The organism is Aliiroseovarius conchicola, assembly GCF_041403445.1.
Classification (GTDB): Bacteria; Pseudomonadota; Alphaproteobacteria; order Rhodobacterales; family Rhodobacteraceae; genus Aliiroseovarius; species Aliiroseovarius conchicola.
Genome location: NZ_JBGEHL010000008.1, coordinates 115,344 through 157,881, shown reverse-complemented (window position 1 = coordinate 157,881; position 42,538 = coordinate 115,344). Strand labels below are relative to the sequence as shown.

The following is a 42,538-nucleotide window of genomic DNA, read 5'->3' as shown; positions in this document are numbered from 1 at the left end:
AATGAGCCTACGACCCGGCTGCGGCTCATTTTCTACAGGGTATGATCATAAGACGATTCTTTCACGCTGAAGCAGAACCGACTGGAAGTCGGTGGGTTGGAACCAGGGCGTGGATACTCAAAGGAACGTTTTGAACAGGTGCAAGCGCCAACCAACCCCAATCGGTGAGCGCCGCAGGATCTTTTCCAACGGTCCGCGTCGCGAGATAATCCTTAGACGCAACCAGTACGCGTCGCACGTCAAACAATGTGCGCGACGTCGCAGAGTTTTTTGAATTGGGTCCCATGCGAATGGCCAAATCAAACCCATCGTCAATCAGGGCCCGCCGCGTGTCGGAAAAATCAACGGTCAATGTGATGCGCGGGTAAGCCAGCGAGAACGCGGCGATCTGATCTGTGATGTGTGACAGTGACAGGACTGACGGTAGCGTGACGCGCAGCTCTCCGCTCGGTTCGCTAGCAGTTGCGGAAAGATCCTGCAATTCGCCTTCTACGGCGTCCAGCATGTTGCGCGTCGCCGTCAGCAACCGTTGACCCTCACTAGTAAGCGTCAACTTTCTGGTTGAGCGATAGATCAACGCAACGCCAAGGTGTTCTTCCAATTGCGAGACATGGTGGCTGACCACCGAAGGCGACAAATGCAGTTCGCGTGCCGCGCCTCGAAAAGACCCATGATCAATCGTCTTAGCAAAGATTGCCATCTGTCTGAGGCGATCAATCATTAGGCAATAATTCCGAACAGTTAAATTTGATAAACCCATCTTATGATTTAACCAGAATATGTCCATCCTATTCGAACAGAGCGCCGGAAATGCATGGGCGTCACATCGTTTAAAAGGAATTTCTCAGATGAATACACCTCAGACCCTGCTTGCGGCAGCGACATTCGCCGCCTCATCAATCGCTTCGTCAGCCATCGCAGATAATGCAGAAACTGTTAAGGCGTTCTATGACCTTCTCAGCAACCCGGGTTCAGAAACCCACACGGCTGCATTTGTTGAGGCAACAGCAGACACATGGGAAAGCGTCGGTGACTATTCCGGCGGAAACAAAAACCGCGACGCGTTCTTGGGTCAGGTTGGCGGCTTCGCCCAGCTTTTGCCTGATCTGAATTGGGCCATCCAAGACATGCACGAAAGCGGTGATTTCGTCACTGTGCGCAGCCGCGCGACAGGTACGCCCGTTGCGCCGTTTTTCGGTGTCGACGGTGAAGGCCGCAGCTTTGACATCATGACCATCGATATCCACGAACTTGCCGACGGAAAAATTGTCCGCTCCTACCATGTCGAAGACTGGGCAGGTGCATTGCAGCAACTTTCTGGCCGCTAGAATTTAACGAAACAGGAGTACTGAAAATGAACAGACGACAAGCAATAAAAGCCTCCGTCGCGGCCGCAACAGGCGTGACATTTGCTTCGGCCGCAACGGCACAGTCAAACGATGATCAAAGTCAGGCAAGCCTTGACACCGTCATGGCCCTTATGGGTGCGATGGGAAGCGGTGACATGGGTGCGATGGCCGATCTGATGGCTGACGATATGGTTTGGCTGAACGCGGGTGACCCAACCCTTCCGTGGATTGGCCCTTGGGATGGTAAGGATGAGATTTTTGCCTTCCTTGGCGTGTTCAGCGAGAATTTTCAAACCACCAAATGGGAAAATACCGATGTCCTCGCCTCTGGCGACACGGTGGCGATTTTTGGCGACATGAACGGGACCACAACGAAGTCGGGCCAAGAAATTGGTGATTTCACCTTTGCCCTGCGTGCTAAGGTGCGTGACGGCCAAGTTGCGCTTTGGAACTGGTTCGAAGACAGTTTCGCAGTCAGCCAAGCCTACCATGCCGAATAACCACCAGATCAACCGCAGCGGCCAAATATCAAAGGAAATCAGAATGTCTAAACGTTCAACACGATCAACCATTTTGGCCGCGGCGACCCTTTTCGCCGGCGTCGCGTCTGTCTGGGCCCAAGACGCGCCCTTACCGGATCGCGATGGCCCGCGCCCTGAAACCACCAACGGCGTCCCTCATGTCCAATTGGACATTGAGCCCGTTCCAGAACTCACCGCAGCGATGTTGGAACATGTGGATAAGCTGTCTGGCGTCACACTTGGCGCGACACGCGTGTCCTTGCCAGGGGCTGTTGGGTTCCAGTTGGACAGTGATGTTAGTCTTGCCAATCCCGATGCAATCGTTGGCGGGCGGGAATTCGCACATGTCCACCCCGACGGCAGTTTGCACGCGTCATTGGAGCCCGAATTGGCCCGCGCTGCGGTGAACGCCGGTTGGGCGACGCCGCACCCTTGGGCCGATCAAAGGCCCGGTTGGGAAGGGTTTGTGATGATCTATACGCCCACGACGCAAGAAGAACTGGACGTTGTGCTGCAATTGATACGTGAATCCTACACCTACGTGACCGGACGTCCCGCGCCATAGTTTTCCTAGAAAACCAACACAATGCGAGGCACGGCATGTAAATGCCACCGAACCATGCCACCGACCTCGGTCGATCCGGCAAGATCTTCCTTGTTGGTCTCGTTGTCTGGATCCTCGCCCAATTGATCCGCTTTATCGCGATCCCGCTCATCACCAGTGTCACAAACGACATTGATCCGGCGGGATGGATGCAGCCCGCCATCCTTGACGTCGTGACCGCAATCTTCGTCATCCCACTCGCCATCGCAGTTTGGTAGTGGCGGGGCTTCACGGTCTGGACGCTTACGATTGTCTACTTCACCCTATCCATCGTTGATCACATTGGTGCTCTTACGAACCTCACTTTGATCGGCGAGCCCATCGCATTTGAACAATTCAACGGAGGCGGAGATCCATATACTGCCTCTGTCGTCCAGACCGTTCTGGATCTGATTTTCTTTGGGCTGCTGCTTATGCCCAGATTTCGAGGCCTGTTTTTCCGACTGTCAAAACCAGGGGGCTAGTCATGTTTGCAGCCAAGACCACTGAAACGGCCACCATGCGGCCACCCCAAGGTACACGATGTACCAATTGGCCCGGGTGACTTCGTGATCTAACGGTGATCAAAACCCTCGCCTCGCTTGAAAGCGGCCATTGGTGCCCGGCGCGACATCCGACAGTCAGGGCTCAAAGCTGACTTTCGCAACCCATTCCGGCCTTCAACAACCGACTAGTAGAAATACCCGAAACACAGCATTCCCCCCGTGTTTCGTTGACTCCTTCCCGCCCTCACGCCAGAACAAGCTCGAAACTGACGAAAGGGAACTTTCATGAAAAAGGTGTATGGCAGCGCCGCTGAAGCTCTGGACGGGCTTTTGCATGACGGCATGCTGATTGCCGCCGGTGGCTTTGGCCTGTGCGGCATCCCCGAGCTTCTGCTGGAAGCGATCAAGGAAAATGGTGCGAAGGATTTGACCTTTGCGTCCAACAACGCGGGCGTGGATGATTTTGGCATTGGTATCCTCTTGCAAACCAAGCAGGTCAAAAAGATGATGTCGTCCTATGTGGGCGAAAACGCTGAGTTTATGCGCCAGTACCTCTCGGGCGAGCTGGAGTTGGAATTCAACCCGCAGGGCACCTTGGCCGAACGTATGCGCGCCGCAGGTCACGGCATCCCCGGTTTTTACACGAAGACCGGCGTAGGCACCGTGATTGCCGAGGGCAAAGAAGTGAAGACCTTCAACGGCGAGGAGTACATCCTTGAAGAAGGCATCTTTGCTGACCTCTCGATCGTGAAGGCGTGGAAAGCGGACGAGACCGGCAACCTTGTGTTCCGCAAGACGGCCCGCAACTTCAATCCGCCAGCCGCTATGTGTGGCAAGACTTGTGTGGTCGAGGTGGAAGAGATCGTGCCAACCGGCTCGCTTGACCCTGACAGTATTCACCTGCCGGGCATCTATGTGCATCGCATCATTCAAGGTGAGCACGAGAAGCGCATCGAACAACGCACCGTACGGGAGGCATAATCATGGCTTGGGACAGAAACCAAATGGCCGCCCGCGCGGCACAGGAACTGCAAGACGGCTGGTACGTGAACCTTGGCATCGGCATCCCGACACTGGTATCCAACTTCATCCCTGAAGGGGTGGAGGTCACGCTGCAATCGGAAAATGGCATGCTGGGCATGGGCCCCTTCCCCACCGAGGACGAGATCGACGCCGATCTGATCAACGCGGGCAAGCAAACCATCACCGAACTGCCGCAGACCGCCTATTTCGACAGTGCGACAAGCTTTGGTATGATCCGTGGCGGTAAGATCGCCATGGCCATTCTGGGCGCGATGGAAGTCGACGAAAAAGGTGATCTGGCCAACTGGATGATCCCCGGCAAGCTTGTCAAAGGCATGGGCGGCGCGATGGATCTGGTGGCTGGTGTGGGCCGCGTGGTTGTCGTGATGGATCACACCAACAAGCACGGCGACAGCAAGTTGCTGAAGGAATGCACCCTGCCCCTGACCGGCAAAAGCGTTGTGGATCGTATCATCACCAATCTTGGTGTGCTGGACGTGGTCGAAGGTGGTCTGAAGATCATCGAGACCGCCGATGGTGTATCCGAGGACGAGTTGCGCGCCGCAACCGAAGCGACGATCGTCGCGTAAGGCTGTCGAACTTAGCGAAGGCTCGAACTGCGAGCCTTCGCACCCCAAATCAACGTCGGATTAGATGTTAAGCCGCGACGGGCGGAACATTGTGTTCAACGCGTCGCTCTCTAAGTCCACGACATGCGGTTTGCGTATGCCCGGTAAGATACAAACTTCGTAGATTTCCGAAGCGACCCCTTCCAGCACCATCTTATGCTCAATTTCGCCCGTATCGAGGTTTACCACCGAGATAGAGCATTCTGGGGCAAGGTCTCGATCACGGAGGATCTGGCTAAGCGGTGTGCCGTCATTGCCCTCGAACACATTGTCATGGCGTGGACGGGACGCCCCGACCAGCGCGTAGTTTTTCCAAAAGGCCAGCCCACGGGTGAAGCCCGGGATAAAGCAAATCGGGCGATAAACACCGGTCGCTCGGTCAACCTCGCCAAACTCTCCGAACCCGCTGTTTGCAACGTAAAGCCGATCCCGGTGAAGCTGAGGGGAGTGTGGCATATGCAGGTCGTCACACAGAATATCATCCGTCTGCACATCCATCAAAAGCCCACTGGGCTGGTCTTTTGGCAGGTCGCGCCACCCGAAAAGGCTATCGGTGTTGGCAAAACAGGTGGCATATTTCGGGCGGCCATCCTCGAGAGCGAAGCAGTTAAGATGGCAGCGATCTCCATGCGCGAATTCGCTGATGAACGGGGGCTTCCACAATGGCTCAAAGCTCCATTTCTCGTGCAAACGTCCGATACAATTGAACTGGCAGGACGAGAAATAGACGCCGCTGTCGCTGACACGCACATCATGCAGGTTGATATACCCAGTGGTGGTCGCGCCAATCGGAGCAAAAATCGCGTCATATCCTTGCGACATCTGCCCCCTGTCCAGAAAATTCTCTAACCGCCAGACCTGCTTGTAGCCCGCCATCCAAAGCGTACCATTGTGCACGCCGATCCCCATGGAGCGTTGGAAATTGGCGTCGGAAAACATGAACTTCCCGGCCTCATCAATGCCGATCATGAATAATTTTCCGATGTGATAGGTGTTAAACGCCAGTGATATGCGAGCCTTGGCAAGCCAGCCACGAAACCCAGCACTGGGTTTTAGGTGCACCTGCCCCAGACTGTCTTGCCTGGGCTTGGGTGTGTCCAGATCAACCTTTTCATCGTCTCGCCCATCACGCGCCACTGTTTGCCTCCCGTTAACTCAGAGCACCTAGAATATCGTCGTAATATGGATAGAGTGTGGCGCGAACAACAGGCAACGCCCAAGAAACTCGCAAGGACAGCTAAATGAAAACCGACGAGACGGCCGATGAAGGCGGATTTATTCAGGTTTCCCCCCTCTATCCGAATGACGATATTCTGCGTGTTTTCGGTGAGGTGGCATTCTTGTCATTTTATTCTGACCTTTATGGAAAATGGTCTGCGCGCGCGATTGCAAAGGCCTTTGAGCCCCCCGTCTACCTTAAACAGTTCAATGTCTACCGCGCCAACAACGTGCCACGCGGGTTGGTCACATGGGGCATGTTGAACGATGATGCAGAGCAAAAGCACATCTCGGGTAGTGGGCTTGATACATTCGAGGAATGGCGTTCTGGATCACAGCTTTGGATCATGGACATCATGGCGCCTTGGGGGCATGGCAAGGAAATAATCGAGAACATAAAATCGACCATCCAGGCCGACAGCGTGAAGACGCTAAGAATTCACAATGGACAGAAGAAGATATTGGAATGGCATCGGGCCTCAACCACCGAGAAATGGCGGATTCGCGCGGGAAAGGTCGGTTAGGCGAATTTTCTTCTTAGAATTGCCATGAAGCCGTGTAAGTAATGAGTGGATAATGTTTGCCTCTACCTATCGTAGATAGTTATGAAAATAAGGGATTTCGTTGAATCTCGTTTCCGTCTGAACTAGGTTGTTGGCACAAAAGTAGATAGGTGAAGTTATGGTTAGTTTATCCGGGCCAACAACAGCAAGCGTCAACGAAGGCTTTATCGGAACCGGAAGCGTTAGTGTTGGCAATACCGTGACGAATACGGAGCCCGGTACGATTGCGTGGGTTGCGGGCGGCTATACCGTCCTTTCCGCTCCTAGCTTTGGTACGCTGACAATCAACCAAAACACAGCAAATGGTGAAGGTGGTTACACTTGGACTTTCACCTTCAACTCCGATGACCCGGCGCTGGATGGATTGGATGCAGGCCAAAGCCTTGATGTGACATTCAATGTGCGCGTCACCGACACGTCATGGAATGGCACCAACACGACCGTTAATGGATCCCCTGTCGTCGACACTCATCAGGTGACCATTACCATTTTCGGTGAAAACGAAGTCTGTTTCGCACGCGGTACCGAAATTCTAACCGACGCTGGGCCACGACGTATCGAAGAGATACGCGTTGGGGATATGCTCGTGACGAGAGACAATGGGCTGCAACCATTACGCTGGATCGCAGCCTCGAAGGTGGCGTCGGATCGGCGACGTGGAAACTCGCAGTTGGAACCAATCGCGCTTAAGGCAGATAGTTTGGCACCCGGCGTTCCAACAAAAACACTGCAGCTTTCCCCACAGCATCGCTTGTTGCTTGAGGGGCCCGAGCTTGATTTACTGTTAGATCAGACCGCCGCCTTCGCAAGCGCCAAAAGCTTGGTGAACGGAGACAGTATCTACGAGTGCGGCGATGAGATCGCGGATCTGGAGTACTGGCACATCGCGCTCGACCAACATGATGTGGTCTATGCCAATGGCTGCCCTGCTGAGACCTTGCATATGGGGGATATGTCGCTGGGTACGATCACCGACGCCCAAGCAACTGAGCTGGAAGCGATTTTCCCCGGAATCACCTCTACTCCGCAACCTTTGGCACACCCGGAACTGCGCGCGTATGAAGGACAGCTCATGTCTGACATGATCAGCGCAAGGGTCGGATCGTCCCCAACCGAGCCTGCCCAACATGAAGCCTGAGCAACACAGCTAGAATACTGTAAGATTTCATGCCTCCGGCGGGGATATTTACGGAAAGATAACAAAACAGGCATCGAGCGCGTTCATTCTCAATGACATCTTGAAGAACTGACTTCACTGATCGGACTGCGACGCAATGCCCGAGGGCGTTCACTTAAATAGAGGTAAGCAAACTGCGTCGAAATCACAGTCTTTTTTCCTCGCGTTTACTTTGAAGCTTTCATATTCTCGCCTCAATCCCCCGCCATAAGCCGGGCAATGACAATGAGTACCTCCGACCCAATACCGTCGACCGCTGGGAAACAATCTGCGGGCAAGGTCGCGAACCGCAAGGGGCGCGATATGCTTGTCTTGGTTGGGTTGTTTGGTCTGGTTCTGGTCGGCCTGATCGGTCTTGCAGCGGCGACTGGCTGGCACGAGACACGCACGCAGCTAATGAAGCTCACCGCAGCGCAATTCGGCATCCTATTGGCGCTCAGCCTTGTGAACTATCTTTTCCGCGGCCTGCGCTGGCATATTTTTGCACGCCGTTTGGGATTGCCCACTCATATCGTTCAAGATTTACGCCATTTCATTGGCGGATTTGCCATGTCAGCCACCCCTGGTCGGGTCGGAGAGCTTGTCCGCATGCGTTGGCTACGTCGCGAAACAGGATGGAGCTTCGAGCGAACAGCTCCCCTAGTACTGGTGGACCGCGCATCTGACTTGTCAGCGATGGGTGTCATACTGGGTCTGGCGCTTGCGTTTTCGGCGACTGGGATAACAGGCGGTTTGCCCGTGACCGTATTGGCACTGGTTGCTGCGTTCGCCGCAACGCGCCCGAAACTTCTGGGATGGCTGGCGACCTTTGGTCATAAAGTCACCGGTCGATTTGCCCGCCTTTGGGCCAAGCTTCGCCGTGCATCTCAGTCTTTGTCTGCTTTCACCTCTCCAACTTTGATGGCTGTCGCAGCAATTTTGGGCGTCATCGGCTGGATCGCCGAAGGTTATGCCTTTCACTTGCTTCTCATGTGGATGGGTGCCGACATTGGCTTTGCAAAGGCCGTGGCAATATTCGTGTTCTCAACGCTGGCAGGCGGCCTAACGGGTGCACCCGGTGGCGTGGGTGGCGCAGAGGCAGCGATGGTTGCGCTTCTTGCGCTCGAGGGTGTGCCCTTCGACGTTAGCCTGCCAGCGACGATCATCATTCGCGTAACAACTCTTTGGTTCGCAATTGGATTGGGTTTCCTAATCTTTCCAATCGCCGAACGCTTATCTCTAAGGCAATCACATGGTTTGGAAAAATAGTACGTATGCGGGCTGGGGGCGGGTCTTGACCGCGACCGCCGACATGGCCCGGCCCGAGCGCGCGCGCAACCTGACAGCAATTGCCGCGGACACGCCTTGTCCTGCAATTGGCAATTGCAGGTCCTATGGCGATGCCTCGTTGAATGATGGCGGCCGGGTCATCGACATGACCCGCATGAATCGCATCATCGATTTTGATCAAGAGGCCGGTGTCGTAGCGGTCGAGGCAGGGATCACCATTGGTGATCTGGCCCATGTCTTCGCCCCTCGCGGCTGGTTGCCAGCCGTTATGCCTGGGACAGGTTTTGCGACCATTGGCGGCTGCATCGCACACGACGTTCATGGCAAAAACCACCACAACGAGGGCAGTTTCGGACAGCATGTATTGTCCATAACTCTGCTCAACGGTGAAAAACGCACCGTTGCCAGCCCCAAACGCAATTCAGCGCTGTTTCGCGCCACGATTGGGGGTATCGGTCAGACCGGTGTTATCGCCGAAGCCAAGTTGCAGCTCAAACCCTGCCCCGGCGACGTCATGATGGTGACAGAACGACGTGCAGCGGGTTGGGATGAACACATCTCGCTTCTAGATCAGAGCCGTGCCACCTATTGCGTGGGATGGTTGGATACAACAGCTACCGGCGGCGATCTCGGCCGCGGGATCATTGAAGAGGCGGAACTGGCGGCGGGGCTCCTGCCCAAGGCCAAAACCCCGAAATCAGTTCCAATCAACGCTCCTGGATTTGCGCTATCCAATCCAATCGTGCGTAGCTTTAATGCTGCTTACTATCGACGTGTACCGGCTTCGGGTCGGTCAACCGTCAAACGGATCGATGATTTTTTCTTTCCGCTAGACAAGATCCATGACTGGAACAAGCTTTACGGCAAACGTGGCTTTTATCAGTTTCAGAACGTGGTTGGACTGGACCAAACTGATGCGCTTAAAGCGATGCTGGAGCTGGTCGCCGGCGCTGGGTTGTCTTCCCCTCTTGCGGTCTTAAAGCGTATGGGACCCGGTCGCGCTGGCCATATGAGCTTTCCGATGGAGGGCTATACTCTAGCCGTTGACTTCCCCGCAAAACCGGCCGCCGTTGAATTGATATCGATGCTCGAAGATATGACGGTCGATGCGGGCGGACGCTTGTATCTGGCAAAGGACGCGCTGGCGTCAGGTTCCGCGATCAAGGCGATGTATCCGGAACATGCAGATTGGGCAAAACTCATCAACAAGACCGACCCAGAGGGCCGGTTCGAGACCGATATGACCCGACGTCTGGATTTACGAAGCGCTGAGGAACAATCATGAACAATGCCGATCAACCCCAGTGCTGGATCATCCTTGGCGCCACCTCGTCGATGGCGCGCGCCTTTGCTCAGGCGGTTGCAGACCGCAGGGCGAGTGTCGTTCTTGCAGGCAGGGACATGGAAGATCTACGACGATCCGCCAGCGACCTTTCCCTCAGAGGGACCGAGGCCGTCGCAATGAAATTCGACGCGCGTGATCTAACAACCTTCGAGCCCATAATCGATTATGCGGCCAAGCAAGAAGGTGTGATTAATGCGGCCGTTTTCGTAGGCTCGATGCCAGATCAAGCATCAATTGATGCGGACCCTGCGCTGATCGAAGGCGTTGTGCTGGACAGCCATATCGGCCCGGCTGGCTTTTTGACCATGCTTGCCTCATTGATTGAGGAGCGTGGCGCGGGCACTGTTGTCGGTGTTGGATCTGTTGCCGGGGATCGCGGGCGGATTGGAAACTATGTGTATGGCTCCGCGAAGGCCGGTTTTACCACTTATCTTTCGGGTTTGCGCAACCGCCTGACGCGCGCTGGCGGACATGTGGTGACGGTCAAGCCGGGATTTGTGGATACAGCGATGACATGGGGGATCGAAGGGATGTTTCTTGTCGCTTCACCCCAGAAAGTCGCGGCGGATATTCTGAAGGCCGTCGATAAGCAGAAAAACGTGATCTATACACCGTTCTTTTGGCGTTACATCATGTTGGTCATCCGCAGCATCCCTGAGTTTATCTTCAAGAAGATGTCCATCTGACGGCGCCTTGCAATAACTCGTATCAAGGCACCCCGTTGGTCGGCTTGCCCGGGTTACTTTAATCAATAATTGAACGCTGAGTGTTCATGGCCCACAGCATCTTGCCCAAGACCCACCACTCAAGGTTAAGAGTGATAACGTCTGCCAAGACTACACTAATTACACCTAATGTGGATCGGGCTTGGTCGCGACCAAAGCCAAAATCCCTCCTAGCCCGGCCAACGCGATTGGGAACATGGTGAAGACACCATATCCAAAAGCGAAATACATGCCTGCAGCGGACAGCAGCAAGAGAACGCCGCCGATCTGAGCGGACGAGCGCGCCATCGCACCACCCGCCAATGCCAATACGGGCGCGATCAACGCAAATGCTCGGATCCGGCCGGGATGGTCGACCTGTTCGGCCAAGTCGGGAAGTTCACCGACCCGGTCAATCAGTTCAGTGTAGCCATATCCGAAGAACCCAACGATCATGCCCCAAACTCCGGCGATGATCCCTAATACCAGTGCAGCGTTGCGCATACGTTACCTCCTACATTTCCTGTCAGATAGGCGATCAGCGCGCCTTCGCCAACCAGTTATCACTCGTTTTTGTGTCCCAACCCAACGTCAACTGGTCGCCATCTTCGATGACTGGCCGCTTCATCAAGGTCGGGTGCTGTGCCAATAATGCAATGGGATCCCCTGCCCGTTCGTCATCAGACAGGCCGCGCCACGTGGTCGAACGCTTGTTCACCAACGCCTCGCCAAAGGCCGCGTGAAACCGCTCTAAATCCGCGCGATCCACACCATCGGCCCGCACATCTACATAGTCGATATTGTGCCCCGCGGCCTCTAACGCCTTCATCGCTTTGCGGCTTGTGTCACAGTTTTTCAGTCCCCAAATGCGCATATTATTCCCCGTCACAATCCTGTCGCACACAGGCGGCAACATGCCACCCAGCGCCCGTTATGACCTGAATGCGCGCCAAACGAAAGGACGCAATATCATACCGAAACTGGGCAGATTCGCACGGAACACTTGATTTTTTGCACTTTTTGCCCCATTTGAGCGGTGTAAGACAGAACTATCTACCGCCTCTTTCCAAGCAGTCGGACGATACCTGACTGCACTTGAAGACCCTGCACACCGCAGGGACATGACGTAAGGAGAGACGGCAATGTCCGATAAACAAACCGGCACCGTAAAATGGTTCAACACCACAAAAGGCTTCGGCTTCATCGCCCCGGAAGCAGGCGGCAACGATGTGTTTGTACACATATCAGCTGTTGAGCGTTCGGGCCTGACAGGCCTCGCTGACAACCAAAAAGTCCGCTACGACCTGCAAGAGGGCCGCGACGGCCGCTCGTCTGCCGTGGACCTTGAACTGGCCGATTGATCGGTTCTGATCATTGTGATTTGAGAGACCCCGCGGAGTGAAAACTCGGCGGGGTTTTCCACGTTCGGATGACCAGGCTATGTTAGGTTTTTCGAATTACGTAGACATCCTGATTGCCCTGGTTCATGCGCGATGCATAAAACAAAACTTCAAAGTGACTTTTTAGTATCTGGCGCATTTTTTTTTGGCTGTAAAAGGTTGTGCCCCAATCTGCTTCTGTGGCCGTATTTCCAACGTCATCCACCTGCAGCCAAACCTCCTCAAACGCATATCCATTCGCCAGAAGATGCAAAGCCAGCCGTTTATATCGGTCCAGGGGCTTATACTTGATTCGGTTGTAATAACGGATGGATCCAATCCCATGCGTTGTAATGACGGCAACCCCACCTGTCTTAAGAACACGATGCAACTCCTTTAGCCATTGTTGGCACGCTCTCATCCCATGATGAGAGAATATGGAAACGGCACTCGCGATATCCACGCTTTCATTCGGCAGCGCTTGAATTGGCGCTGTCTGATCCTGATGGTGGAATTCAAGATTATCAAAAGTCAGATGAGTTCGCGCCCAATCAATTGATGATCTGACGGGGTCTGTACCTACAAACGAAACATCATCATAGACATAAGCCAATAAGCGAAGAAGGGACCCGCTTGAACATCCGTAGTCAAAAAAGCGATCACCACTGCTTATCGTAACACCTGCTTTGTCCAAAGCACCTTGAATCACGGTCGCAGAGATGAAGTCTCCGATCCATTCGGATCCGGGCTGCATTCGGTGGATATCTTGTGTCGGCAGCCGCTTCAGAATGCTTGTCCGTTCATCCTCGCAATCAGTCTGCAAAAGAGCTGTGCGAAGCTGCTCAAATACTGCGCGTTCATTGTCCCCGGAGACGTTAACCTCAAGCTGCGTGCGCAACTTGGCATTCAACTTACTTAGAAAACCAGAATAAGAAGGCTCTGCACGGTTCTCAGTGTCCTCTTTGGTCTCGGACAGCACCAACGCATCCAGAGCATCGCGATGCTGCACTGCATTAATTTTGCGATTCAATCTGCGGCTTGCCGGACGGGCGTACTGCTTATTCAGATGTAGTACATGCTTATCGAGAACGTCCCGCTCTAAATACGGGCCCGGCTTGATTAAGTTCGGCTTTCTACCAAGGGCGATCATTACGCGACTCTCTCCTTTGAGTGGAACTCCGTCCAGCATATGTCAAAATCAGCTGCGGAACGCGAACTATTTCTCGAACTCTTGGCACCATACTGGCCGGAGCAGCATGTCATCCTCACCGCTTCAACTCTGCGTCAAACTCCCGCCATTCCCCCTTCGACATGCCGGAGTTCTCCTGCGTGACCTCTTCGCCTTTCAGCATGCGGCGCACGCAGTCCATGGCGCGGCCCGATAGGTTGGCGCCGCCCAGACGGTAATCCTCGAACGCGCCATAGGCGGCGGGGACCCAGTCGGCGACGATGTTGCAGATCGCGTCGGCATAGACGCGGATTTCGTATTGGGCGTGGTGGTCGGCGCGCAGGCGCAGGAAGTGGAACAGGTTGTGCAGGTCAACTTTCCAGTACCATTGCGTATAGATGTTGGCGGGCAGGTTCATCCGCGCCAGTTCGCGCGCGAGGCCCAATTGGCCCTCGTCCGAGATCATCTGTTCATAGTGATCATAGGCGCGGTTGCTGTCGGCCTTCAGGATGTCCAGCACTTTCGCGGCTTCCTCGCCTTCCAGCGCGGCGCCCCTGCCCTGATTGTTCACAACCGACTGCGCGGCGACATGTTCGGGTGCGGGGATGTAGAATTCGCGGTCAAGGATCGAGTAGCGCGCCGAGTATTCGTTCACATTCGCGGTCCGGTGGCGGATCCACTGGCGGGCCACGAAAACGGGCAGTTTGACGTGCAGCTTGATCTCGCACATCTCAAACGGGGTCGAGTGCCAGTGACGCATCAAGTAGCGGATCAGCCCTGCGTCGTTCTGCACCGATTTGGTGCCCTTGCCGTAAGACACGCGCGCGGCCTGACAAATCGCGGCGTCATCGCCCATATAGTCGATGACGCGGACAAAGCCGTGGTCCAGCACTTCATGCGCGGTATAGAGGTGCTTTTCCATCCCCTCGCTAACGGCGCGCAAGGTTTGGCCTGATGTGCTGCGTTGCTCTTCAATTTCGCGGATTTGTTCGGGGCTCAGGGGCATGTCGAATCTCTCGTCTCTTGGTTGCCCGGCCACTATATCTAGTTGTGGGCCATCGCAAAACAGCCAGATGCCGTATATCTGGTGTTTCTCCTTCACTCTGCTGTCTGACCTGATAGGCTGGCCCCGAAACCGCGGATCAATCGGGAGAACTGAGATGAAAATTCGTTACCTGCACACGATGGTACGTGTCAAAGACCTTGAGAAAAGCATTCGGTTTTTCAAGCTGTTGGGACTTGAAGAGAAGAATCGGATCGACAATGAGCAGGGACGGTTCTCGTTGGTGTTTCTATCGCCTCCGGGGCAATCAGAATGTCCGGTGGAACTGACTTATAATTGGGATGGCGATGATGGATTGCCGTCGGACAGCCGGCATTTTGGACATCTCGCCTATCGGGTCGAGAACATCTACGAGATGTGCCAGCATCTGATGGAAAACGGGGTGGTGATCAATCGACCGCCGCGCGATGGACACATGGCCTTTGTGCGCTCGCCTGACAATGTCTCGATCGAGTTGCTACAGGAAGGCGATCGCCTGCCGCCGGCAGAACCCTGGGTCAGCATGGACAATACCGGTCACTGGTGATGAGATATGGGCGGCCTTCCCTTTTGGGCATGGGGCTTGGCGTGGCTCTGAGTTGCGGCACGGCTGTGGTCGCAACCGCCGAACCAACATGCCGACAGGCGCTTGCCTTAGGCCTTGATGTATCGGGATCGGTCGACGTGGCTGAGTATCGCCTGCAACTGGATGGCTTGGCAGCCGCCTTGGAACACCCAGATGTGATTGATGCGTTGTTGGCCGTGCCGTCCCAGCCCATTGATCTTTCTGTATTCGAGTGGAGTGGTCCCACTCATCAACGTATCTTACAAAACTGGGTAAGCATCACCGGACCCGATCAAGTGGCGGCGGTCGCCGCACTATTGCGCAACACCCGCAGGGTTGAGGCCGATCCCTCCACAGGTCTTGGCGCGGCGATGTTGTTCGGACAACGGCTGCTTGCGCGCCAGGACTGCTGGTCGCATACGCTGGATATCTCCGGCGACGGACCTGCTAACACGGGCCCGCGCCCACAGGATGTTCGGTACCTATCAGGGTTCAACGCGATCACGGTCAACGGGTTGGTGATTGGCAACGGTGATGGCAACACCGATCTGAAGGGCTATTACGAAGAGCTGGTCATCAGCGGCATTGGCAGCTTTGTCGAACAAGCGGCGGACTTTTCCGACTACGAGGATGCAATGGTCCGCAAACTGTTACGCGAGTTGATGGGCATGGTCGTCTCGGATGCGCGGGACGACTGAACCTGCAACACCTGCCCCGCTGTCACCTATGCTTGTCTAGTAAATATAGCGTATCTGATCCGTCCAATATCGTTCGACACGTTTGAGAGCTAGATTAATATCCTCAATCCCTGAAGCGCTAAGCACATCACGCGACTGTAGACCGTCTGCATGTCGCTCAAATAGTCCCGCGACGGTATCACGAATATTACGCCCCTTCTCGGTCAGGCGCACACGCACAGAGCGGCGATCCACTTCGCATCTCTGGTGATGCATATACCCCATTTCGACAAGTTTCTTAAGATTGTAGGACACATTCGATCCTTGATAATAGCCACGCGTTTTAAGCTCGCCCGCCGTGACTTCGTTGTCACCAATGTTAAACAGCAGCAACGCTTGCACAGCGTTCACTTCCAGAACGCCGACCCGTTCAAATTCATCTTTGATGACATCAAGCAGCAGACGATGCAGGCGTTCGACAAGCGCCAACGCCTCAAGATACTGGTACACAAATGTCTGGTTACTGGTTTGCCCAATTGGGGAATGCATGCTCATCCGTTTCTCCGACCTGGTTACAATCCAGACTATTTGGCGAGAAATGAGAACATTCAGTTAAATGCGGGCGGTAGTTGCTGAAAATTTTCGCAAAAAGCCGACCAAATTTACGAAATCAGCGGACGAAAGGCTGAGCGGCAATCTGCGCAACAAGATCTGCAAATTGTGCCGGAGGTGATTGTTGACCCGACACCCACTGATACAGGTCTTGGTCATTTTCACCCAAAAGCGCCTCGTAAACATCAAGCGCGTCGTCGCTCATGCTGTCCAGCTGTGCGGCGGCGTATCGGCTAAGGATGATGTCCATCTCTTTGATGCCACGTCGCATTGATCGCATCGCCAACCGTTTGATACGATGCGCCCGACTTTCCCCCGGACGCGCGCCCGGCGTCTCTTTCAGGTGATCCATGGGCATACCGCTCACGCAGTGCCCCCATCCAAACGCTTGCGAAGACGCTTCTCTAGGCGACCAAGTTGATCGGCCGAACGTGACATCTGCGCCTTGATATCCCGGATTTCCAACAGAAGATCGCGCACTTCCGGGGCATCATCCGGAAAAGCCTGAGGTTCATTAACTCCCTCGCCTTCGCCGCTTAGCAGCCACCGAAGCGAAACATTTAACAACCCCGAGAGCATCTGCAACTTGTTGGCGCGCGGCTCGTTCAGGTCCTCTTCCCATCCGCGCAGTGTCTTGACTTTAACGCCCAGACGACGCGCCAGCTCTGTCTGCGACATGCCAACGGCCTCGCGGGCACCGGCAAGGCGATCACCAAATGTTGCGGCTTCTTCCGAAAACCAATCGTCGTCCTGCATGAAGTCATCCATTCGTATTTCCTAACATTACCGGGCGTGCGCCATTGTTCTGGCTTGAATGGCATCGCGGCGGACCCTAGAAGAACTTGTACGAATATACAAACAGAGGCCGCCATGTCTTTCCTGTCCGCGACACTTGACCGCGTAAAACCATCACCAACCATCGCTGTATCGACCCTTGCGGCCGAACTGAAGGCCGCCGGCCGTGACGTTATTGGCCTTGGTGCAGGCGAGCCGGATTTCGACACGCCCGAAAACATCAAGGCTGCAGGCAAAGCCGCAATTGATGCGGGCAAGACGAAATACACTGCCCCCGATGGGATGCCTGAGCTGAAACAGGCGATCTGCGACAAGTTCAAGCGCGAAAACGGGCTGGACTATGCGCCGAACCAGATCTCGGTTGGGACCGGTGGCAAGCAGATCCTGTACAACGCGCTGATGGCGACGATGAACCCCGGCGACGAGGTGATCATCCCAGCCCCCTACTGGGTCAGCTATCCGGATATGGTTCTGCTGGCAGGCGGAGAGCCTGTCGTTGTTGAGTGCCCGATCGAAACTGGGTTTCGGATGACGGCTGAACAGTTAGAAGCCGCAATCACGCCGAAAACGAAATGGCTGATCTTCAACTCACCCTCGAACCCGACAGGTGCGGGATACACACGTGAGCAGTTGAAAGAGCTGACAGATGTCTTGATGCGTCACCCACAAGTTTGGGTGATGACCGACGACATGTATGAACATCTCGCCTATGATGATTTTGAGTTCTGCACACCGGCCGAGATTGAGCCCGGCCTCTATGACCGCACATTGACTTGCAACGGCGTCTCAAAGGCGTATGCGATGACAGGATGGCGCATCGGTTATGCCGGGGGCCCCGTTGAACTGATCACCGCCATGCGCAAAATCCAGTCGCAGTCGACGTCAAACCCCTGCTCTGTCAGCCAATGGGCTGCCGTCGAGGCATTGAACGGACCGCAGGATTTCATCGCAGACAATAACAAAGCGTTCGTACGTCGGCGGGACCTGGTGGTCGAGATGCTGAATGCAGCTGACGGGATCGAGTGCCCCGTGCCGGACGGCGCATTCTACGTCTATCCGTCGATTAAAGGCTGTATCGGCAAGACCTCAAAGGGCGGCGTGTTGATCGCCAATGACGAGGTTTTCGCCAAAGCTTTGCTGGAAGAAACTGGCGTCGCCGTGGTGTTTGGGTCAGCGTTCGGCCTTAGCCCAAACTTCCGGGTCAGCTACGCCACGTCTGACGACGCCCTGAAAGAGGCATGCACACGTATCCAAACCTTCTGTGCATCACTAAGCTAAGCGGATGGCCTGACAACTAGGACCTGATATGAGCACCGAACTGCCCGAGTATTTTTTCCGCATCCGAGACAACGGAGCGTTCGTGTTTCGCGTCAGCACAGAAAACCGTCAGCGACCATTGGAGTTGATCCAGATCGCGGCCGTGAACATCAAGAATGGTGAGGTCCGGCCACAGGGCGAATACACGCTGACTGACGAGGATGAGCGGGCTATTGATGCGTGGATCGCGGAGCGAGAAATCACTTTGCAAGCGCGTGACATAGACGACATTCTGCGCACGGTGGAGCACCTGAACCGGACCGCGCACTGGGCGCAGACCCGCGCTACACCGGATGCGCTGGAGCGTGTGACGGATGATCTTCTGTTGTCGATGCATGATCTACGCACCGTTTTGGTGCGCAAAAAAGCGGATCGGTTGAAAGACCGCTGATTTTGGTCAAGTCAGGTCGGCACTGGACCGCCGATGCGTGATGAACTGCGCCAGAACCGCCACGACATGAAGATGCCTGCACAGGTCAGGCCCAAAAGAAGCCCAATCCAAACCCCGACGGCCCCATATCCCAGTTTAATCCCAAGCACGTAAGACATGGCGATCCCAACGCCCCAATAGCTGAGTGCTGCGATGATCATCGGCACTCGCGTGTCCTGCACCCCCCGAAGCAGCCCCATAGCAATCGCTTGCGCACCATCAGCAAGTTGGAACAACCCGGCGACAATCAAAAGCAAAGTACCCAAGGCGACGATCTCGGTCGTGCGGACTTCGTTGGGATTGAGGAAGAGCTTGATCATCGGCTCGGGTATTCCCAAGAATAAAAAGATCGTCAAACCGCCAAATATCAACGACACCAAAGTGACGGCCAATGCGCCGCGACGCAGGCCCGCTTCATCTTTACGGCCCAGCGCGCGCCCTGCCCTTACGGTGGCTGTATTCGACAGACCCAGATGTACCATGAAGAAAGCAGCGGTAATTTGAAGGGCAATCCCGTGTGCCGCCAGTTCCAATGTCCCAATCAATCCAACAACGATTGTCGAGGCTGCGAACATGCCAACTTCTGCCAATGTCGTTAGTCCAATGGGAATGCCAAGCCGAAGCAAGGTGCGCAATGCGTCCCAGTCAGGTTTCCACAGTCGAATGAACAACCCTTGTTCGCGGTTCAACCTCTGGGCGTAGATGACCAAAACGATTCCGGACGCAATTTGGATTATGACAGACGCGATGGCTGCCCCCCGAACGCCAAGCTCTGGCGCGCCCCAATTGCCAAAGATAAGCGCATAGTTGATCACACCATTCATCGCAGCCGCCAGAACTGTCGCCCACAAGACAATCCGGGTATGTTCTAATGCGGATAGGTAGCTTTTCAGCGACATGACAACCAATGCCGGGACAAGGCCAACACCCGCAATTCGCAAGTAGTCTTGCGCCAACAAGCTAAGCTCGGTGTCTTGGCCAATGGCCTGAAGGATCGGCGCAGACATCCACATGAAGGGCAGCACCAACAATGCAAAGCCGACCGAAAACCAAAGCGCCATTCGTGTCACCCGGCGTACACGAACATCATCGCCTGCCTCCGACGCCTCGGCCACCAAAGGCATCAATGCCCATGCCGGACCAGATCCCATGATAAGGAACATGAAAAAGAGCGTGCTGGCCAACGTGACCGCAGCAAGCTCTTCGATCCCATACCAACCAAGCATAATCGTATCGATCACGCCGACTGCCAATTGGGCCAGGTGTGAGGCTGCCAGAGGCATGCCCAAGACCATGACGGCACGCATATGTTGATTAAGGGTGAGGGACTGTATCATCACTCAGACCTATGATGGAAACTGTGCAGGGGCAAGCACAGTATCTGTCTACCAGACCGTCAGTTCCCGAGCATCCGAAGCAAGGAAAGCGAAGGTTGGCCGGTCACCGAAAGTCCGCGTGCGCGTTGGTAGGCCTCTATCGCCTGCAGTGTTTTCTTGCCGATGACGCCATCGGCCTCGCCGACGTCGTAGCCTGCACGATTTAACCCAGTTTGCAGTGCTTTGCGGTCAGCCAAAGTCATCCCATTCTCGTCAGGCCCGAAGGTGCCGCGCAATGCCCCTTTCCCAGCCAGACGATCTGACAGGTGTCCCACACCGATGATGTATTTCTGTGCGTTATTATACCGGCCCAGAACTTTGTAGTTATTGTAGACCTCAAACACCGGCCCACTTTCGCCTGCTGGCTTCACAACACGACCGCGCCCAGATGGGGCACGTCCGGTGATCTCGTCCCCCCATCGCTGACCCCGCCTCCAGCCAGATCGGCTGAGATAGGCCGCGGTTGATGCCAGTGCGTCCGTCGGATCATCAGACCAGATGTCGCGGCGCCCATCCCCACGGAAATCCACCGCATAGGCAAGGTAGGATGTTGGAATGAACTGAGTATGTCCCATGGCACCCGCCCAGCTGCCGGTCATCCGGTCTGGCGAGATATCGCCGCGTTCAAGGATTTTCAGAGCGGCCACCAGCTGGCCCTCAAAGAACTTTCCGCGCCTGCCATCAAAGGCCAGCGTGGACAGGGCCGAGATCACGGGCACATCGCCACGTCGCGCACCATAGCGGCTTTCCAGCCCCCAGACGGCAACGATGACCTCTTTCTCGACCCCATATTTCGCCTCTAGCTGAGACAAAAGACCCGCATGCTTGCGCAACATGGCGCGACCCTTTTCGATCCGGTCGTCAGAGGCAGCAATTGCCAGGTAATCTTCAAACGAACGCACGAACTCGGTTTGGTTGCGATCACGTTCCACCACACCGGGCAGGTAACCTACGTTACGAAAAGCACGGTTGATGGTTGAACTGCTGATGCCGCGCGCTTTGGCCCGCGCTTTGGCTCCTGCGACCCAACTGTCAAAAGCTGCGTTGGGAACAGAACGCATCGTTGTCCCAGCGGCGGGACGCGCAGAGGACTGGGTCGTTGCGTTTGACTGGCAAGCCCCCAGTGCAAGCACAGAGACCCCGGCCATTACAAAACGTCTTGAATACATACCAACTCACCTGCTCTTGTTTGATGCAAGCCTATCTGGCCGCCGCCCGAAAACAAGGGGAGCTTTCGACCGCACACGACATCGGCGTGAATAAGCAAAAGAGGGGACCAAATGGCCCCCTGCCCAAGTCCAGATGTTTGTGGCTGATCAGTTGCTGCGTCGTTGATCCGGATGCAGGCTGGCCCCTAGGATGTGCTCGGAATTATGGATCACTTGCGAAGCATGGCCAACGATCAGGGGATCAGGTTTCCCCACAAGTTCTTGGTCTTTGTCGGGGTATTCTACCGTCGACAGGAAATGACGCATACATTCTAGCCGTGCACGTTTCTTGTCGTTCGACTTGATAATCGTCCACGGGGCGTCAGCGGTGTCGGTGTAGAAGAACATCGCCTCCTTTGCTTCCGTGTACTCGTCCCACTTAGACAGCGAAGCCACATCAACCGGGCTTAGTTTCCAACGCTTCAGCGGGTCGTCCTTGCGGCTATCAAAGCGGCGCTTCTGTTCAGTCTGCGTGACAGAGAACCAGTATTTGTACAGTCGCACACCTGATCGGGCCAGCATCCGCTCGTATTCTGGCGTCTGCCGCATGAACTCTAGGTATTCGTTTGCGTTGCAGAACCCCATAACGCGTTCCACACCGGCGCGGTTGTACCAAGAACGGTCATAGAAGACCATTTCGCCTTTGGTGGGCAGGTTCGAGATATAACGTTGATAGTACCACTGGCCACGCTCTTCATCCGTGGGCTTGTTCAAAGCCACCACACGGGCTTCTCGCGGGTTCAGGTGTTCCATGAAACGTTTGATGGTGCCGCCTTTACCGGCCGCATCGCGCCCCTCGAACAGCATCACGAATTTCTGACCCGTCTCGCCGACCCAGCGCTGAACCTTCAAAAGCTCCGCCTGCAACTTAGCCTTCTGAGCTTCGTATTCCTTTTTGCCCAACTTCACGCTGTAGGGGTATTCCCCGTTTTCGAAAGTCTGACGGATTTTGTCATCGGTCACCTTGGGAAAGCCGTCAGCATCGTTGATCAAATCTGAAGATGTGATTGGCTGGCTGTCTTCAAGGGCTGTTTTTTCAACCATCTTGACCTGGTCACCGGTCGGCCGAGCCTTTGTCGAGGATGTACGTGTCTGCTTCGCCGTCATGCGCGTTACTCCTGTTTGTGGGGTTACAAACAGTGGTTAGCACCGGTCGCCGCCCGGCGCCTTGATCCGGGTCAATAGCTGTGTGCTTTCCAGGAAGCCGGGAGCCCGTAGGACATACGGGCTCCCATTCATATACGATCAGCTCCTACACGGGTCGATCAACCCGTATTGTGACATGAACCGTCCCAATTGCCGGGCGGGACCAGTTGAGCTGAACATATTTGTACGTCGGCCCTTTGTTCACGCTGATATGCGGGTTATCCCATATCAATTGGCTTCCGGCATCTCTTAGGTTGCCCTCAACAGTGACTCCCGAAACCGTTCGCGCATTACCACCAAATGGCAAATAACCCGAACCATTGATTGTCCACGTCGCCGCAGGCGTATTTTGCGTGAACTGAAGTGTGACAGGGGAGATCGTTTTCTGGCTCACTCCTGCGAACGCGTTATTCTCGAAGGTGACATCCTTCATTCGCCAGAAATCTATTCCCGCATGGGTCGTCACAACCCCATCGATCCGGTCAATCGGCCCCGCGATAGCTCGGAATGTATTGTTGGTGACATGCAAACCCGAAACATGGTGTCCCGAACCGAACGGCTTGATCAAAATCCATTTAAACCACGAGGCGACGTCATTCGCTGTGAAGATGTTGCCAGTAATCGTCATCCCACCAAAAGAATACTCAGCGCCGAAGTCTGGATAGGCATCGTGTTCATTGTTCCACTCAATAAAACAATTGTCGATGTAATTGCCGTTCAAAACAGTCTTGTTGTTTTCATATGTGAACACCATCCCCGCGACACGTGGACCATCTGTCACCTCGTCGCCCTGAAACAGATGGTTGCCCTGAATGATGTGTCCCGAACCGTGCAAAACCATCGATGTGCCCATCCGCTGAAACCGGTTGTCGCGGATTTTTGCATCGTTTGCGTTTACGTTGAATGCCACCGATTGGCGCGATGTCGCAGACAAACCCTGTTCGTTCGAGACAAACTGACAACGATCTAGATGAAGATCCTGACATCCGCGGCCCGGCGATGAGATGCCCCGGTTCTTAGGTTTTATGAAGAAGCAATCTTGGAACACGAAATTCTCACCGCCACGTGGCAACATCACGGCTGACGCATGCCCGTTGCACTGGAACTCCACTTCGGCCAAGTTCATGCGATTGATTTGGGCGAAGTCACCGAAATCCAACACGTATTTGTGACGCGCAAATGTATAGGTCTGGTTTGCCGCTGGCCCCCACAACGGTTGGCTCAACTCGACTTCGGCTGCCGGAACATTGACGGATTTGACATAGACCTCTCGTCCGACACCTCCTCCCGTGACCACGGATCCCGGCTGTACGGCTGAAATTCCGCTTACGTTGGTCAGCTTATAGGGGTTAGCCGGATTGTACTTGGCCGCCGACGTCATCGTCTCGCTGTCCCAAGCCGCCCCGCCAACAACGTAGAACTGCCCGTTCTTGATCACACGGCGAATAAGAAACGTATCGCCAGCCTCGTAGGCTGCGCGCATGTCGATCGGTTCTGTCACATCGATACGCCGCCCGCACATATCCAGAATCTCGTGGTCCGAGTAATGCAACAACGCCTGAAAGGCCTTTCGGAACCCTAGCTGTTCTTCCCCAAAAGCGTCGATGTAAGTTGGCAGATCGAAATTGCGGGTAAGTGACAGATAGACATCATTGGACATCGTGACGGTGCCCTCAAACCGAACGTCTGCGTGCAAAGTAAGGTTCGAGCCGATGTGATAGATGCCTTCGGGCACCAAAACAGTGCGCCCGTTCGAAGCCGCATCAGCCGCTTGAAACGCCGCCTTGTCGTCGGTCACACCATCGCCTGCGGCGCCAAAATCGCGTACATCGACCCAGTCCATCATGTCACGCAAATAAGCGCCTGTGACATCTTCGACCTGAATGTCATCGATACGCACGACACCGCCGTTTGATCCAATCAGGTCAAGCCCGACATGGGCATAGGCCACGTCTGCCCCCCAGATCATATCGACGCCATTGCGACTACCTGACCCGATGATCGCAGATACCTCGATCACCTCGCCATAGGTGGTCAGCGCCACAACTGGGCCGGTTTCCGGGTTGCCGCTTGCAAGCGTTCCACCAGTTTTTGCGGGCCAAGTGGCGATCCGGACCGAGGGGAGCGGACCTGACAGAGCCTTCACCTTAGCGGAGACACGCAAATAGCAGCCCTGCTCGTAGGGCGTTTGTCCCATATAGCGCAGTTTTTGGATATTCTCGGTCTTCAACAGCTCAAGACAGCCGCCAAAATCCTGATCCGCGGGAACCAAAGCGGCATCGCCCGCGCCGTCATAGGTCAAAGATCCGGGAGTACCGTCTTGCCGTGACCAAACGGCCAATCCATCTTCAAACTCAGGCGGCATAAAGACCACCCCATCGGTAATCGCCTTGTTCATTGAAATCCCTTTCCGGTCTGGACATGCAAACCCCCTTTGCGCCACAGATCGGGTCCGTGACACAGCACCGCAATTGACAACGATGCATGAGGGGCAGAAACGCTGTCAGAGCTAGCAGCAAGGGCTTAACGAGGATTAATCCGACCGTTCGCCCGGTGATCGGCGTGCAACGCAAAACGGCGCGCCAATGTGGCACGCCGATGATTGTCGATAGAATCTCGAAGAGGTTACTTCAGCAAGTCTCCCGCCAGCCCCTGATCAATCAGAGCGGCCGTTTCCTCGACACCGTATAGGGCTGCAAAGCTGCCGAAACGCGGACCTTGGCTTGCACCAAGCAGCACCTCATAGAGCGCTTTGAACCAGTCGCGCAAATTGTCGAACCCATGCAATTTACCAACAGCAAACACGATGGACTGCAGGAATTCATCCGAGGTAAAGTCAACCTCAGGCAGCGGGTCTTCGTTGCCCATCTGCGCATTCTTGCGTGCAATCACGTCCAGCGCGGTATCGCCATCGCGAAACGCCGCGGCCAATTCCTCCATCGCTGCGCGTTCCTGATCCGTGGGCGCGCGGAATTCCCGTGCGGGTGCCACGAAATCCTGGAAATACTTCACCGCATACCCGGCCGCCGCATCCAAATCAGGATGCGTTTCGGGGGACGCATCTGGCGCATAGCGCTTGATAAATCCCCAAAGTTGATCCTTGTCATCCGCCGACGCGACCGAGGCGAGATTCAGCAACATTGTATATGGCACGACCATATTCGATTGCGGCACATCGCCCCCATGGATATGCCAAACCGGGTTGTTCAACTGCGCCTTCACATCTTGTTTGTGATAGGCGTTCAGCTGTTGATTGTATTCATCCATCGCCTTGGGGATCACATCAAAATGCATCCGCTTCGCAGTCTTGGGTTTGAGATACATGAAATAGGCAAGACTCTCGGTCGAGGCGTAGGTCAGCCACTGATCAATCGACACGCCATTGCCGGACGACTTCGAGATTTTCTGGCCGTTTTCATCCAAGAACAGCTCGTATGAGAAGTGGTTTGGCTGACGACCGCCCAGCGCGCGACAGATCGCATCATAGATTTTCTCGTTGGTGGCATGTTCTTTGCCATACATCTCGAAATCCACACCAAGGGCCGCCCAGCGCGCACCGAAATCGGGCTTCCATTGCAACTTCACATTGCCGCCGGTCACGGGCAGCGTCCACTCTTTGCCCGTCTCGTCATCAAAGGTCACTGTATAGGTCTCGGCACAGACCTTTTTCATCGGCACATACATCACCCGTCCGCTTTCGGGATGCAGCGGCAGGAAGATCGAATAGGTCTGCTGACGTTCTTCCCGCAGGCTTTTCAGCATGATCGCCATGATCTCATCATAGCGATCAACCGCGCGCTTGAGCACCTCGTCGAACTGCCCGGATTCGTAGAATTCCTTGGCCGAATAGAACTCATATTCGAACCCAAACGTATCGAGGAACCGACGCAACATGGCATTGTTGTGCTCGCCAAAGCTGTCATGCGTGCCGAACGGATCGGGCACGGAGGTCAGAGGGCGTTGCAAATGCTGCTCCAGAATCTCCGGGTTCGGCACATTCGATGGCACCTTGCGCATTCCGTCTAAATCATCCGAGAAACAGATCAGCTTGGTCGGAATGTCCGAAATCACCTCGAACGCACGCTGGATCATCGTGGTGCGCGCGACCTCGCCAAAGGTGCCGATATGCGGCAGACCCGAAGGACCATATCCGGTTTCAAACAGCACAAACCCTTTCTCAGGCGCACCCTTCTGATAGCGTTTAAGCACCCGGCGCGCTTCTTCAAAGGGCCAGGCTTTCGAGGTCATCGCGGCCTCACGCATGTCAGAACTGATCTGATCCGTCATCTGCTGTTTCCTTCACATACCGGCGCAGCTTAACGCCATTCGAGCGGCATTTGCCACTAAGCTCCACTCCCTATTGCGATGGGCGCTCGGGGTCAATATTCTGCACTGCAACGAATAGGAGCATCCAACGTGCAAGACATCCCACACTCTCTCACTCCAGAAGACTGCCTGATCGCCGTAATGATGGCGGTTTCCGCGTCAGATGAAGAGATCACATCGGCTGAACTTTTGACAATCGAACGTATCGTCAATCACCTACCGGTCTTCGCAAAATACGACCCGGACCGCATTAAAACCGTGTCACAGACGGTGTTTGACCTTTTTGCGGTCGAAGACGGACTGGACGCCCTTTTTGGTTTGATCCGCGAGAACCTGCCCGACACATTGTGGGAAACGGCCTATGCGCTGGCCTGTGACGTTGCTGCGGCCGATGGCGTTCTGCAAGGGCCCGAGCTACGTATTCTTGAAGAAATACGGTACGAGCTGAATATCGACCGTTTGCACGGTGCCGCCATTGAACGCGGCGCACGAGCACGCCATATGACGCTTTGATACTCCGCTGACACTCACAGATTGCGACCTTCCAAACCGTGCTCCCTGAAAGGACCGACATGCTCGACCAGTTCGACATTACAAAACGCTGGCCTGCGAAAGATGCCAACGTCATTCAGCTTTACTCCCTTCCGACTCCCAATGGTGTAAAAGCCTCTGCGATGCTCGAAGAAACGGGTCTTGCCTACGAGGCCCATTTGGTCAGCTTTTCGACTGACGATCAATTCACGCCAGAATATTTGTCGTTGAACCCAAACAACAAAATCCCTGCAATCATTGATCCCAATGGCCCAGACGGCAAACCTTTGCCATTGTGGGAAAGTGGCGCGATCTTGATCTACCTGGCTGAGAAATCGGGGAAATTCCTGCCCACTGATCCCGCCAAACGCGCAGAAGTGCTGCAATGGCTCATGTGGCAGATGGGCGGCTTCGGCCCCATGTTGGGCCAGTTCGGATTTTTCTACGCCTATGGTGGCAAGGAAATCGAAGACCCGCGGCCACTAGACCGCTACAAGACCGAAGCAAAGCGTCTCTTGTCCGTTTTGGACAAACGTCTCGAAGGTCGTTCGGTCGTGGCCGGTGACGAATACTCAATCGCGGACATTGCGATCTGGCCTTGGGTGCGCGCGCTGTTCACAGGATACAAAGCCGCAGATATTCTTGAGCTTGAGACCTATGCCAACGTGTTGCGCTGGCACACCGAATGTGCGGATCGCCCAGCATCTCAGGCGGCAGTAAACATTCCCGCCCGTCCATAATACAGCTTCAGAAGGGGCAACTATGCCCCTTCTTACGCGCCATAGGTCATCGCCCAGCGTGATAGCAAACGATGCTGCAACCAGCGTGACCGCCGGCTCCATCCTTTCGCTCCTTTTGGTCGTTCGCGGTCGGCTTTTGGAATGGCGTTGCGTCGTTCCATATCTGCCGTGAAAATCGCGAACGCCAGCGGTCGGCCATTTGGCGCGGTCATGAAGCCTGCAAGCGTGCTGACGAAGTTCAGGGTTCCCGTCTTGGCACGGATCGAGAACGAAGCGTCGTTGACAGGACGCCCTTTTCGATCAAGCGGCGTAATCTCTTTCATTAAACCGGGCAGGTAGCCATCAGGCCCCACACTGACCAAGGCTTTCACCATATCATTGGCCGAGACACGCGACCGATCACTCAGCCCACTGTGATCCTGAAACGACGCGCGCCGCGCGCCAAGTTCGGTATTCATCCATTTGGCCATCGCGGCACCAGATTCCGAGAGCGATGCAGGCATCTCACCTCGCGCGATACTGGCCGACAAACCGGTCACCTCCGCCGTCAAGTTGGTCGAGTATTTCAGCATCCCGCGCGCCACTTCTGCCATGGGCCGCGAGCGATGTACCGCCAGCACCGTTCCCTTCGGGGCCTTGTCACTGACAATCGGCGCGGGCAAGCGCACTCCTTCGCTTCTCGCAAGGACTTGAAACACCTCGCCCGCGTAAAGGTCGGGGCGTCGAACCGGCAACCATCGTGATCCGCCTTTGCCCAATGCCCCGCGCGCAACGGTCCATCTGTCGACACCGTCGCCATCTTCGTAGGTGTAGACAGGCGCCTTCCGATCGACGATTTGCATTCGCGCCATTTTTACCGGCGGGCGGAACCGATCAGACCGAGCCTCCATCGATACATCAAAATCACCGCCAGCACGTTTCCATTCAAAATGCACGCGATTATAGTTTAAGTTCAATCCGGAAATAGCTGGATTATAACCCAAATAATCGGGTTGATCAGGGTCAATCATGCGCGCATAGGGCAGCTTGTCGCCATAAATGATGAAGTCACCTTTTATTGACCTAATCCCTTTCGTTTTCAAAGCCTTGGCCATGTTTGCCAATGCATTTGTGTCCAGCGTCGGATCGGCACCACCAGCAAGCACAAGATCGCCCTGAAGGACCCCCCCCACAACCGGACCAGTCGCCACAAGTTCAGTCGTGAAACCGTGTTCAAGCCCCAGCGCGCTGATCGCGTATACAGCGGTGATCGCTTTGGCGACACTGGCGGGCGGTAAAGGCAATACCGGGCTTTGTGCCTCCAGTATTTCACCTGTGATCGCATCAGCGACAACAAAGCCGATTTTTCCACCTAGGTTGGCTTCTTCGATCAAAGCCTGCGCAGACGGGATGGTTCGCTTGAAAAAATCACTGGCCTTTGCGACCGGCCGGATCGAGGTTTCGGGGGCATTCGCATGCAAAGGCAACGCCACGCCTGCGCTCAGACCACTTAAAAATAACCGCCTCGAAATGTCTTTAACCATGCCCAGAGTAAAGCCTGCGGCACCTATGAGGGCAAGTGGGATATTGGGCCAATCCAATCACGAATACGCGGCATTTTGCCGTTGTGGTCGCCCTACCACTCCCCCCGCGCGCGTATCTGAGACGACGAAACATCCAGCATGGGAACATTGATCAAAGACCACGCGGGGGCAGTTGCTTGTGACAGCGCGCGTGCCGATCGACCGACGATCTTTGCATGTCCAAACCGCTCTGCTGCGGGTGACATCCGCGCAGCCACCCTGTCGCCGGGGCGCGCAATCACGCCTATCGGCACATTCTGCATGATCCACTCCCAACGCTCCCATCGGTGAAAATCGGCCAGATTATCTGCCCCCATAAGCCAGATAAACTTTACACCCGGGTAAAGATTTTGAAGCGCCATAAGCGTTTCAGCCGTATAACGTGTGCCGGTATATGTCTCGATATCAGTGACTGTAACGCGGGGGTGCTGCATGACCTTTCTGGCCCGCCGAAGACGTGCCTCCATCGGTGCAGGCCCGTTTTCTTTCAACGGGTTGCCCGGCGTCACAAGCCACCAAACCCGATCCAACCCAAACCGCTTCAGCGCTTCACGGGTGATATGGGCATGGCCTCGGTGGGCCGGATCAAACGACCCGCCCAAAAGGCCGATGACCTGCCCTGCCCGCGCATATGGCAACTGGTAACGCATCGTCACAGCAGCCCGACCTAGTCAGTCTCAGAGGACGCGGCCCAGAGGTTCGCGGTCTCTTCGTTGATGCAGTCGTCGATCTCGGCCAGCTCCTCCTTGGTGAAATCCAACCAAGCTACTGCCCCGGCACAATCCACCACCTGCTCGGCTCGTGATGCGCCGATCAATGCTGTCGTGATGCCTCCGTCACGAAGAACCCACGCAATCGCCATCTGCGCCAGAGTTTGCCCGCGACGTTCTGCAATCGCGCCCAGCGCGCGCAGGCTTTCAACCACGTTCTCGGACACAAGTTCAGGCGCCAGAGATTTCCCCTGACTGGCCCGGCTGTCCTTCGGAATACCCTTCAAATACTTGCCCGTCAGCAAACCCTGCGCCAGCGGCGTGAACGCGATCGAGCCTACTCCAAGCTCCGTCAACGTGTCCTTCAACCCGTCCCGCTCGACCCAACGGTTTAGCATGTTGTAGCTCGGCTGGTGGATCAAACAGGGCGTGCCCAGATCGTTCAGGATCGCCACAGCCTCGCGCGTGCGCTGACTGTTATAGCTGGAAATCCCGGCATAAAGCGCCCGTCCCGAGCGCACGATGTGATCCAGCGCACCCATGGTCTCCTCAAGCGGCGTGTCAGGATCGAAACGGTGACTGTAGAAAACATCGACGTAGTCCAAACCCATCCGCTTGAGACTCTGATCACAAGACGCAATCAGGTACTTCCGGCTGCCCCACTCACCATATGGACCCGGCCACATGTCATAGCCAGCCTTCGAGCTAATGATCAACTCGTCCCGATAGCCTGCGAAATCCGTGCGCAAGATCTCACCAAACGCTTCCTCAGCACTGCCCGCAGGGGGGCCATAATTGTTCGCTAAATCGAAATGCGTGATGCCATGATCAAACGCCGCCCGGCAAATCGACTGTTTCGTCGCATGTGGAAAGTCATGGCCGAAATTGTGCCACAGCCCCAGACTGATCGCAGGCAACTTCAGCCCCGACGCGCCACAACGGCGATACACCATCTTTTCATAACGATCTTCTGCCGGATGATAGGTCATGTTTGCTCCTTCGGGATTGCCCTGCCCCTTTTGTCTGGCTAAGACAACCGGAAGTCAAACACGAGGACGCGCAAAATGGCCGCTTATCAATATGTCTACCACATGGACGGTGTTTCCAAGACCTACCCCGGTGGCAAGAAGTGCTTTGAAAATATCCGCCTGAGCTTCCTGCCCGGCGTGAAAATCGGTGTGGTCGGTGTGAACGGCACCGGTAAATCGACGCTGATGCGCATCATGGCGGGCATCGACAAGGAATTTCAGGGCGAGGCTTGGGCCGCCGAAGGTGCCAAAGTCGGCTATCTGCCGCAGGAACCCGAACTGGATGCGTCCATGGATGTGCGTGGCAATGTCATGCAAGGCGTGGCCGAGAAGAAAGCGATCCTTGAGCGTTATAACGAACTGGCCATGAACTACTCGGACGAAACGGCGGACGAGATGGCCAAACTGCAGGACGAGATCGACGCCCAGAACCTCTGGGACCTCGACGCGCAGATCGACGTGTCGATGGAGGCCCTGCGCTGCCCCCCTGACGACGCCGACGTCACAACCCTGTCCGGTGGTGAGAAACGCCGCGTGGCGCTGTGCAAGCTGCTGCTTGAAGCCCCCGAGATGCTGCTGCTTGACGAACCGACCAACCACCTTGACGCGGAAACTATCGCGTGGCTGCAACAGCACCTGATCGACTACAAAGGCACCATCCTGATCGTCACTCACGACCGTTACTTCTTGGATGACATCACAAGCTGGATTTTGGAACTCGACCGTGGCTCGGGCATTCCTTACGAAGGCAACTACTCCGCGTGGCTGGAACAAAAGGCGAAACGGCTGTCACAAGAAGCGCGCGAAGACAAATCCAAACAAAAAACGCTGGAACGCGAGTTGGAGTGGATGCGTCAGGACCAGAAAGCCCGCCAGGCAAAATCCAAAGCCCGGATCAACGCCTATAACGAAATGGCCAGCCAGTCCGAGCGTGACAAAGTGGGCCGCGCCCAGATCGTCATCCCCAACGGTCCCCGTTTGGGCTCGAAAGTGATCGAGGTCGAGGGTCTTAAAAAACACATGGGAGACAAGCTGCTGATCGAGGGGCTGGACTTCTCGCTCCCTCCCGGCGGTATTGTGGGCGTGATCGGCCCCAACGGCGCCGGTAAATCGACGCTCTTTAAAATGCTCACCGGGCAGGAACAGCCTGACGAAGGCTCGATTGAGCTGGGCGACACGGTGAAGCTGTCCTATGTCGACCAGTCGCGCGACGATTTGAACGCGAATGAAACCGTGTGGGAGGCCATTTCCGGCGGTGCGGAACTGATCGAACTGGGCGACGCTCAGGTGAACTCGCGCGCTTACTGCTCAAGCTTCAACTTCAAGGGCGGCGACCAGCAGAAGAAACTGTCGCTGCTGTCGGGCGGTGAACGCAACCGCGTCCACATGGCGCGACTTCTGAAAGAAGGCGGCAATGTACTGCTACTCGATGAACCCACCAACGATCTGGATGTCGAGACGCTGCGCGCGCTCGAAGACGCGCTGGTCGATTTCGCCGGCTGCGCCGTCGTCATCTCGCACGACCGCTTCTTCCTTGACCGTATCTGCACCCACATCCTCGCCTTCGAAGGCGACGCCCATGTGGAGTGGTTCGAAGGCAACTTCGAGGATTACGAAGAGGACAAGAAGCGACGACTTGGACCGGACGCATTGGAGCCCAAGCGGTTGAAGCATAAGAAGTTTACGCGGTAAGAGAGCGGCCCCTTCGGGGGCCGTTTTTTGTTAAGGAGCAACGCAGCGTATTTGACTTCAAATCCGCGGTCGCGCATAGGTTTAGCATCATGAGTGCTCATTCTACAAAACAACGTCTGAAACTACTCGCCATCGTCGCAACTGGTTTCGGAATTGTATTTCTTCATTTCTCTCCGCCAAACCTGCCCAGCGTGTCGGGAGACTTCATTCCCTATGACCAATTGGCAACCGAAGAAACTGATCCGTTATTGGTAGGCGGTGCGCCACCTGTTGAAGGTGGTAGTGCGATTAAGCTGGCAAAGCGTTACGACAATGTGCGAGATTGTCTAGAGCGGTCGGAGCGCAAAGCTGAAGTCCCTGATCTTCGGAAATTTGCTTGGCTAAAGATGAGAAGCTACGATGTTGCAAGTGTGTGCTTGTTTAGAGTGTTCTCAAGTTTGGGAACTCCCGAACGTTCAAAATTGTGGCTCGAGTCGCAAGGACTTAAGGTCTCTGTATCCCCAACAAAAAACGATATCTTAGTTAGTGCCGTTAATCTTTTGAAAGAGAGCAATTCACGGTTGATTGGCGGACGGGGCATATCAGGGAAAGTTTTTACATTTATCGCCTCCCGAAGCGAACACAGAGAGAGTATTACTTCTTGGTGGAGCCATGACGGTACTTTGCTTGGAGCCAGTATTTCTTACATTTCTCTTTGACCCAGTTCGTTGGGATTAGATTTTGATAATCGGGACAGCGCCTGACCCTGGGTGGGCGGAACGCCCTGTCACGCCGAAGGCGTGCCTCCGGCACGACGGGGAGGGTCATCTCTCGGCGATTGCAAGCAATCACCCGCCGATCAGCGGGGCGTTGTCCGGTCTATCGACCGGACGGAACATCACCCACCATGCCCCCACCGCATACCGGCAATACCAAAACGCCCGATGTACTCCTCCACGATCCCCCTTACGTAAGCGGCGACTGATAACCACCGCCAAAAGGGCAAGATCATGGAAAAGAACGAATTCACGTTCCCCACTCAAGACGAAATCAATGACATCATCCGCGACGCGCAGCAAATGCGGGCCGAGGCCTTTGCAGGCTGGCTAAGCAGTGCTTGGACCAAGGTGTTTCACCGCCGTTCGATCTCGGTCACGACGGACCGCGTTCCGGCAGAGATGCCACTGTAAACAAGCGTTACGACTTCTCAACCGCGACCGGTTGGCCGTCCTCGTCCAGTGCCACAAAGACAAACACCCCTTCGGTGACTTTCTGGCGCTCGCCGCGGCGGTCGCGGTTGACCCACGCCTCAAGCTCGATGGCCAGCGATGTGGTCCCGACCCGGCCTACTCGACCATAAACGCACAGCACATCGCCCACCTTCACAGGTTGAATGAATTTCATCGCGTCCACGGCCACGGTCGCCACCCGTCCTTGCGCGCGTTCACCCGCGATGATGCCACCCGCGATGTCCATTTGTGACAGCACCCAGCCGCCGAAGATATCCCCGGCAGTATTTGTGTCTTTCGGCATCGCCAGTGTGCGCAAGATAATGTTGCCTTCTGGTCCGGTCTGTTGGCCGCTCATGGGAACCTCGCTCAGCTATGGTTTTCCCATGGGTAGAGCCTGCATCAGACGCACGCAAGGACTGGGCGGCGTCAATGCGCCTCGGCGGCCGTGTGAAGATCGTTCAGCAGGTCCAGCAGCGTCTCCATCTTCTCATGCCCGAACCGGCCTTCAAGATCTTCGTAAATCCCCGCGGCTTTACCTGACATCTGCGTATATTTCTGCACACCTGCAGGTGCGATCTTCACCCGGCGTCGGCGGCCGTCACTGTCATCCACGCGCTCGATAAACTCGCGTTCGGTCAGGTTTTTCAGGATGCGGCTTAGGCTGGGGGGCATCAGAACGCAGCGTTCGGCAAGTTCGGTGGCGCAGCAGGGTTTGCCCTCGGCCAGCACACGGATCACCCGCCATTGTTGGACCGTCAGGCCGATCTGATCCAGCTCGTGCCGGAACGGTTTGAGGGTCGCCTCACGTGCGTGGAGAAGCGCCAGAGGCAGCGCGCGTTCGAGTTTCTTCATCGTCATCTTGTGTCCTTTCGCGGATGGCCGCGTGGATCGTGCTCCAGCTTTTGCGGCTGAAGCGGGTTTCGATTTCCTGAACCTCAAGACTTAAGATGAAGGGCGTGTCGCCCATCTGTGGGCGCAGTGCGTCCTCAACCGCACCATAGAGTTGATCGGCGATGGCCTCGCGCATGGCCTCGTCCCGACCCTGCCCAAGCCTGAGGATCATATCAAGAAAGTGATACCCGCCCGCACCATCACCAATGGCGTCGACGTCAGCTTCGAACCCGCGCACCCGGATGCCGCCAACTGGGCATTGCCCCGTGGCGACCAGTGCTGCACGCATGGTCTCGGCCAAGCCTTGCAGGTGCGCCCGCTGACCCAGCCCGTTGCTGTATTCGAAAGACAGGTGTGGCATGTTCACTCCTTAACACCGGCAGTAAATACCGTGTGGGTAGAAAATTCAATTCATTGCAGGTGCAACAAGTTGTCTCAGGCTGGCCACTTCCCGTGGCGTTAGCGATGCTGATCTATCAACACGGGATACCCGTCCGGGTCAACAACGACGAAGCTGGCCGGGCCTTGATCGCCCCCTTGTTCTTGGGTGACATCCATCCCCGCTGTCTTCAGCTTTTCTTTGATGGCGCGGACATCGTCAAACGGGTTCACTTCGCCGGCCGATTGGTCCCAGCCGGGGTTAAACGTCAACATGGGCCCCTCAAACATCCCCTGAAACAGGCCAACCAACGTGTCGCCGTTCTTCATGATCAGGTAGTTATGTTCCTCGGTCCCCGCGAAGCTTTCAAACCCGAGTGCTTCATAAAAAACTTTGGATTTGGCCAAGTTCTTCACGCCAAGACTTATAGAAAATGCGCCGAGTTGCATGATGATATCCTCCTGTTACCCAGGCAACTGTACCACGAAACCGATCCGCATTCTAAGCGGCCAGATCACCACTGGACAGATGACATGATCCGTCGTCTGTTGTGAAAAACCGACCAATCACACGAGGACCGGATGAAGATCGCAATCTTGATGACCAACACAGATGACAGCGATTTTGCACACAAGCACCCGTTGAACGGCGAGACATGGCGCACCTATCTGCAACCAAAGCGTCCGGACTGGAGCTTCACGACCTTCAGCGTGAAAGATGGAGAGTTTCCAGACGACATATCTCAATTTGACGGGTGGATCGTCACCGGCAGCCCCGCATCGGTCAATGATGAAGACGCCTGGATCGCAACACTTCTGGACCTTCTGAAAGACATCGCAGCGAAGAAGACCCCACTTTTTGGCGCGTGTTTCGGGCATCAGGCCATCGCCAAAGCGCTGGGTGGAACCGTGGCCCCAAACCCCGAGGGTTGGGTCCTTGGCTCAATTGAAATGGAGGCCATCGCCCGCCCCCCTTGGATGGAAGCCAAGCGGTTCTGGCAATACGGAGCACATAGCGAACAGGTCACGATCCCTCCGGATGAGGCTCAGGTCATATTACGACACAGCAGCTGTCCCGTGGCGGGTATTGCTGTTGAAAATCATATCTTTACCACGCAAAATCACCCTGAATTCGGTCATGATTTCATTCCGCTTTTGATAGACGAGCTTTCCAACATCTGCCCAGACAAGACCATTGACGCAGCCCGACTGTCGCTCCCCCTGTCGGCGGATAATGGTATATTTTCTGACTTTATCATCCGGTTCTTCGAATTGGATCGCGACGCGTAAGCCAATAAAATAGGCGTGTAGCTCAATATCACCCCAACAAAGTGGCAATATCTGGACATAAAACAAGCTTCCGCTGGCCCTATTTATTCAACCCAATAATGCGGTTCTATTTTTTTGATCAAAGAATCTAATTTCTTGTGCAAAATCACTCGAACATCTAGCGGCGGAGGATACCATGGACGGCGCACTCAAAGAAAACGATATCTCCCATGTGGTCGAGGCCGACAAGGCCCATGTATGGCACCACCTGACACAACACAAACCGTTCGAGACTGTTGATCCCCGGATCATCGTCGAAGGCAAAGGCATGCGTGTCTGGGACCAAAACGGTAAGGAATTCCTTGATGCTGTTTCTGGCGGTGTTTGGACCGTCAATGTGGGCTACGGCCGCGAAACCATCGCAGATGCGGTGCGTGAGCAATTGGTAAAACTGAACTACTTCGCAGGCTCCGCTGGCTCTATCCCCGGTGCTCTGTTCTCAGAAAAGCTGATCTCGAAAATGCCGGGCATGAGCCGCGTCTACGTGACCAATTCAGGGTCGGAGGCCAACGAGAAAGCCTTCAAGCTGGTCCGTCAAATTGCGCACAAGCGTTATGGCGGCAAGAAAACCAAGATCCTCTATCGTGACCGCGACTATCACGGCTCAACCTTGGCCACGATGAGCTGTGGCGGACAAGATGAGCGCAACGCGCAGTTCGGCCCCTTCGCGCCAGATTTCGTTCGCGTACCACACTGCATGGAATATCGCGCCGCTGAAAACGGCTGGGGCGATTTGTCCGGCGCCGAATTCGGCCGCCGTGCAGCAGATGCCATTGAAGAGGTCATCTTGGCTGAAGGTCCCGAGACCGTCGGCGCATTGTGCCTTGAGCCGATCACCGCTGGCGGCGGCGTCATCACTCCGCCCGAAGGGTATTGGGACCGTGTGCAGGAAATCTGCAAGAAGTATGACGTCCTGCTTCACATCGACGAAGTGGTTTGCGGCTTGGGCCGTACGGGCACTTGGTTCGGCTATCAACACTATGGCATCAAGCCAGATTTCGTCACCATGGCGAAGGGTGTTGCCTCCGGCTATGCGGCAATTGCTTGCTGTGTCACCACCGAAAAAGTCTTCGATATGTTCAAGGAAGACAGCGACGATCCGATGAGCTTCTTCCGCGACATCTCGACCTTCGGTGGCTGTACCGCTGGCCCGGCGGCTGCGTTGGAAAACATGCGCATCATCGAAGACGAAGGCCTGCTCGAGAACACCACAAAGATGGGCGAGCGTATGTTCGCCAACCTCCAAGCTTTGATGGAAAAACACGACGTGATCGGCGACGTTCGCGGCAAGGGTCTGTTCCTTGGTGTCGAACTGGTCAAAGATCGCGAAACCAAAGAGCCCGTTTCTGAGAAAGAAGTGGGCGCAGTGGTTGGTGACTGCGGCGCACAGGGCGTCATCATCGGTGCAACCAACCGGTCCATCCCCGGTCGCAACAACACATTGTGCTTCAGCCCCGCGCTGATCGCGACCGCCGACGACATCGACCGCATCACAGATGCTGTGGACAAAGCACTGACCAAAGTGTTTGGCTAACACCAAGCCCGAACCAGACAAGACAAGGCGGGCCTTACCAAGGGCCCGCCATTTTTATTTACGCGATTTGATTAAATAACATCCAAAGGACATGCCCATGTGGCCCGCACCCATAACACTGACTGGCAATCACGTGATGCTTGTCCCCTTATCACAAGATCACGCCCCTTCCCTGCGCGAAGCGTGTGCCGATGGTGATCTGCATAAGCTGTGGTATACCTCAATCCCCACGCCTGACATGATGGAGGACGAAATCGACCGCCGCTTAGCCCTTCAGGGCGCAGGCTCAATGTTACCTTTTTGCGTGATGACACCCGATGGAACCCCTGTCGGCATGACCACTTACATGAACATCGATGCCGCCAATTGTCGGATCGAGATCGGATCAACGTGGTATCGCAAATCCGTCCAGCGTGGGCCATTGAACACCGAGGCCAAACGCCTTCTGTTGTCGCACGCCTTCGACGATCTTGACTGCATCGCAGTTGAGTTCCGCACCCATTTCATGAACCAACAGAGCCGGCGAGCAATCGAGCGGTTGGGGGCAAAGTTTGATGGTGTCTTGCGGAGCCATTCGATCAGTCCAGATGGTTCCATCCGGGACACGGCAGTCTATTCGATCATCACAACAGAATGGCCAGCGGTCCGCGCAAATCTGACCCATCGACTGGACAATACCCCAACCTGACAAGGATCTCACGCCTTTGTGCTTGGGCCAAAACAGCCCCTGACTGGACTTTTCGAAATTTTGTTCTATATTTGTTCTCATATCTATACGCATGGGAACACCAAGAACAGGAGGACCGAACATGCAGCCCACACGCACATTGCCGCCAACTCCAAAACAAGTCGACTATGCCCGCCAGATCGCTGCCCGACTGGGGGCAAACATCCCCGCAGACAAAATCAGCGACCGTGCGGCGCTGTCTGGATGGATTGGCGAACATCAAGCCAGATTGAACAGCCGTGCAGCCCAACCCCGCGACAGCCGCGCCACGTCGCGCCAAGTCGCCTATGCAGAGCGGATCGCACGAGCCAAACGGCGCGCCATCCCCGATGAGTGCTTTCGTGATGCGGGTCTTATGTCCGCCTGGATATCTTCAAATCGCTAGCGCTTATTAAGTCCAGATTGCATCCGACTTAGGTCCACGCTATGCTTGCGACATGGCAGCCCCCGTTGAAACATTTTTTCTGGACCAAGACGCCCAAGGCACGCTTCAGGCGCAGATCCAACAAATGATCGCCGAAGCGATTTTGTCAGGCCGCCTGCCCCGTGGCGAAAAACTGCCCTCCACACGGCGTTTGTCGACCCATCTTGGGGTCAGCCGGATCACTGTCACACTTGCCTATACTGAACTTCAAGCCAACGATTACCTGACCTCCAAAGGTAGAAGTGGCTTTTATGTGTCTGAAAATGCACCAGAACCTCCGTCATTCAAGCTGCGCAAACGCGGCGAAGATAAGGTTGACTGGAATCGCGCGATTGGCACCAGCTTCACCGGTGGCAGCACACCACAAAAACCATTGGATTGGCGGCAGATGAAGTATCCCTTCATCTACGGTCAGTCAGATCCAAAACTATTTGACCACAACGCTTGGCGTTTGTGTGCCTTGCGTGCTTTAGGCCAAAAGGATCACCCCGCGATGATGCGGGACTACTATGATCAGGATGATCCGCAGCTGACTGAATTCATCGCACGTCATATCTTGCCTAGACGTGGTATTTTGGCCAGACCGGAAGAGATACTGATTACACTTGGGGCGCAAAACGCTCTCTGGCTGTCAGCTCAGGTCTTGCTCACCCAACGCCGTACGGCCGCTATCGAAGACCCCTGTTACTACTCGCTACGCGACATACTCATGCAAAGCCGGTGCCATCTGCTAAAGATCCCCGTCGACCGCGATGGCTTGCCACCCGAGGCATTGCCAGAGGGTACCGATGTTATTTACACCACGCCCAGTCACCAAAGCCCTACAACGGCAACAATGCCGATCGAACGCCGCAAAGCATTGCTAAATCGTGCGCGCGATTTGGATGCGGTAGTGGTCGAGGATGACTATGACTTCGAAATGTCGTTTCTGAAGCCCCCGTCCCCCGCGCTCAAATCCCTAGACCGCGAAGGACGGGTAATTTACGTCGGCAGCTTCTCTAAATCTTTGTTTCCTGGCCTGCGCCTTGGTTTTTTGGTGGGATCTGAGCCCTTCATTCGCGAGGCACGCGCGCTTAGGTCGGCCGTTTTGCGCCACCCGCCTGGGCTGATCCAGCGCACCGTCGCGCATTTTCTGTCCCTAGGCCACTATGATGCGTTGATCCGCCGAATTGGATCGGCCTATCACGAACGTCGCGACGTGATGAACACCCAAATCGAAGAGACTGGCTTAACAATTGCCGGGCGCGGCGCACATGGCGGCTCTGCGATTTGGATGCGTGCACCCGACGGTATCGACACACGAATATTGGCCGCAAACCTACGCGAAAAAGGGGTTGTCATCGAACCCGGCGCGCCATTTTTTGGCGGTGGCGACCCCCCCCGCAATTTCTATCGTCTTGCCTATAGCTCTATCCCGGCGCAGCGCATCCCAAAAGGAATTGCATTGATCGGCGACGCTATTGCAGACATGCGGGCAACTGGCGCCAGATAGCTTTTCCAACTGGCCCTATAGATGCGCCCCCTCGCTGCCTAAGAATATGCGCAACAATTCTTAACGTCCCGGCGCGTCTGCCCCCGTGACGTTTCTTTTTTCTAAGGGAGATCACCACATGAAGATGACCACTGAGGAAGCATTTGTAAAAACGCTTCAAATGCATGGAATCGAACATGCTTTTGGCATTATCGGTTCCGCCATGATGCCGATCTCGGACATCTTTGATGATGCCGGCATCACATTCTGGGATTGCGCCCATGAAGGTTCGGGCGGCATGATGGCCGATGGCTACACCCGTGCGACCGGCAAAATGTCGATGATGATCGCGCAAAACGGCCCCGGCATCACAAACTTCGTAACCGCTGTGAAAACCGCTTACTGGAACCACACACCGCTTCTGCTGGTAACGCCACAGGCCGCGAACAAGACCATGGGTCAGGGTGGCTTCCAGGAAATGGAACAGATGCGCATGTTTGCTGACTGCGTTTGCTACCAAGAAGAAGTACGCGACCCGACACGTATGGCCGAAGTTCTGAGCCGCGTGATCATGCAAGCCAAGCGCGCCTCGGCTCCTGCACAGATCAACGTGCCACGCGACTTTTTCACGCAAGTTGTCGACATCGAACTGCCCGCAGTTGTTGAGTTTGAACTGCCTGCTGGTGGTGCATCGTCAGTGACCGAAGCCGCAGCACTTCTGTCGAGCGCGAAAAACCCGGTCATCCTGAACGGCGCAGGTACAGTTCTGTCGAAAGGTGGCATCGAAGCATCAAAAGCGCTGGCCGAGCGTCTGGACGCGCCGGTTTGTGTTGGCTACCAGCACAATGACGCGTTCCCTGGCTCGCACCCGCTGTTTGCTGGCCCACTGGGCTATAATGGCTCGAAAGCTGCGATGGAGCTGATCAAAGAAGCAGACGTTGTTCTGTGCTTAGGCACGCGCCTGAACCCATTCTCGACCTTGCCGGGTTATGGCATGGAATACTGGCCTGCAGACGCGAAGATCATCCAGATCGACATCAACCCAGACCGTATTGGCCTGACCAAGAAAGTCTCGGTCGGTATCGTCGGTGACGCGGCCACTGTTGCTGGCAACATCTTGGCACAACTGTCCGACTCGGCCGGTGACGCAGGTCGCGATGCGCGCAAAGCAAACATCGCCGACAAAAAGTCGCGTTGGGCGCAAGAGCTGACATCGATGGATCACGAGCAAGACGATCCGGGCACAACCTGGAACGAACGCGCGCGCGACGCGAAGCCAGATTGGCTGTCACCTCGCAAAGCATGGCGCGCGATTCAAGCCGCTCTGCCGAAAGAGGCGATCATCTCGTCCGACATCGGCAACAACTGTGCCATCGGCAACG

Annotated in this window: 48 protein-coding genes (1 of these 48 running past the window's edge); 27 read left to right on the top strand and 21 right to left on the bottom strand. The window is 55.4% G+C overall.

All coding sequences use genetic code 11. The annotated features are described in order from the left end of the window. Positions 1 to 61: 61 nt before the first annotated feature. Entirely contained in the window at positions 62 to 721 is a 660-nt protein-coding gene (locus tag V6N04_RS14010) for a LysR family transcriptional regulator (protein WP_371170810.1), read from the bottom strand. A gap of 127 nt (positions 722 to 848) precedes the next feature. Between V6N04_RS14010 and V6N04_RS14005 the strand changes: the two genes are divergently transcribed. The 6 genes from V6N04_RS14005 to V6N04_RS13980 all read left to right on the top strand — a co-directional run bounded on the left by V6N04_RS14005 (position 849) and on the right by V6N04_RS13980 (position 4,572). Further along, the gene (locus V6N04_RS14005; RefSeq protein WP_371170809.1) at positions 849 to 1,328 is read left to right on the top strand and encodes an ester cyclase; all 480 of its coding nucleotides are present in this window, start codon (positions 849 to 851) and stop codon (positions 1,326 to 1,328) included. A 26-nt stretch (positions 1,329 to 1,354) separates the two neighbouring features. After that, positions 1,355 to 1,849, top strand: a complete 495-nt coding sequence (locus tag V6N04_RS14000; protein WP_371170808.1) for a nuclear transport factor 2 family protein — start codon at positions 1,355 to 1,357, stop codon at positions 1,847 to 1,849. Positions 1,850 to 1,892: 43 nt separating this feature from the next. After that, on the top strand, positions 1,893 to 2,435 hold the full coding sequence (locus V6N04_RS13995; RefSeq protein WP_371170807.1) for a luciferase domain-containing protein: 543 nt from the start codon (positions 1,893 to 1,895) through the stop codon (positions 2,433 to 2,435). A 41-nt stretch (positions 2,436 to 2,476) separates the two neighbouring features. Beyond that, positions 2,477 to 2,692 (top strand): hypothetical protein, encoded by a 216-nt coding sequence (locus V6N04_RS13990; protein ID WP_371170806.1) that lies wholly within the window; start codon positions 2,477 to 2,479, stop codon positions 2,690 to 2,692. Between the two features lie 552 nt (positions 2,693 to 3,244). Then, a complete protein-coding gene (locus V6N04_RS13985) occupies positions 3,245 to 3,940 on the top strand; it encodes a CoA transferase subunit A (protein WP_371170805.1) in 696 nt (231 codons plus the stop codon). A gap of 2 nt (positions 3,941 to 3,942) precedes the next feature. Next, the gene (locus tag V6N04_RS13980; RefSeq protein ID WP_371170804.1) at positions 3,943 to 4,572 is read left to right on the top strand and encodes a 3-oxoacid CoA-transferase subunit B; all 630 of its coding nucleotides are present in this window, start codon (positions 3,943 to 3,945) and stop codon (positions 4,570 to 4,572) included. A gap of 60 nt (positions 4,573 to 4,632) precedes the next feature. Here V6N04_RS13980 and V6N04_RS13975 read toward each other — a convergent pair whose 3' ends face one another. Beyond that, complete coding sequence (locus tag V6N04_RS13975) at positions 4,633 to 5,748, bottom strand: TIGR03032 family protein (protein WP_371170803.1); 1,116 nt, start codon at positions 5,746 to 5,748, stop codon at positions 4,633 to 4,635. A gap of 104 nt (positions 5,749 to 5,852) precedes the next feature. Between V6N04_RS13975 and V6N04_RS13970 the strand changes: the two genes are divergently transcribed. The 5 genes from V6N04_RS13970 to V6N04_RS13950 all read left to right on the top strand — a co-directional run bounded on the left by V6N04_RS13970 (position 5,853) and on the right by V6N04_RS13950 (position 10,869). After that, a complete protein-coding gene (locus V6N04_RS13970) occupies positions 5,853 to 6,353 on the top strand; it encodes a toxin-activating lysine-acyltransferase (protein WP_371170802.1) in 501 nt (166 codons plus the stop codon). 157 nt (positions 6,354 to 6,510) lie between these two features. Further along, a complete protein-coding gene (locus V6N04_RS13965) occupies positions 6,511 to 7,530 on the top strand; it encodes a Hint domain-containing protein (RefSeq protein WP_371170801.1) in 1,020 nt (339 codons plus the stop codon). A gap of 264 nt (positions 7,531 to 7,794) precedes the next feature. Then, positions 7,795 to 8,817, top strand: coding sequence for a lysylphosphatidylglycerol synthase transmembrane domain-containing protein (locus V6N04_RS13960; RefSeq protein ID WP_371170800.1), 1,023 nt, complete (start codon positions 7,795 to 7,797; stop codon positions 8,815 to 8,817). Beyond that, the gene (locus V6N04_RS13955) at positions 8,801 to 10,123 is read left to right on the top strand and encodes an FAD-binding protein (protein ID WP_371170799.1); all 1,323 of its coding nucleotides are present in this window, start codon (positions 8,801 to 8,803) and stop codon (positions 10,121 to 10,123) included. The genes V6N04_RS13960 and V6N04_RS13955 overlap by 17 nt, the downstream gene beginning before the upstream one ends. Beyond that, positions 10,120 to 10,869, top strand: a complete 750-nt coding sequence (locus V6N04_RS13950; RefSeq protein WP_371170798.1) for an SDR family NAD(P)-dependent oxidoreductase — start codon at positions 10,120 to 10,122, stop codon at positions 10,867 to 10,869. Before V6N04_RS13955 ends, V6N04_RS13950 begins: the two co-directional genes overlap by 4 nt. Before the next feature lie 165 nt (positions 10,870 to 11,034). On the opposite strand, the gene V6N04_RS13945 is transcribed toward V6N04_RS13950, so the two are convergent. Together V6N04_RS13945 and V6N04_RS13940 are read right to left on the bottom strand one after the other, a co-directional pair. After that, positions 11,035 to 11,391, bottom strand: coding sequence for a hypothetical protein (locus V6N04_RS13945; protein WP_371170797.1), 357 nt, complete (start codon positions 11,389 to 11,391; stop codon positions 11,035 to 11,037). Between the two features lie 34 nt (positions 11,392 to 11,425). After that, positions 11,426 to 11,761, bottom strand: a complete 336-nt coding sequence (locus V6N04_RS13940; protein ID WP_371170796.1) for an arsenate reductase family protein — start codon at positions 11,759 to 11,761, stop codon at positions 11,426 to 11,428. A 268-nt stretch (positions 11,762 to 12,029) separates the two neighbouring features. Between V6N04_RS13940 and V6N04_RS13935 the strand changes: the two genes are divergently transcribed. Beyond that, complete coding sequence (locus tag V6N04_RS13935; protein ID WP_371170795.1) at positions 12,030 to 12,248, top strand: cold-shock protein; 219 nt, start codon at positions 12,030 to 12,032, stop codon at positions 12,246 to 12,248. Between the two features lie 82 nt (positions 12,249 to 12,330). On the opposite strand, the gene V6N04_RS13930 is transcribed toward V6N04_RS13935, so the two are convergent. After that, a complete protein-coding gene (locus tag V6N04_RS13930; protein WP_371170794.1) occupies positions 12,331 to 13,416 on the bottom strand; it encodes a methyltransferase domain-containing protein in 1,086 nt (361 codons plus the stop codon). 115 nt (positions 13,417 to 13,531) lie between these two features. Next, positions 13,532 to 14,440 carry an FAD-dependent thymidylate synthase gene (gene thyX, locus V6N04_RS13925; RefSeq protein ID WP_371170793.1) on the bottom strand — a complete coding sequence of 303 codons (909 nt, stop codon included), beginning with the start codon at positions 14,438 to 14,440 and terminating at the stop codon, positions 13,532 to 13,534. A gap of 154 nt (positions 14,441 to 14,594) precedes the next feature. Between thyX and V6N04_RS13920 the strand changes: the two genes are divergently transcribed. Both V6N04_RS13920 and V6N04_RS13915 read left to right on the top strand, forming a co-directional pair. After that, positions 14,595 to 15,023 carry a VOC family protein gene (locus V6N04_RS13920; protein WP_371170792.1) on the top strand — a complete coding sequence of 143 codons (429 nt, stop codon included), beginning with the start codon at positions 14,595 to 14,597 and terminating at the stop codon, positions 15,021 to 15,023. 41 nt (positions 15,024 to 15,064) lie between these two features. Next, complete coding sequence (locus V6N04_RS13915; RefSeq protein WP_371170791.1) at positions 15,065 to 15,739, top strand: DUF1194 domain-containing protein; 675 nt, start codon at positions 15,065 to 15,067, stop codon at positions 15,737 to 15,739. A 36-nt stretch (positions 15,740 to 15,775) separates the two neighbouring features. Here V6N04_RS13915 and V6N04_RS13910 read toward each other — a convergent pair whose 3' ends face one another. The 3 genes from V6N04_RS13910 to V6N04_RS13900 all read right to left on the bottom strand — a co-directional run bounded on the left by V6N04_RS13910 (position 15,776) and on the right by V6N04_RS13900 (position 17,098). Further along, positions 15,776 to 16,273 (bottom strand): MarR family winged helix-turn-helix transcriptional regulator, encoded by a 498-nt coding sequence (locus tag V6N04_RS13910; protein ID WP_371170790.1) that lies wholly within the window; start codon positions 16,271 to 16,273, stop codon positions 15,776 to 15,778. A 115-nt stretch (positions 16,274 to 16,388) separates the two neighbouring features. Beyond that, positions 16,389 to 16,688 (bottom strand): succinate dehydrogenase assembly factor 2, encoded by a 300-nt coding sequence (locus V6N04_RS13905; protein WP_371170816.1) that lies wholly within the window; start codon positions 16,686 to 16,688, stop codon positions 16,389 to 16,391. A gap of 5 nt (positions 16,689 to 16,693) precedes the next feature. Beyond that, positions 16,694 to 17,098, bottom strand: a complete 405-nt coding sequence (locus tag V6N04_RS13900) for a helix-turn-helix domain-containing protein (RefSeq protein WP_371170789.1) — start codon at positions 17,096 to 17,098, stop codon at positions 16,694 to 16,696. Positions 17,099 to 17,200: 102 nt separating this feature from the next. Between V6N04_RS13900 and V6N04_RS13895 the strand changes: the two genes are divergently transcribed. Both V6N04_RS13895 and V6N04_RS13890 read left to right on the top strand, forming a co-directional pair. Next, positions 17,201 to 18,403, top strand: coding sequence for a pyridoxal phosphate-dependent aminotransferase (locus V6N04_RS13895; protein WP_371170788.1), 1,203 nt, complete (start codon positions 17,201 to 17,203; stop codon positions 18,401 to 18,403). A gap of 28 nt (positions 18,404 to 18,431) precedes the next feature. Beyond that, positions 18,432 to 18,833: a hypothetical protein gene (locus tag V6N04_RS13890; RefSeq protein WP_371170787.1), complete on the top strand. Its 402-nt coding sequence runs from the start codon at positions 18,432 to 18,434 to the stop codon at positions 18,831 to 18,833. A gap of 11 nt (positions 18,834 to 18,844) precedes the next feature. Here V6N04_RS13890 and V6N04_RS13885 read toward each other — a convergent pair whose 3' ends face one another. From V6N04_RS13885 to V6N04_RS13865, 5 genes are all read right to left on the bottom strand, one after another. Then, the gene (locus V6N04_RS13885; RefSeq protein WP_371170786.1) at positions 18,845 to 20,209 is read right to left on the bottom strand and encodes an MATE family efflux transporter; all 1,365 of its coding nucleotides are present in this window, start codon (positions 20,207 to 20,209) and stop codon (positions 18,845 to 18,847) included. Between the two features lie 59 nt (positions 20,210 to 20,268). Beyond that, complete coding sequence (locus V6N04_RS13880) at positions 20,269 to 21,417, bottom strand: lytic murein transglycosylase (RefSeq protein ID WP_371170785.1); 1,149 nt, start codon at positions 21,415 to 21,417, stop codon at positions 20,269 to 20,271. Between the two features lie 147 nt (positions 21,418 to 21,564). Further along, positions 21,565 to 22,563: a polyphosphate kinase 2 gene (gene ppk2, locus V6N04_RS13875; RefSeq protein WP_371170784.1), complete on the bottom strand. Its 999-nt coding sequence runs from the start codon at positions 22,561 to 22,563 to the stop codon at positions 21,565 to 21,567. A 145-nt stretch (positions 22,564 to 22,708) separates the two neighbouring features. Beyond that, a complete protein-coding gene (locus V6N04_RS13870; RefSeq protein ID WP_371170783.1) occupies positions 22,709 to 25,000 on the bottom strand; it encodes a glycosyl hydrolase family 28-related protein in 2,292 nt (763 codons plus the stop codon). Between the two features lie 227 nt (positions 25,001 to 25,227). After that, entirely contained in the window at positions 25,228 to 26,889 is a 1,662-nt protein-coding gene (locus V6N04_RS13865) for a lysine--tRNA ligase (protein ID WP_371170782.1), read from the bottom strand. 180 nt (positions 26,890 to 27,069) lie between these two features. On the opposite strand from V6N04_RS13865, the gene V6N04_RS13860 reads away from it, so the two are divergent. Together V6N04_RS13860 and V6N04_RS13855 are read left to right on the top strand one after the other, a co-directional pair. Continuing rightward, entirely contained in the window at positions 27,070 to 27,441 is a 372-nt protein-coding gene (locus V6N04_RS13860; protein WP_371170815.1) for a tellurite resistance TerB family protein, read from the top strand. A 59-nt stretch (positions 27,442 to 27,500) separates the two neighbouring features. Continuing rightward, entirely contained in the window at positions 27,501 to 28,199 is a 699-nt protein-coding gene (locus V6N04_RS13855; protein WP_371170781.1) for a glutathione binding-like protein, read from the top strand. Positions 28,200 to 28,231: 32 nt separating this feature from the next. On the opposite strand, the gene dacB is transcribed toward V6N04_RS13855, so the two are convergent. From dacB to mgrA, 3 genes are all read right to left on the bottom strand, one after another. After that, positions 28,232 to 29,671, bottom strand: a complete 1,440-nt coding sequence (gene dacB / locus V6N04_RS13850; RefSeq protein ID WP_371170780.1) for a D-alanyl-D-alanine carboxypeptidase/D-alanyl-D-alanine endopeptidase — start codon at positions 29,669 to 29,671, stop codon at positions 28,232 to 28,234. 143 nt (positions 29,672 to 29,814) lie between these two features. Further along, a complete protein-coding gene (locus V6N04_RS13845; protein WP_371170814.1) occupies positions 29,815 to 30,411 on the bottom strand; it encodes a nicotinate-nucleotide adenylyltransferase in 597 nt (198 codons plus the stop codon). 17 nt (positions 30,412 to 30,428) lie between these two features. Continuing rightward, positions 30,429 to 31,460 carry an L-glyceraldehyde 3-phosphate reductase gene (gene mgrA / locus V6N04_RS13840; RefSeq protein ID WP_371170779.1) on the bottom strand — a complete coding sequence of 344 codons (1,032 nt, stop codon included), beginning with the start codon at positions 31,458 to 31,460 and terminating at the stop codon, positions 30,429 to 30,431. Between the two features lie 75 nt (positions 31,461 to 31,535). Between mgrA and ettA the strand changes: the two genes are divergently transcribed. The 3 genes from ettA (at position 31,536) to V6N04_RS13825 (ending at position 34,360) form a co-directional block, all read left to right on the top strand. Further along, entirely contained in the window at positions 31,536 to 33,191 is a 1,656-nt protein-coding gene (gene ettA / locus V6N04_RS13835) for an energy-dependent translational throttle protein EttA (RefSeq protein ID WP_371170778.1), read from the top strand. Between the two features lie 89 nt (positions 33,192 to 33,280). Continuing rightward, on the top strand, positions 33,281 to 33,889 hold the full coding sequence (locus V6N04_RS13830) for a hypothetical protein (protein ID WP_371170777.1): 609 nt from the start codon (positions 33,281 to 33,283) through the stop codon (positions 33,887 to 33,889). 291 nt (positions 33,890 to 34,180) lie between these two features. Then, complete coding sequence (locus tag V6N04_RS13825) at positions 34,181 to 34,360, top strand: RSP_7527 family protein (protein ID WP_371170776.1); 180 nt, start codon at positions 34,181 to 34,183, stop codon at positions 34,358 to 34,360. A 7-nt stretch (positions 34,361 to 34,367) separates the two neighbouring features. Here V6N04_RS13825 and V6N04_RS13820 read toward each other — a convergent pair whose 3' ends face one another. From V6N04_RS13820 to V6N04_RS13805, 4 genes are all read right to left on the bottom strand, one after another. Then, positions 34,368 to 34,757 carry an acyl-CoA thioesterase gene (locus tag V6N04_RS13820; protein WP_371170775.1) on the bottom strand — a complete coding sequence of 130 codons (390 nt, stop codon included), beginning with the start codon at positions 34,755 to 34,757 and terminating at the stop codon, positions 34,368 to 34,370. Positions 34,758 to 34,828: 71 nt separating this feature from the next. Then, positions 34,829 to 35,260 carry a homoprotocatechuate degradation operon regulator HpaR gene (gene hpaR, locus V6N04_RS13815; RefSeq protein WP_371170774.1) on the bottom strand — a complete coding sequence of 144 codons (432 nt, stop codon included), beginning with the start codon at positions 35,258 to 35,260 and terminating at the stop codon, positions 34,829 to 34,831. Then, positions 35,205 to 35,654 carry a hypothetical protein gene (locus V6N04_RS13810; RefSeq protein ID WP_371170773.1) on the bottom strand — a complete coding sequence of 150 codons (450 nt, stop codon included), beginning with the start codon at positions 35,652 to 35,654 and terminating at the stop codon, positions 35,205 to 35,207. Before V6N04_RS13810 ends, hpaR begins: the two co-directional genes overlap by 56 nt. A 98-nt stretch (positions 35,655 to 35,752) precedes the next feature. Then, the gene (locus tag V6N04_RS13805; RefSeq protein ID WP_371170772.1) at positions 35,753 to 36,121 is read right to left on the bottom strand and encodes a VOC family protein; all 369 of its coding nucleotides are present in this window, start codon (positions 36,119 to 36,121) and stop codon (positions 35,753 to 35,755) included. A gap of 132 nt (positions 36,122 to 36,253) precedes the next feature. On the opposite strand from V6N04_RS13805, the gene V6N04_RS13800 reads away from it, so the two are divergent. The 6 genes from V6N04_RS13800 to xsc form a co-directional block, all read left to right on the top strand. Next, on the top strand, positions 36,254 to 36,961 hold the full coding sequence (locus V6N04_RS13800; RefSeq protein ID WP_371170771.1) for a type 1 glutamine amidotransferase: 708 nt from the start codon (positions 36,254 to 36,256) through the stop codon (positions 36,959 to 36,961). 175 nt (positions 36,962 to 37,136) lie between these two features. Beyond that, entirely contained in the window at positions 37,137 to 38,534 is a 1,398-nt protein-coding gene (locus V6N04_RS13795) for an aminotransferase family protein (protein WP_371170770.1), read from the top strand. 97 nt (positions 38,535 to 38,631) lie between these two features. After that, positions 38,632 to 39,222: a GNAT family N-acetyltransferase gene (locus V6N04_RS13790; RefSeq protein ID WP_371170769.1), complete on the top strand. Its 591-nt coding sequence runs from the start codon at positions 38,632 to 38,634 to the stop codon at positions 39,220 to 39,222. A gap of 121 nt (positions 39,223 to 39,343) precedes the next feature. Next, on the top strand, positions 39,344 to 39,646 hold the full coding sequence (locus V6N04_RS13785; protein ID WP_371170768.1) for a hypothetical protein: 303 nt from the start codon (positions 39,344 to 39,346) through the stop codon (positions 39,644 to 39,646). A gap of 52 nt (positions 39,647 to 39,698) precedes the next feature. Further along, on the top strand, positions 39,699 to 41,177 hold the full coding sequence (pdxR, locus tag V6N04_RS13780) for a MocR-like pyridoxine biosynthesis transcription factor PdxR (RefSeq protein ID WP_371170767.1): 1,479 nt from the start codon (positions 39,699 to 39,701) through the stop codon (positions 41,175 to 41,177). 118 nt (positions 41,178 to 41,295) lie between these two features. After that, positions 41,296 to 42,538, top strand: partial view of a sulfoacetaldehyde acetyltransferase gene (gene xsc, locus V6N04_RS13775; RefSeq protein ID WP_371170766.1) — the 5' portion only. It continues 536 nt past the right edge of the window; only the first 1,243 of its 1,779 coding nucleotides appear in the window; it begins with the start codon at positions 41,296 to 41,298; its stop codon lies off the right edge, out of view.

Coding starts and splice junctions, on each gene's coding strand:
- V6N04_RS14010 (WP_371170810.1), bottom strand. CDS start 721: ATGATTGATCGCCTCAGACAGATGGCAATCTTTGCTAAGACGATTGAT.
- V6N04_RS14005 (WP_371170809.1), top strand. CDS start 849: ATGAATACACCTCAGACCCTGCTTGCGGCAGCGACATTCGCCGCCTCA.
- V6N04_RS14000 (WP_371170808.1), top strand. CDS start 1,355: ATGAACAGACGACAAGCAATAAAAGCCTCCGTCGCGGCCGCAACAGGC.
- V6N04_RS13995 (WP_371170807.1), top strand. CDS start 1,893: ATGTCTAAACGTTCAACACGATCAACCATTTTGGCCGCGGCGACCCTT.
- V6N04_RS13990 (WP_371170806.1), top strand. CDS start 2,477: ATGCCACCGAACCATGCCACCGACCTCGGTCGATCCGGCAAGATCTTC.
- V6N04_RS13985 (WP_371170805.1), top strand. CDS start 3,245: ATGAAAAAGGTGTATGGCAGCGCCGCTGAAGCTCTGGACGGGCTTTTG.
- V6N04_RS13980 (WP_371170804.1), top strand. CDS start 3,943: ATGGCTTGGGACAGAAACCAAATGGCCGCCCGCGCGGCACAGGAACTG.
- V6N04_RS13970 (WP_371170802.1), top strand. CDS start 5,853: ATGAAAACCGACGAGACGGCCGATGAAGGCGGATTTATTCAGGTTTCC.
- V6N04_RS13965 (WP_371170801.1), top strand. CDS start 6,511: ATGGTTAGTTTATCCGGGCCAACAACAGCAAGCGTCAACGAAGGCTTT.
- V6N04_RS13960 (WP_371170800.1), top strand. CDS start 7,795: ATGAGTACCTCCGACCCAATACCGTCGACCGCTGGGAAACAATCTGCG.
- V6N04_RS13955 (WP_371170799.1), top strand. CDS start 8,801: ATGGTTTGGAAAAATAGTACGTATGCGGGCTGGGGGCGGGTCTTGACC.
- V6N04_RS13950 (WP_371170798.1), top strand. CDS start 10,120: ATGAACAATGCCGATCAACCCCAGTGCTGGATCATCCTTGGCGCCACC.
- V6N04_RS13945 (WP_371170797.1), bottom strand. CDS start 11,391: ATGCGCAACGCTGCACTGGTATTAGGGATCATCGCCGGAGTTTGGGGC.
- V6N04_RS13940 (WP_371170796.1), bottom strand. CDS start 11,761: ATGCGCATTTGGGGACTGAAAAACTGTGACACAAGCCGCAAAGCGATG.
- V6N04_RS13935 (WP_371170795.1), top strand. CDS start 12,030: ATGTCCGATAAACAAACCGGCACCGTAAAATGGTTCAACACCACAAAA.
- V6N04_RS13930 (WP_371170794.1), bottom strand. CDS start 13,416: ATGATCGCCCTTGGTAGAAAGCCGAACTTAATCAAGCCGGGCCCGTAT.
- thyX (WP_371170793.1), bottom strand. CDS start 14,440: ATGCCCCTGAGCCCCGAACAAATCCGCGAAATTGAAGAGCAACGCAGC.
- V6N04_RS13920 (WP_371170792.1), top strand. CDS start 14,595: ATGAAAATTCGTTACCTGCACACGATGGTACGTGTCAAAGACCTTGAG.
- V6N04_RS13910 (WP_371170790.1), bottom strand. CDS start 16,273: ATGAGCATGCATTCCCCAATTGGGCAAACCAGTAACCAGACATTTGTG.
- V6N04_RS13905 (WP_371170816.1), bottom strand. CDS start 16,688: ATGCCCATGGATCACCTGAAAGAGACGCCGGGCGCGCGTCCGGGGGAA.
- V6N04_RS13900 (WP_371170789.1), bottom strand. CDS start 17,098: ATGGATGACTTCATGCAGGACGACGATTGGTTTTCGGAAGAAGCCGCA.
- V6N04_RS13895 (WP_371170788.1), top strand. CDS start 17,201: ATGTCTTTCCTGTCCGCGACACTTGACCGCGTAAAACCATCACCAACC.
- V6N04_RS13890 (WP_371170787.1), top strand. CDS start 18,432: ATGAGCACCGAACTGCCCGAGTATTTTTTCCGCATCCGAGACAACGGA.
- V6N04_RS13885 (WP_371170786.1), bottom strand. CDS start 20,209: ATGATACAGTCCCTCACCCTTAATCAACATATGCGTGCCGTCATGGTC.
- V6N04_RS13880 (WP_371170785.1), bottom strand. CDS start 21,417: ATGTATTCAAGACGTTTTGTAATGGCCGGGGTCTCTGTGCTTGCACTG.
- ppk2 (WP_371170784.1), bottom strand. CDS start 22,563: ATGACGGCGAAGCAGACACGTACATCCTCGACAAAGGCTCGGCCGACC.
- V6N04_RS13870 (WP_371170783.1), bottom strand. CDS start 25,000: ATGAACAAGGCGATTACCGATGGGGTGGTCTTTATGCCGCCTGAGTTT.
- V6N04_RS13865 (WP_371170782.1), bottom strand. CDS start 26,889: ATGACGGATCAGATCAGTTCTGACATGCGTGAGGCCGCGATGACCTCG.
- V6N04_RS13860 (WP_371170815.1), top strand. CDS start 27,070: ATGATGGCGGTTTCCGCGTCAGATGAAGAGATCACATCGGCTGAACTT.
- V6N04_RS13855 (WP_371170781.1), top strand. CDS start 27,501: ATGCTCGACCAGTTCGACATTACAAAACGCTGGCCTGCGAAAGATGCC.
- V6N04_RS13845 (WP_371170814.1), bottom strand. CDS start 30,411: ATGCGTTACCAGTTGCCATATGCGCGGGCAGGGCAGGTCATCGGCCTT.
- mgrA (WP_371170779.1), bottom strand. CDS start 31,460: ATGACCTATCATCCGGCAGAAGATCGTTATGAAAAGATGGTGTATCGC.
- ettA (WP_371170778.1), top strand. CDS start 31,536: ATGGCCGCTTATCAATATGTCTACCACATGGACGGTGTTTCCAAGACC.
- V6N04_RS13830 (WP_371170777.1), top strand. CDS start 33,281: ATGAGTGCTCATTCTACAAAACAACGTCTGAAACTACTCGCCATCGTC.
- V6N04_RS13825 (WP_371170776.1), top strand. CDS start 34,181: ATGGAAAAGAACGAATTCACGTTCCCCACTCAAGACGAAATCAATGAC.
- V6N04_RS13820 (WP_371170775.1), bottom strand. CDS start 34,757: ATGAGCGGCCAACAGACCGGACCAGAAGGCAACATTATCTTGCGCACA.
- hpaR (WP_371170774.1), bottom strand. CDS start 35,260: ATGACGATGAAGAAACTCGAACGCGCGCTGCCTCTGGCGCTTCTCCAC.
- V6N04_RS13810 (WP_371170773.1), bottom strand. CDS start 35,654: ATGCCACACCTGTCTTTCGAATACAGCAACGGGCTGGGTCAGCGGGCG.
- V6N04_RS13805 (WP_371170772.1), bottom strand. CDS start 36,121: ATGCAACTCGGCGCATTTTCTATAAGTCTTGGCGTGAAGAACTTGGCC.
- V6N04_RS13800 (WP_371170771.1), top strand. CDS start 36,254: ATGAAGATCGCAATCTTGATGACCAACACAGATGACAGCGATTTTGCA.
- V6N04_RS13795 (WP_371170770.1), top strand. CDS start 37,137: ATGGACGGCGCACTCAAAGAAAACGATATCTCCCATGTGGTCGAGGCC.
- V6N04_RS13790 (WP_371170769.1), top strand. CDS start 38,632: ATGTGGCCCGCACCCATAACACTGACTGGCAATCACGTGATGCTTGTC.
- V6N04_RS13785 (WP_371170768.1), top strand. CDS start 39,344: ATGCAGCCCACACGCACATTGCCGCCAACTCCAAAACAAGTCGACTAT.
- pdxR (WP_371170767.1), top strand. CDS start 39,699: ATGGCAGCCCCCGTTGAAACATTTTTTCTGGACCAAGACGCCCAAGGC.